The sequence below is a fragment of the Mesorhizobium sp. B2-4-15 genome (genome assembly GCF_006658505.1).
GTDB lineage: Bacteria > Pseudomonadota > Alphaproteobacteria > Rhizobiales > Rhizobiaceae > Mesorhizobium.
The window spans coordinates 1-54,957 of sequence record NZ_VFUZ01000016.1 but is presented as its reverse complement, the minus strand read 5'-3'; the positions used below and the strand labels follow the sequence as shown (position 1 = coordinate 54,957).

General features: G+C 61.7%; 63 protein-coding genes and 1 pseudogene (1 of these 64 only partly in view). 11 read left to right on the top strand and 53 right to left on the bottom strand.

The features are described 5' to 3' along the window. Together FJ930_RS19425 and FJ930_RS19420 are read right to left on the bottom strand one after the other, a co-directional pair. Positions 1-346 carry the 5' portion of a bifunctional 2',3'-cyclic-nucleotide 2'-phosphodiesterase/3'-nucleotidase gene (locus FJ930_RS19425; RefSeq protein ID WP_141839713.1) on the bottom strand. Its footprint begins 1,634 nt before the window's first position, so the window shows 346 of its 1,980 coding nt (coding positions 1-346); it begins with the start codon at positions 344-346; the stop codon falls past the left edge of the window. 150 nt (positions 347-496) lie between these two features. Beyond that, a complete protein-coding gene (locus FJ930_RS19420) occupies positions 497-1,762 on the bottom strand; it encodes an NAD(P)/FAD-dependent oxidoreductase (protein WP_141839712.1) in 1,266 nt (421 codons plus the stop codon). Positions 1,763-1,929: 167 nt separating this feature from the next. Between FJ930_RS19420 and FJ930_RS19415 the strand changes: the two genes are divergently transcribed. Then, positions 1,930-2,580, top strand: a complete 651-nt coding sequence (locus tag FJ930_RS19415; protein ID WP_141839711.1) for a 5-formyltetrahydrofolate cyclo-ligase — start codon at positions 1,930-1,932, stop codon at positions 2,578-2,580. A 49-nt stretch (positions 2,581-2,629) separates the two neighbouring features. Here the strand turns inward: FJ930_RS19415 and FJ930_RS19410 are convergent, their stop codons facing one another. Then, positions 2,630-3,103, bottom strand: a complete 474-nt coding sequence (locus FJ930_RS19410) for an Lrp/AsnC family transcriptional regulator (RefSeq protein WP_015317948.1) — start codon at positions 3,101-3,103, stop codon at positions 2,630-2,632. Positions 3,104-3,261: 158 nt separating this feature from the next. Between FJ930_RS19410 and ald the strand changes: the two genes are divergently transcribed. Together ald and FJ930_RS19400 are read left to right on the top strand one after the other, a co-directional pair. Next, entirely contained in the window at positions 3,262-4,377 is a 1,116-nt protein-coding gene (gene ald / locus FJ930_RS19405; RefSeq protein ID WP_115143555.1) for an alanine dehydrogenase, read from the top strand. 206 nt (positions 4,378-4,583) lie between these two features. After that, complete coding sequence (locus FJ930_RS19400) at positions 4,584-5,870, top strand: outer membrane beta-barrel protein (protein ID WP_181763422.1); 1,287 nt, start codon at positions 4,584-4,586, stop codon at positions 5,868-5,870. Between the two features lie 226 nt (positions 5,871-6,096). Here the strand turns inward: FJ930_RS19400 and FJ930_RS19395 are convergent, their stop codons facing one another. From FJ930_RS19395 to FJ930_RS19375, 5 genes are all read right to left on the bottom strand, one after another. Beyond that, positions 6,097-6,564 (bottom strand): DUF1203 domain-containing protein, encoded by a 468-nt coding sequence (locus tag FJ930_RS19395; protein WP_141839710.1) that lies wholly within the window; start codon positions 6,562-6,564, stop codon positions 6,097-6,099. Between the two features lie 331 nt (positions 6,565-6,895). Continuing rightward, positions 6,896-7,459, bottom strand: coding sequence for a GNAT family N-acetyltransferase (locus FJ930_RS19390; RefSeq protein WP_141839778.1), 564 nt, complete (start codon positions 7,457-7,459; stop codon positions 6,896-6,898). A 5-nt stretch (positions 7,460-7,464) separates the two neighbouring features. Next, entirely contained in the window at positions 7,465-8,331 is an 867-nt protein-coding gene (gene sseA, locus FJ930_RS19385; RefSeq protein ID WP_141839709.1) for a 3-mercaptopyruvate sulfurtransferase, read from the bottom strand. A 40-nt stretch (positions 8,332-8,371) separates the two neighbouring features. After that, positions 8,372-9,115, bottom strand: a complete 744-nt coding sequence (locus FJ930_RS19380) for an alanyl-tRNA editing protein (protein ID WP_141839708.1) — start codon at positions 9,113-9,115, stop codon at positions 8,372-8,374. After that, positions 9,115-10,149, bottom strand: coding sequence for a cysteine synthase A (locus FJ930_RS19375; protein WP_141839707.1), 1,035 nt, complete (start codon positions 10,147-10,149; stop codon positions 9,115-9,117). The genes FJ930_RS19380 and FJ930_RS19375 overlap by 1 nt, the downstream gene beginning before the upstream one ends. A gap of 225 nt (positions 10,150-10,374) precedes the next feature. Here FJ930_RS19375 and FJ930_RS19370 point away from each other — a divergent pair, with 225 nt between their 5' ends. Beyond that, positions 10,375-11,196 (top strand): SDR family oxidoreductase, encoded by an 822-nt coding sequence (locus tag FJ930_RS19370; RefSeq protein WP_140611585.1) that lies wholly within the window; start codon positions 10,375-10,377, stop codon positions 11,194-11,196. A 93-nt stretch (positions 11,197-11,289) separates the two neighbouring features. Then, the gene (locus FJ930_RS19365) at positions 11,290-12,264 is read left to right on the top strand and encodes an alpha/beta fold hydrolase (RefSeq protein ID WP_141839706.1); all 975 of its coding nucleotides are present in this window, start codon (positions 11,290-11,292) and stop codon (positions 12,262-12,264) included. A 117-nt stretch (positions 12,265-12,381) separates the two neighbouring features. On the opposite strand, the gene FJ930_RS19360 is transcribed toward FJ930_RS19365, so the two are convergent. Next, positions 12,382-13,806, bottom strand: coding sequence for a DEAD/DEAH box helicase (locus tag FJ930_RS19360; protein WP_141839705.1), 1,425 nt, complete (start codon positions 13,804-13,806; stop codon positions 12,382-12,384). A gap of 403 nt (positions 13,807-14,209) precedes the next feature. Here FJ930_RS19360 and FJ930_RS19355 point away from each other — a divergent pair, with 403 nt between their 5' ends. Then, positions 14,210-15,742 carry an acyl-CoA carboxylase subunit beta gene (locus FJ930_RS19355; protein ID WP_140739275.1) on the top strand — a complete coding sequence of 511 codons (1,533 nt, stop codon included), beginning with the start codon at positions 14,210-14,212 and terminating at the stop codon, positions 15,740-15,742. A 35-nt stretch (positions 15,743-15,777) separates the two neighbouring features. On the opposite strand, the gene FJ930_RS19350 is transcribed toward FJ930_RS19355, so the two are convergent. Beyond that, the gene (locus FJ930_RS19350; protein ID WP_141839704.1) at positions 15,778-17,307 is read right to left on the bottom strand and encodes an NAD(P)H-hydrate dehydratase; all 1,530 of its coding nucleotides are present in this window, start codon (positions 17,305-17,307) and stop codon (positions 15,778-15,780) included. Between the two features lie 351 nt (positions 17,308-17,658). Between FJ930_RS19350 and FJ930_RS19345 the strand changes: the two genes are divergently transcribed. Together FJ930_RS19345 and glnA are read left to right on the top strand one after the other, a co-directional pair. After that, positions 17,659-17,997 (top strand): P-II family nitrogen regulator, encoded by a 339-nt coding sequence (locus FJ930_RS19345; RefSeq protein WP_006205430.1) that lies wholly within the window; start codon positions 17,659-17,661, stop codon positions 17,995-17,997. A 50-nt stretch (positions 17,998-18,047) separates the two neighbouring features. After that, positions 18,048-19,457 carry a type I glutamate--ammonia ligase gene (gene glnA, locus FJ930_RS19340; RefSeq protein ID WP_140739269.1) on the top strand — a complete coding sequence of 470 codons (1,410 nt, stop codon included), beginning with the start codon at positions 18,048-18,050 and terminating at the stop codon, positions 19,455-19,457. Positions 19,458-20,155: 698 nt separating this feature from the next. Here the strand turns inward: glnA and FJ930_RS30240 are convergent. Continuing rightward, positions 20,156-20,323, bottom strand: a complete 168-nt coding sequence (locus FJ930_RS30240; protein WP_210245365.1) for a hypothetical protein — start codon at positions 20,321-20,323, stop codon at positions 20,156-20,158. Beyond that, a complete protein-coding gene (locus FJ930_RS19335) occupies positions 20,260-21,579 on the bottom strand; it encodes an APC family permease (RefSeq protein WP_210245364.1) in 1,320 nt (439 codons plus the stop codon). Before FJ930_RS19335 ends, FJ930_RS30240 begins: the two co-directional genes overlap by 64 nt. 147 nt (positions 21,580-21,726) lie before the next feature. Here FJ930_RS19335 and FJ930_RS19330 point away from each other — a divergent pair, with 147 nt between their 5' ends. After that, complete coding sequence (locus tag FJ930_RS19330; protein ID WP_141839703.1) at positions 21,727-22,329, top strand: TetR/AcrR family transcriptional regulator; 603 nt, start codon at positions 21,727-21,729, stop codon at positions 22,327-22,329. Positions 22,330-22,361: 32 nt separating this feature from the next. After that, positions 22,362-23,528, top strand: coding sequence for a P1 family peptidase (locus FJ930_RS19325; protein ID WP_141839702.1), 1,167 nt, complete (start codon positions 22,362-22,364; stop codon positions 23,526-23,528). Between the two features lie 123 nt (positions 23,529-23,651). Here the strand turns inward: FJ930_RS19325 and FJ930_RS19320 are convergent, their stop codons facing one another. Further along, positions 23,652-24,692: a glutamine synthetase beta-grasp domain-containing protein gene (locus tag FJ930_RS19320; protein WP_140739258.1), complete on the bottom strand. Its 1,041-nt coding sequence runs from the start codon at positions 24,690-24,692 to the stop codon at positions 23,652-23,654. Between the two features lie 317 nt (positions 24,693-25,009). Between FJ930_RS19320 and FJ930_RS19315 the strand changes: the two genes are divergently transcribed. After that, entirely contained in the window at positions 25,010-25,201 is a 192-nt protein-coding gene (locus FJ930_RS19315) for a DUF2735 domain-containing protein (RefSeq protein ID WP_140739255.1), read from the top strand. Positions 25,202-25,279: 78 nt separating this feature from the next. Here FJ930_RS19315 and FJ930_RS19310 read toward each other — a convergent pair whose 3' ends face one another. The 40 genes and pseudogenes from FJ930_RS19310 to tuf all read right to left on the bottom strand — a co-directional run. Next, entirely contained in the window at positions 25,280-27,169 is a 1,890-nt protein-coding gene (locus FJ930_RS19310) for an MFS transporter (protein ID WP_141839701.1), read from the bottom strand. 176 nt (positions 27,170-27,345) lie between these two features. Next, positions 27,346-28,137, bottom strand: coding sequence for an ATP12 family chaperone protein (locus FJ930_RS19305; protein WP_141839700.1), 792 nt, complete (start codon positions 28,135-28,137; stop codon positions 27,346-27,348). Positions 28,138-28,149: 12 nt separating this feature from the next. Next, positions 28,150-29,064 carry a DMT family transporter gene (locus tag FJ930_RS19300; protein ID WP_141839699.1) on the bottom strand — a complete coding sequence of 305 codons (915 nt, stop codon included), beginning with the start codon at positions 29,062-29,064 and terminating at the stop codon, positions 28,150-28,152. A gap of 2 nt (positions 29,065-29,066) precedes the next feature. Continuing rightward, on the bottom strand, positions 29,067-30,047 hold the full coding sequence (locus FJ930_RS19295; protein ID WP_140739244.1) for an RluA family pseudouridine synthase: 981 nt from the start codon (positions 30,045-30,047) through the stop codon (positions 29,067-29,069). 56 nt (positions 30,048-30,103) lie between these two features. Further along, complete coding sequence (gene crcB, locus FJ930_RS19290) at positions 30,104-30,478, bottom strand: fluoride efflux transporter CrcB (protein ID WP_141839698.1); 375 nt, start codon at positions 30,476-30,478, stop codon at positions 30,104-30,106. Between the two features lie 41 nt (positions 30,479-30,519). Then, complete coding sequence (locus FJ930_RS19285; RefSeq protein WP_140739238.1) at positions 30,520-30,888, bottom strand: DUF779 domain-containing protein; 369 nt, start codon at positions 30,886-30,888, stop codon at positions 30,520-30,522. A gap of 105 nt (positions 30,889-30,993) precedes the next feature. Next, complete coding sequence (gene adh / locus FJ930_RS19280; RefSeq protein ID WP_140739235.1) at positions 30,994-32,511, bottom strand: aldehyde dehydrogenase; 1,518 nt, start codon at positions 32,509-32,511, stop codon at positions 30,994-30,996. Between the two features lie 140 nt (positions 32,512-32,651). Then, positions 32,652-33,620, bottom strand: a complete 969-nt coding sequence (locus FJ930_RS19275) for a helix-turn-helix domain-containing protein (protein WP_140739232.1) — start codon at positions 33,618-33,620, stop codon at positions 32,652-32,654. A 180-nt stretch (positions 33,621-33,800) separates the two neighbouring features. Further along, entirely contained in the window at positions 33,801-35,408 is a 1,608-nt protein-coding gene (locus FJ930_RS19270; RefSeq protein ID WP_246676958.1) for a hypothetical protein, read from the bottom strand. Between the two features lie 418 nt (positions 35,409-35,826). Next, positions 35,827-36,657, bottom strand: a complete 831-nt coding sequence (locus tag FJ930_RS19265) for an aspartyl/asparaginyl beta-hydroxylase domain-containing protein (RefSeq protein WP_140739226.1) — start codon at positions 36,655-36,657, stop codon at positions 35,827-35,829. Positions 36,658-36,869: 212 nt separating this feature from the next. Further along, the gene (locus FJ930_RS19260; protein ID WP_140739224.1) at positions 36,870-38,177 is read right to left on the bottom strand and encodes a replication-associated recombination protein A; all 1,308 of its coding nucleotides are present in this window, start codon (positions 38,175-38,177) and stop codon (positions 36,870-36,872) included. 58 nt (positions 38,178-38,235) lie between these two features. Beyond that, positions 38,236-39,729: a DegQ family serine endoprotease gene (locus FJ930_RS19255; protein WP_140739221.1), complete on the bottom strand. Its 1,494-nt coding sequence runs from the start codon at positions 39,727-39,729 to the stop codon at positions 38,236-38,238. Between the two features lie 182 nt (positions 39,730-39,911). Next, positions 39,912-40,343, bottom strand: coding sequence for a 50S ribosomal protein L17 (gene rplQ / locus FJ930_RS19250; protein WP_140739218.1), 432 nt, complete (start codon positions 40,341-40,343; stop codon positions 39,912-39,914). 104 nt (positions 40,344-40,447) lie between these two features. Further along, positions 40,448-41,458 (bottom strand): DNA-directed RNA polymerase subunit alpha, encoded by a 1,011-nt coding sequence (locus FJ930_RS19245; RefSeq protein WP_006205443.1) that lies wholly within the window; start codon positions 41,456-41,458, stop codon positions 40,448-40,450. 100 nt (positions 41,459-41,558) lie between these two features. Next, positions 41,559-41,948, bottom strand: coding sequence for a 30S ribosomal protein S11 (gene rpsK / locus FJ930_RS19240; protein WP_006205444.1), 390 nt, complete (start codon positions 41,946-41,948; stop codon positions 41,559-41,561). A gap of 153 nt (positions 41,949-42,101) precedes the next feature. Further along, a complete protein-coding gene (gene rpsM, locus FJ930_RS19235) occupies positions 42,102-42,470 on the bottom strand; it encodes a 30S ribosomal protein S13 (RefSeq protein WP_006205445.1) in 369 nt (122 codons plus the stop codon). A 219-nt stretch (positions 42,471-42,689) separates the two neighbouring features. Continuing rightward, positions 42,690-43,286: an adenylate kinase gene (locus FJ930_RS19230; RefSeq protein WP_140611539.1), complete on the bottom strand. Its 597-nt coding sequence runs from the start codon at positions 43,284-43,286 to the stop codon at positions 42,690-42,692. Next, a complete protein-coding gene (secY, locus tag FJ930_RS19225) occupies positions 43,283-44,623 on the bottom strand; it encodes a preprotein translocase subunit SecY (RefSeq protein WP_140611537.1) in 1,341 nt (446 codons plus the stop codon). Before secY ends, FJ930_RS19230 begins: the two co-directional genes overlap by 4 nt. Before the next feature lie 193 nt (positions 44,624-44,816). Then, the gene (gene rplO / locus FJ930_RS19220) at positions 44,817-45,290 is read right to left on the bottom strand and encodes a 50S ribosomal protein L15 (RefSeq protein WP_140739212.1); all 474 of its coding nucleotides are present in this window, start codon (positions 45,288-45,290) and stop codon (positions 44,817-44,819) included. 22 nt (positions 45,291-45,312) lie between these two features. Further along, on the bottom strand, positions 45,313-45,510 hold the full coding sequence (rpmD, locus tag FJ930_RS19215; protein WP_006205449.1) for a 50S ribosomal protein L30: 198 nt from the start codon (positions 45,508-45,510) through the stop codon (positions 45,313-45,315). 24 nt (positions 45,511-45,534) lie between these two features. Continuing rightward, complete coding sequence (gene rpsE / locus FJ930_RS19210) at positions 45,535-46,104, bottom strand: 30S ribosomal protein S5 (RefSeq protein ID WP_027046810.1); 570 nt, start codon at positions 46,102-46,104, stop codon at positions 45,535-45,537. 81 nt (positions 46,105-46,185) lie between these two features. Next, the gene (gene rplR / locus FJ930_RS19205) at positions 46,186-46,545 is read right to left on the bottom strand and encodes a 50S ribosomal protein L18 (protein ID WP_140739209.1); all 360 of its coding nucleotides are present in this window, start codon (positions 46,543-46,545) and stop codon (positions 46,186-46,188) included. Between the two features lie 140 nt (positions 46,546-46,685). Continuing rightward, entirely contained in the window at positions 46,686-47,219 is a 534-nt protein-coding gene (rplF, locus tag FJ930_RS19200) for a 50S ribosomal protein L6 (protein WP_010909283.1), read from the bottom strand. An 88-nt stretch (positions 47,220-47,307) separates the two neighbouring features. Beyond that, entirely contained in the window at positions 47,308-47,706 is a 399-nt protein-coding gene (gene rpsH, locus FJ930_RS19195) for a 30S ribosomal protein S8 (RefSeq protein WP_006205453.1), read from the bottom strand. A 12-nt stretch (positions 47,707-47,718) separates the two neighbouring features. Then, positions 47,719-48,024 carry a 30S ribosomal protein S14 gene (gene rpsN / locus FJ930_RS19190; RefSeq protein ID WP_010909282.1) on the bottom strand — a complete coding sequence of 102 codons (306 nt, stop codon included), beginning with the start codon at positions 48,022-48,024 and terminating at the stop codon, positions 47,719-47,721. Between the two features lie 27 nt (positions 48,025-48,051). Further along, entirely contained in the window at positions 48,052-48,630 is a 579-nt protein-coding gene (rplE, locus tag FJ930_RS19185) for a 50S ribosomal protein L5 (RefSeq protein ID WP_051355275.1), read from the bottom strand. Beyond that, a complete protein-coding gene (gene rplX / locus FJ930_RS19180) occupies positions 48,623-48,937 on the bottom strand; it encodes a 50S ribosomal protein L24 (protein ID WP_140611529.1) in 315 nt (104 codons plus the stop codon). The genes rplE and rplX overlap by 8 nt, the downstream gene beginning before the upstream one ends. A gap of 12 nt (positions 48,938-48,949) precedes the next feature. After that, complete coding sequence (gene rplN / locus FJ930_RS19175) at positions 48,950-49,318, bottom strand: 50S ribosomal protein L14 (RefSeq protein ID WP_006205457.1); 369 nt, start codon at positions 49,316-49,318, stop codon at positions 48,950-48,952. Positions 49,319-49,402: 84 nt separating this feature from the next. After that, positions 49,403-49,642 carry a 30S ribosomal protein S17 gene (gene rpsQ, locus FJ930_RS19170; protein WP_010909280.1) on the bottom strand — a complete coding sequence of 80 codons (240 nt, stop codon included), beginning with the start codon at positions 49,640-49,642 and terminating at the stop codon, positions 49,403-49,405. An 11-nt stretch (positions 49,643-49,653) separates the two neighbouring features. Further along, positions 49,654-49,854, bottom strand: coding sequence for a 50S ribosomal protein L29 (rpmC, locus tag FJ930_RS19165; protein WP_006205459.1), 201 nt, complete (start codon positions 49,852-49,854; stop codon positions 49,654-49,656). A 13-nt stretch (positions 49,855-49,867) separates the two neighbouring features. Further along, positions 49,868-50,281, bottom strand: a complete 414-nt coding sequence (rplP, locus tag FJ930_RS19160; RefSeq protein WP_010909279.1) for a 50S ribosomal protein L16 — start codon at positions 50,279-50,281, stop codon at positions 49,868-49,870. Between the two features lie 27 nt (positions 50,282-50,308). After that, positions 50,309-51,037: a 30S ribosomal protein S3 gene (gene rpsC, locus FJ930_RS19155; RefSeq protein WP_140611528.1), complete on the bottom strand. Its 729-nt coding sequence runs from the start codon at positions 51,035-51,037 to the stop codon at positions 50,309-50,311. Beyond that, the gene (rplV, locus tag FJ930_RS19150; RefSeq protein ID WP_140611526.1) at positions 51,037-51,426 is read right to left on the bottom strand and encodes a 50S ribosomal protein L22; all 390 of its coding nucleotides are present in this window, start codon (positions 51,424-51,426) and stop codon (positions 51,037-51,039) included. The genes rpsC and rplV overlap by 1 nt, the downstream gene beginning before the upstream one ends. A gap of 2 nt (positions 51,427-51,428) precedes the next feature. Beyond that, positions 51,429-51,707 carry a 30S ribosomal protein S19 gene (gene rpsS, locus FJ930_RS19145; RefSeq protein ID WP_006205463.1) on the bottom strand — a complete coding sequence of 93 codons (279 nt, stop codon included), beginning with the start codon at positions 51,705-51,707 and terminating at the stop codon, positions 51,429-51,431. A gap of 16 nt (positions 51,708-51,723) precedes the next feature. Next, complete coding sequence (gene rplB / locus FJ930_RS19140) at positions 51,724-52,557, bottom strand: 50S ribosomal protein L2 (protein ID WP_010909276.1); 834 nt, start codon at positions 52,555-52,557, stop codon at positions 51,724-51,726. 22 nt (positions 52,558-52,579) lie between these two features. Continuing rightward, complete coding sequence (locus FJ930_RS19135) at positions 52,580-52,873, bottom strand: 50S ribosomal protein L23 (RefSeq protein WP_010909275.1); 294 nt, start codon at positions 52,871-52,873, stop codon at positions 52,580-52,582. After that, complete coding sequence (gene rplD, locus FJ930_RS19130) at positions 52,870-53,490, bottom strand: 50S ribosomal protein L4 (RefSeq protein ID WP_141839696.1); 621 nt, start codon at positions 53,488-53,490, stop codon at positions 52,870-52,872. The genes FJ930_RS19135 and rplD overlap by 4 nt, the downstream gene beginning before the upstream one ends. Next, on the bottom strand, positions 53,490-54,203 hold the full coding sequence (gene rplC / locus FJ930_RS19125; RefSeq protein ID WP_140739203.1) for a 50S ribosomal protein L3: 714 nt from the start codon (positions 54,201-54,203) through the stop codon (positions 53,490-53,492). Before rplC ends, rplD begins: the two co-directional genes overlap by 1 nt. 61 nt (positions 54,204-54,264) lie before the next feature. Continuing rightward, entirely contained in the window at positions 54,265-54,573 is a 309-nt protein-coding gene (gene rpsJ, locus FJ930_RS19120) for a 30S ribosomal protein S10 (protein ID WP_006205468.1), read from the bottom strand. A 69-nt stretch (positions 54,574-54,642) separates the two neighbouring features. Continuing rightward, positions 54,643-54,957 (bottom strand): annotated as a pseudogene (gene tuf, locus FJ930_RS19115) (elongation factor Tu); the annotation flags it as partial.

Genomic DNA, 54,957 nt, shown 5'->3' with positions numbered 1-54,957 from the left:
GATGCAGATCGCCGTCCTTGAGGCCCTTTTCATAGGCGATGTAGTCGCCCATCGGATTGCCCTGCAGAAGGTCGCCATTGTCGATCAGCATCGAATTCACGGCCTCCTTGCGCACCGCGTCGATGAGCGACGCCGTGCGTGACAGGCCCATCGTGTCGTTGGCTTTGTCGGCGTAGTAATCATAGGGCAGTACGTTCACATGGATATCGGTGGTTTCCATGATTCGAAGGTGCGCCTGATTGGCTTGCGCCCGGGCGGAGAAGGGATGAAGCACGATCAACGCCCCTGTGGCGGCGGCCCCCGCAAGGAAACCACGGCGGGAAACGGAATGGGGCAGCTGTGACATGTTCTCTCCTTCTTAAGACGACGTGACACGCCCTGCCCCAAGCGAACTTCGCGCCGAAATCGGCTCAAGTCCACTCATGGAGCTGCGTGCATCCGGACATCATCCCATCAGCAACAGATGACGCGCGCATGAATGGGACCGTGATGAAAGTCAGGTCTTGTCGTCGTCGCCCTGCGTGATCAGCCGGGCGCTACGCTGGCCTGTGACGTAGATCCACAGCCAGCTCAACGAAACCGCGAGCCGGTTACGGAACCCGATCAGGAAATAGATGTGTGCGATGCCCCACAGCCACCAGGCCGGCCAGCCCGTGAGCTTAATCCAGCCGAAATCGATCGCGGCGGCGCGCTTGCCGATCGTCGCCAGGTCGCCCGCATGTTTGTAGTGGAAGGGTCGCGTGGTGGCGTCGCCATCCAGCCTGGCCTTGATAGTGGCCGCTACATGTCGGCCCTCCTGCTTGGCGGAAGGTGCCACACCGGGTACTGGCCGTCCATCGGGCCGCAAAACAAGGGCAGCGTCGCCGATAACAAAAATCTCCGGGCTGCCGGGCACGCTGAGGTCGGGCTCGACGAGCACCCTGCCCGCTCGGTCCGCCTTCGCTCCCAGCCATTCGGCGGCGGGCGAAGCGGCAACGCCCGCTGCCCAAAGGATCGTTCGGGCCGGCAGATGCGTGTCGCCGAAGACGACACCGTCCGCGTCACAGCGCGTAACGGCGTGTCCGAGTTCAAGTGTGACGCCGAGCCGCTCGAGCGCCTTCCTGGCGTATTCGGAAAGTTTTGGCGCGAAATTGGCCAGGATCCGGTCGCCGGCTTCGATCAGCACTACGCGCGTTTCGCGCGTATCGATGTTGCGGAACTCACCGCGCAACGTGTCATGCGCCAGCTCGGCGATAGTGCCGGCGAGTTCCACACCGGTCGGGCCGCCACCGACAATGGCAATGGTCAGCAACGCCTGGCGTTTGGCGGGATCAGTCTCCCGCTCCGCCTGTTCGAAGGCCAAGAGGATGCGCCGCCGAACGGTGGTGGCGTCCTCCAGCGTCTTCAGGCCGGGCGCGAAAGGCTCCCATTCGTCATGGCCGAAATAGGCGTGGCGCGCGCCGGTGGCCAGCACCAGCGTGTCGTAGGCGACGGCGCTGCCGTCATCGAGCAGCACGCGCTTGCCGGCCCGGTCGACGCCGACGACATTGGCGAGCAGCGTGGTGACATCCTTGCGTTTGCGCAGAAGGTGGCGGATCGGCCAGGCAACCTCGGAGGTCGCCAGTGCCGTCGTCGCCACTTGGTAGAGCAGCGGCTGGAATAGATGATGGTTGCGCTTGTCGATCATGGTGATGTGAACCGGTGCGCCGGCAAGCGCGCGGGTAAATTCGAGGCCGCCGAAACCCGCGCCGACGACCACAATTTGATGTCTGGCTTCGTTCATCTCGATTCACCCCCGATGGGCCAGGATTGCCTGCCTTGGATGTAGGTGTTTTTGTGCAATGCAGCAACAGAAGGACAGTGCCTGAGACTCGCCGTTCCATGTCGTGAATGCACATGTTGTATCGTGTCGCGAGGTATAGCGTCATCGAACACGCGATGAGGTGAGGCATGGCCAACGATCATGACGACCAAGGTCCGGCGCAGTATTCCTCGCCGCCCTGCTTCATGCACGAACTCGATCCCGAGTTCCGGGCGCCTCTGAGCGACTGGACCGACGTAAGGCGATGGCGCAAAGCTGAGCGCGAACGGCTGATCGCCGCCCGGCTCGCGGTTTCGGCCGACGCGCGAACAGCAATGTCGCTACGCATTGCGGATGGGCTTGACGCCATCATTGGCGACATAGCTGGCCGCATGGTCAGCCTTTACTGGCCGTTTCGCGGCGAGCCGGATCTGCGGCCTTGGATGGCCGCCATTAACGAACGAGGCGGCCGAACCGCACTGCCTATCGTCGTCGAAAAGGGGCGGCCATTGATGTTTCGCGCCTACAAACCGGGCGACCGATTGGAAAAGGGGGTCTGGAACATCCCGATCCCTGCCGAGGGTGATCCGGTGCTGCCCGACATCGTCATCTCGCCGATCGTCGGTATCGATCCCACCAATTATCGCCTGGGTTATGGCGGCGGCTTCTTCGACCGGACGCTGGCCGCCATGCCGTTCAAGCCATTGGTCATTGGCGTCGGCTACAACCTGCAGCGCATCGCGACCATCTACCCGCAGCCGCACGACATTCCGATGGATCGGATCGTGACGGAGGGTTAAGACTTATCGAGATTCAGGTCAGGCCGGCATCACCTGAATATCGACACATTCAAGCCATTTCCGGCTTCAGCCCCATCGCCGTCCGGTCGACGATTTCGCGCAAGGCAAAGGACGAATTGATCTTCGTCACATGCGGCATCGCCGACAGCCACTCCTTGTGGATGCGCTCGTAATCAACCAGATCCTTGGCCGCGATGCGAAGGATGTAGTCGTATTCGCCCGACATCAAGTGGCACGACAGCACGTTGGGGCAACGTTTGATCGCCGCCTCGAAATCCGACAGCGTCTTCTCGAACTGTCCGGACAGGGATATGTGGACGATCGCCGTCATCTGATGGCCAAGGGCTGCGTTGGAAAGCCGGGCGTGATAACCGCGGATGGTTCCCGACTTCTCCAGATTGTCGAGCCGGCGCGAGCAGGCCGACTGCGACAAGCCGACCTTTTCGGCAAGGGCCGCGTTCGGCATCCGCCCATCCTTCTGCAATGTCTCCAGAATGGCGATATCAATCCTGTCGAGCGGCATTTGTCGTGATTCCTGCGAAAATTATTCCGTTTTGCGCAACGATTATCGAAACCTGACTGTCCGCGCAAGCGCATTCGCAAACACTTGCACGCCGATTCATGGTTCACTCCGTTCATTCAGGGAGTGAGCCTGGAAAGGCCGGATCAGGGAGAAGAAAAATGCGTGTCGGTTGCCCAAAGGAAATCAAGAACCACGAATACCGTGTCGGCCTCACGCCTGGCTCGGTCCGCGAATATGTCGCCCATGGCCACGAAGTTCTGGTCGAGGCCGGAGCCGGCGCCGGCATCGGTGCCGATGACAACGCCTATCGCGCCGCCGGCGCCACCATCGCCAAGACAGCCGCCGACGTGTTCGCCAAGTCGGACATGATCGTCAAGGTCAAGGAGCCGCAGCCCAATGAATGGGTCCAACTGCGCGACGGCCAGATCCTGTACACCTATCTTCATCTGGCTCCGGATCCGGAGCAGACCAAGGGTCTGCTCGCTTCGGGTGTCACAGCGATCGCCTATGAAACCGTGACCGACGACCGTGGCGGCCTGCCGCTGCTCGCGCCGATGTCGGAAGTCGCCGGCCGCCTGTCGATCCAGGCCGGAGCGACGGCGTTGCAGAAGGCCAATGGCGGCCGGGGCGTGCTGCTCGGCGGCGTGCCTGGCGTGCTGCCCGGCAAGGTGACTGTGCTCGGCGGCGGCGTCGTTGGTCTGCACGCGGCCCGCATGGCCGCCGGCCTTGGCGCCGATGTCACCATCATCGACCGCTCGATCCCGCGGCTGCGCCAGCTCGACGACCTCTTCGCGGGTCGTGTCCACACACGCTACTCGACGGTCGAGGCGCTGGAAGAAGAATGCTTCTCGGCCGACATCGTCGTCGGCGCCGTACTGATCCCGGGCGCCGCGGCACCCAAGCTCGTCACCCGCGAAATGCTGTCCGGGATGAAAAAGGGCTCGGTGCTGGTCGACGTTGCCATCGACCAGGGCGGTTGCTTCGAAACCTCGCACGCGACCACCCATGCAGAACCCACCTACGAGGTCGATGGCGTCATCCACTATTGCGTCGCCAACATGCCTGGCGCGGTGCCGGTCACTTCGGCCCATGCGTTGAACAACGCAACGCTGCATTATGGCCTGCAACTCGCCGACAAGGGCCTGAAGGCCCTGATTGACGACCATCACCTGCGCAACGGTCTCAATGTCCACAAGGGCAAGATTACCAACCGTGCGGTCGCCGAAGCGCTTGGCTACGAGCTCGTCGAGCCGAAAGCCGTTCTGGCCGCCTGATTTCACTCAAGATTCTCCAGTGTCACCCGCCGGTCCCATGCCGGCGGGTTTTTCTTTGGGAGGCGGGCAATCAACCGCGTCTGCCGGCTGACGGAATCCGTGCATGCCGTAAGGCGCTTTGCACGCTATTGTTGCATTTTTGTCATACCTAAGCTGGCCGACTCCCTGCTAGAGACGTGCTGGGTTTATTATTGGGGGTACGGGCTATGTTTATTCGCGTTTCTGCGAAATCTATTCTCCTCGGTGCTGTTTCTGCTGTGGCTCTGATGTCGGCGGCCCATGCGGCGGATGTCGTGCAGCCGGTGGAAGCGAGCGGTTTTAACTGGAGCGGAGCTTATGTCGGCATCGGTGGCGGCTTCGGCGCCAGCGTGCACAAGTTCAGCGTGCCGGGCTTCGACTTGAACGGCGTCGGCGGCAATGGCGTATTCGGCGAACTGACGGCCGGCTACGACTACATGGTTTCCGAGCGCTTCCTGCTGGGCGGCTTTATCGATGCCAATCTCGGGAATATCGGCCCGTCGATCAGCGTCCCAGGCGCCGACATCGACCTGACCGATTCCTACGGCTTCGATGTCGGTCTGCGAGCCGGTTATGTTCTCAACCCCAGCACGCTCGGTTACGTGCTCGGGGGTTACAGCTGGCAGCATTTCAAGCTTGATGGATCGGGTGGTGCTGAAGGGTTGAACTTCACTGAAAACCGCAGCGGCTATGTGCTGGGTGTCGGCATGGAAACCGTGCTGCGCGGCAACTGGACCCTGAAGACCGAATATCGTTACGCGAACTTTGGCGAGAAGTCGCTGATCGATTTTGGTGGCGCTTCATTGAACGGGGAACCGTCCACCCACACCTTCCATATCGCCGCTAACTATCGCTTCGGCGCACAGAACGGCGGCGGTACGTCATTCGCTGCTGCGGCTTACAACTGGACCGGCTTCTACGTTGGCGGCGCGCTCGGCGCCGGCACTGCAGTTCACGAGCTGGGCGTCAACTTTGGTGGCGGCACTCTCGATGCCAATGGCATTGGCAGCGAAGGCGTGTTTGGCGAGTTGAACGCCGGCTACGATTACGATTTCGGCACTTGGGTTGCCGGTGTACAGATCGACGGCCGCTATTCCGGAATTCGATCGAAACTCGACTTTTTAGGCGCTTCCGTCAAACTCGATTCCGACTATGGCTTTGACGCATTGGGCCGTGTCGGCGCCAAGGTCAACGAATCGACCCTAGCCTATGTGATCGGCGGCTACAGCTATCAACATTTCGATCTCAACATTCCGGATCCGATCGGCGATATCGATTGGAACAAAAGTGGCTTCACGGTGGGTGGCGGCCTCGAAACGGCTGTCTCCAGCAACGTAACGGTCGGCATTGAATATCGCTATTCACAGTTCGCCAAGAAGGATCTCTCGTCTGAATTTGATGCGCCGGATGGTACGCTGACCGACAAGGCTTCGTTCCAGACCGTGCGCATCGGCGCCAAGTACAAGTTCAACTAAGCCCTCCAGGCAAATAGTCTAAGCCCGTCGGCCTTGCCGGCGGGCTTTTTTTTTGCGTGAGAGGACGCGCGAAGCGCGGACAACAAAAAAGCGGAGCCAAAGCCCCGCTTCCTCGATGTCGAGATCACCGCCGGTTCATCCGCGGTCGGCCAATCGATCGACAATCGCTTTCTATCGCATCTGTGCGACGGGAGTAAGACAGTGTTTTCTGCTCGCGTTTTTTGCTTCAGGCCCGCTCAATCCGGCACTGGTAGCAATTGTTGCGCGCCGAGCGGACATGCACATAGGCAATGTCGTCACGCTCGAAAAGCGTCTCGGCTCGAGCAGCAATAGCCCCGGTCGGGATGACACCGCCGCTGCCGTAGACGATACGATCATCCCTGCCATAGCCGCGCACGATGTAATCCGGGCTTTCGAGAATCGCGGGGAGCGCCTCCGTCTCGGCGGCCCGCTCGCACTCTTGCGCATGCAAGAAGATCGGCCCGGTTTCGGCGTAGGGCTGCAGTTCCGGGAATGGCCGATAGGCAAGGATAAGGTAGGCATCGCCGGCTGCGATGTTCTTGAGACAGTGCCGGCAAGGCATGCCATCGCCGTCGGATATCTTCCGCTCAGGCGTGCGGCCATAGGCGTCGCGGCCGCCGCGCTGGAGACCCCTGACATCTTCGGTCGGTAGAGCTTTGAACTGGATGGTCATGATGAAATCTCCGGTGCTGTTACCCGGAAATTATTGGCTTGGACCGAAGCTTCCCACCCGATTCATGCCAACGATTGAGGGCTGATCTCATGTCGGCGATCAGCCACTCTTGGAATAGGTTGGCGGCGCGGAGCCAGATAAGCCGGCTAATTACTGCGTTGACTCAATCGGAAATCAGCGGATGAGATCGTCAAAGCGCCGCAATGGCGAAATTGGACCGACTAGATATCGATCGAGCACGCTCCTAGGCGCAGGTCCGGCCGGCGCTTGATGCGGCCGACATTCCAAGGCTGCCTGAAGCGCCGATGAACAAAAGGTCAGATTCCGGGCGTCACGGCCGCATGACGCTGGCCGAACGCTCGGCGAAAGGCAGCGGATGCACCACCTCTTTCTTCTGCGCGACCGGCGTGAAGCCGAGCTTCTGGTAGAGTGGCAGAGCCGCCGGATGGTCAAGTGTGCAGGTCTGCACCGTCACCCGTTTCGGCCCATGCGACCATGCCGCGGCGATCGCCGAGCCCAGGAACCAGCGGCCGATGCCTTGCCCGGTCGCATGTTCCATCATGCCGAAATAGGCGAGTTCCACTTCCTCCGGCAAATGCGGCTTGAGATCGAAGAAGCCTGCCGGCGAACCGTCGAGGTAGAGCACCCTGATGTCGCGATCCTCGCGGTGGATGCCGGCCGCAAGCTCGTCGTCATCCAGCCGCAGAACATTCACCCAGTGCCATTTGCGCCCCACCCGGTCCATCAGGTAGCGGTAAAAATGCAAGGGAATGTCCCTCGTCTTCAGCAACGCGACCTGACGGTTGTAGGGCATCGGTGGCGAGACGGCAGGAGGCGCATGCATTTCGAGAAAAGTCACCGTGACTTCAATGTCCTGTAGCGCGCCGTTTTCCATCGTGTTCATTCCTTGCCGGTCGTCGCGGGGCCGGTCACGACAGGCGTGTCCGAAAGCCCGCCCCACTCGGTCCACGAGCCGTCATAAAGCCTGTTGTCGGTGTGGCCAAGCGTCTCCAGTGCCAGAGTGACCACGGCAGCGGTGACCCCGGAGCCACAAGATGTGACGACGGGCTTCGTCAGATCAATGCCGGCGTCCTCGATCACCTTGCGCAAACGATCCTTGGGCAAAAGCAAGCCATTCTCCGACAGCGCGGAGTACGGCACATTGCGGGCGCCCGGCATATGGCCGGAGCGGATGCCCGCGCGAGGCTCGGGCTCGGCGCCGGTGAAGCGGTCCGGTCCCCGCGCATCGGCGACCTGGCTTGTTCCGGTCTCGACGATCCGGCGCATGTCGGCCAGGCTGGCGACGCGACCGGCGTCGAAATCGGCATGGAAGATGCTTGGCGCGATCTTCGTCGGCTCAGCCGTTATTGGCCGGCCAGCTGCCTTCCAGCCGTCGAAGCCGCCGTCCAGAATATAGGTCTGGAAAACGCCCATAATGCGAAACATCCACCACGCCCGAGGCGCCGAGAAGAACCCCGGACCGTCGTAGACGACAATCGTGTCGTCGGCCGAGACGCCCATCGCACCGACATATTGCGCAAAATGCTGAGGCGACGGCAGCGTATGCGGTAAAGCGGCGTCGGGATCCGAAACCGCATCCTGATCCAGGAAGCGGGCACCGGGAATGTGGGCCGCATCATATTCGGCGCGCGCGTCACGCTTTTGGGCCGGCAGGTACCAGGACGCGTCTACAATGGTCACACCAGGCTCGCCCAGGCGCCCCTGCAACCAGTCCGCATCGACGGTGAAAGGACTATCTTCGGCCATTCTCGTTCTCTCTATCCACGGTAAAACAAAGCGTTGCGTGTCAAGCCGCCGGCATCGGGCCGAAGCGGATGCGGAAGCGCCTGTTCTCACGACCCTTCTTTTCGATCTTGCCAATATGGATTTCGCCGATTTCCCCAGTGCTTTTCACATGCGTGCCACCGCAGGGCTGGCTGTCCACCGAGGCGTTCTCACCGATGCAGACCAGGCGAATCTTGCCGGTACCGACCGGTGGCCGGACGTTCTTGGATTTCACCAGGCCAGGGTTCGCGGCAAGTTCCTCGTCGCTGATCAGCCTGGTGAAAATCGGATGATCGGCCCGCACCAGATCCATCAGGCCCGCCGTCACCTCTTCCCTGGTGAAGCTGGCGTCCGGAATGTCGAAATCGACACGGCTGTCGTCCTCGGAAACCGCCGCACCCGTGATCGGGAACGGGCAGACAACTGTTAGCAGATGGCAAGCCGCGTGCATGCGCATCAACAGGTGCCGGCGTTCCCAGTCGATGGCGAGTTTCACCTTCTCGCCGACAGCCAAGGCCGCGTGCTCCGGCGCCGGCACATGAATGATCTCGTCCTTGGTTTCACCCGTGATGGTGGCGGCGATGGCGATCCGGCTGCCACCGGCGCGTTCGAGATAGCCGGTGTCTCCCGGCTGGCCGCCCGAGGTGGCATAGAAGATCGTCCGGTCGAGAATGATGCCGCCACGGTCATTGCGGTCAACAACCGTCGCGTCCGCCGTGCTGAGATAGGCGTCGTCTCGAAACAGCGCTTGTGTCTTGTGCGCCATCACGCGACCTTTTCGAAAGGCACGGAAATCTTGCTCTGCAGCTCCATCCAGCCCGGCACCGGAAGGTTCTTCCCGCGCAGGAACTCAGGGTTGAACAATTTCGACTGGTAGCGCGTACCATAGTCGCAAAGAATGGTCACGATGGTGTGGCCGGGGCCTAATGCCTTGGCCAGTTGGATCGCGCCGGCAATGTTGATGCCGGTCGAGCCACCGACGCACAAGCCTTCTTCCTGGATCAGGTCGAAGACGATCGGCAACGCATCCTCATCCTTGATCTGGAAAGAGAAGTCCGGCGTGAACCCTTCGAGATTGGCGGTGATGCGTCCCTGCCCGATGCCTTCGGTGATGGAACTGCCCTCGGACTTCAACTCGCCGCTGGTGTAGAAGCTGTAGAGCGCGGCACCCAGCGGATCGGCCAGAGCGACCTTCACGTCCTTGTTCTTGGCCTTCAGCCCAATGGCGACACCGGCCAGCGTTCCGCCGGAACCCACCGCGGAGACGAAACCGTCAACCTTGCCGCCGGTCTGGGCCCAGATTTCCTGTGCCGTGGTGCGGATATGACCATCGCGGTTGGCGACATTGTCGAACTGGTTGGCCCAGATGGCACCGTTCGGCTCGGTTCTCGCCATCTGCTCGGCCAGCCGTCCCGACAGCTTCACGTAATTGTTGGGGTTCTTGTAAGGCACGGCCGGCACTTCGATCAGCTCAGCGCCGAGTACCCTGATCGTGTCTTTTTTTTCCTGGCTCTGCGTATCCGGGATGACGATGACGGTACGATAGCCCAATGCCTTGGCGGCCAGCGTCAAGCCGATGCCCGTATTGCCGGCCGTCCCCTCGACGATGACACCGCCCGGCCGCAAGAGGCCGCGCTGCTCAGCGTCGCGGATGATGAACAGGCCGGCGCGATCCTTGACCGACTGTCCAGGATTCATGAACTCCGCCTTGCCCAGGATCTCGCAACCGGTTTCTTCGGAAGCTTTGTTGAGGCGGATCAAAGGCGTGTTGCCGATCGCGTCGATCACAGAACGGGGCATTCAGGATTCCTTGTGTGCGTGCGCCGAAACCCTAGAAACCCGACGCTTCGGTTTCAAGGCAAGAATTTGTCTGGTCCAGTCGCATTTCCGGCGCTGCGACGCATCGGCATTCTCGAGACTGGGCTGATGTCGCACAGTTCATTTGCACTTATGGTCGAAAAGCACTCTTTTCATTCGATTTCTTCGCCGCTAGAGCAAAGCACCAACAACTCGGCGGGGCGCAGCATGACACTCTATCGGGCCGATCCGAAACACGGCGTCGCCTGGGTCACCGGGGGCAGTAGCGGCATTGGGCGCTCGCTGGCCAGGGATCTGGCCTCCCAGGGCTACGCGGTGGCGGTGACAGCGCTCGACGACGATCCGATCGACACGCTCATCGTCGAGACGGCGCAGATGCCGGGCAGCGTCACGGCCTTTCCCTGCGATGTCACAGACGAGCCGCGCATGGCAAGAACGGTCGCCGCGATCGAGAAAGAACTCGGCCCCATTGTGCTCGCCGTCTTCAATGCGGGAAACTACATCTCCACGCCTGGAGAGGCTCTCGTCGTCAGCGATTTTCGTCGTTCCTTCGAGGTCAACTATTTCGGCATCATCAACGGGTTGGTGCCGGTCGTGGAACATATGCGCGTGCGGGCGCGCGGCCATGTCGTTCTGGTCGGCTCGGTCACCGCCTATTTCGGCTGGCCGACCACGGCCGCCTATGGTGGCACCAAGGCGGCGATCAACATCCTGGCCGAGTCCCTGAAATATGATTTCGACAAGATGAACATCCGCGTCCAGGTGATAAACCCCGGTTTTGTCGACACACCGCTGACCGAAAAGAACATGCTGCCGATGCCGGGCTTGATGCCGGTCAGCCGTGCGACGCGCCGCATGGTGCGGGGAATCAAATCCGGCGGCTTTGAAGTCACCTTTCCGTATCGCACGAGCTGGCCCCTGAAATTTCTGGCCCTGCTGCCGAGGCCATGGTCCCGATGGGTGATCAGCCTCACGACCAGCTGGAAGGCCCGGCCGCTGCATTACGAGCGCAAACGGCCCGCCGAATAGAATGCCCACAGGATTGGTGGGCTGGCGGCCTGAACGGCCGTTGCCTGTTCACGGCCACCACCATAGGTTTGTTGTTGTTGCGTGGAGTCTGGGATGGGGCGACGGATCGTGCTTGCTGTGCTGGGCCTGATCGCCGTCCTTGCACTGATCTTGGTATTTGGTCCTCGCGTCCCCGTCGACACGACGATCCACTTCAATCCTTCCGTGATCGGTGACGATCCGCAGGCCTATGTGGCCAAGGTGGAAGCCGGCGTGCCCGGTATCCGCGAGGGGTTGGAGAAGGAGATCATCTGGACCAACCCGATGGTGCATGCCAAGACGCCGCTGTCGATCGTCTATATCCACGGCTTCTCGGCTTCAAAGGGCGAGGTCCGCCCATTGCCGGACGAGATTGCCGACCGACTCGACGCCAATCTCTTCTATACCCGTCTTACGGGGCACGGCGAGGACGGCGCGGCCATGACGCAGGGAAGCGTCAATGCCTGGATCAACGACTATGAGGAGGCACTCGCCGTCGGTCGGGCGATCGGCGACAAGGTGATCGTCATCTCAACCTCGACCGGCGGCTCGCTGGCCGCGTGGGCGGCAACGCAGCCCGGCGCATCGGAGGGGGTGGCGGCCATAGCGTTCATCTCGCCCAATTTCGGCGTGAAGGCATCCGGCGCCGAGATGCTGACCATGCCGTGGGGCAAACAGATCGCCGAACTCGTTGCCGGCAAGGAACGCAGCTTCGTGCCGCACAACGCGCTCCACGAAAAATTCTGGACCACCAGCTATCCGATCGCAGCAACGATGCCGATGCAAGCGCTGACGGAACTTGCCTATGGCGCGCCGGTGGAAAAGGCGACCATTCCTGCCCTGTTCATTTTTTCGGATATGGACAAAGTCGTGCGGCCGGAACGCACGCGCGAGATTGCGGCGCGTTGGGCTGGCGCGCATGAACTGGTGCCCATGGAAAGTACGGGCGATCCCGACAACCATGTCCTTGCCGGAGACGCGCTGTCGCCGTCGACCACGGCTTTCCTCGTGCAACGGATCGCTGTCTGGATCGAAGCTGTCGCCAAATAGCGGTGCCGACGGGGGCGGCTCCCGGATATGAAAAGGCCGACCGAGGCAATGCCTCAGCCGGCCTTGATCGCCAGCAGTCGAGCCAAGCCAATTGGCCAGGCTCGACGCGGATAATAATCAAGCAGCCCGCGCGGCAGGCCGCCTGCCGCCGAAGCGGCGCTTGTTGTTGCCCTTGAAGGGCTTGGCACCTTCCGGCTTGCGTTCGCCGGCAAAGGCCGGCTTGTCGCCGAAACGCTTCTTGCCGAAGCCATTGTTCTGCTTCTTCTCGCCGCCAGGCCGTCTGCCGTCGCGACGGCCATTGTGATCGGCGCGGTCATTGGTCGGCTCGCGGCGCTCGTTCTTTTCCGCCGGATTGCGCACCGGATCGGGGCTGCCCAGATGGTCGGCAACAACAGGCAGCTTGGAGCGGATGATGCGCTCGACCTGGCGCAGCTTGCTGTTTTCCGAAGGATCGCAAAGCGTGATCGCGATGCCGTCCTTGCCGTTGCGGCCGGTGCGGCCGATGCGGTGGACATAGCTTTCGGCCTCGTCCGGCAGGTCGAAATTCACGACATGACTGATGCCGGGCACGTCGATGCCACGCGCGGCGATGTCGGTCGCGACCAGAATGCGCACCGATCCATCACGGAAATCGTTGAGCGCCTTCTGACGGGCATTCTGCGACTTGTTGCCGTGAATGACGGCGGCCTTAAAACCGTCGCGCTCGAGATCTTTGGTCACCCGGTCGGCACCATGCTTGGTGCGCGAAAAGATGATGACGGACTTCATCGCTTCGTCGGCGAGCATCGTCGACAGAACCTGGCGCTTCTGCTTGGTGCGGGCGAAGACGACGCCCTGCACGATCTCGGCCGCCGCGGTGCTTTGCGGCGAGACTTCGATACGGACGGGGTTCTTCAACAGGCCCTTGGCGAGTTCCGCGATCTCGTCCGGCATGGTGGCCGAAAACAGCGCCGTCTGGCGATCAGGCGCGGTCGCCTTGGCGATGCGCTTGACGTCGTTGATGAAGCCCATGTCGAGCATGCGGTCGCCCTCGTCCAGCACCAGCCATTTGGTGTCGGAAAGGATGAGGTCGCCTTCGCGCACCAGATCGGTCAGCCGGCCGGGCGTGGCGATCAGGATGTCGACGCCGGGAGCAACCTTTTTCACCTGGCTAAAGCGCGAGACGCCGCCCAGCACGAGTGCCGTCGAGACATGCGCGCCCTTGGCGAGGATCTTGATCGTCTCCTCGATCTGCACGGCGAGTTCGCGGGTCGGCGCCAGGATGAGCGCACGCGTGGTCTTGGCGCGGCGCTTGGTGCCGAGCCCTATGATCTTCGACAGGATCGGAAGCGCGAAGGCCGCGGTCTTGCCGGAGCCGGTCTGGGCGATGCCGAAAATGTCGCGGCCTTCCAGTTGCGGCGGGATGGCCTGCACCTGGATCGGCTTCGGATCGGCGAAGCCGGCGGCATGGGTGGCCTTGAGCAGCGCACCCGTGATTCCCAGCGCCGCAAAACCAGAGAGTTCCGCGGTGTCATTGCCGGGCAAAGTGTTTTCGTTGGTCAAAATAATCTTCTTTCAGGCGGCCTTTGGCCGCAAACATCAATGGCGGCAGGGCGCAACCTGCCGTCGGATAACATTGTCATGGAACGACAAGGCGGCGGACGGGATCGTCCGCGCGGCTGCGCTGTCGTGCCCGCAGGCATCATGCCACGGGGCTTCTTCGCCACCTTGCCAACCAATCAGGTCGATCAGCCGAAAAGAGGGAAAACAGACGCAACCAGTCTCATTCGTCGAGAAGGCCGGATTCGTTCCCGGCCCAAGCGCCTATGCGGTGCATATGGCTGAGTTCGCCTCGAAATGCAAGGGCAGCATGTTGCAACGCAGCAAAAACAGCCGAAAACGGGCGCTTGCGCTGCCCGGCGGGCATGATTACCACAAACGCAGCTTCGATTTTGGGGACTACGCAATGAAGGACGTGCTGAAGGAACTCGAGCGGCGCCGCGACATTGCCCGCATGGGCGGCGGCCAGGCGCGCATCGATGCCCAGCACAAGAAGGGCAAGCTCACCGCGCGCGAACGGATCGAGGTGTTTCTCGACGAAGGCTCCTTCGAGGAGTTCGACATGTATGTCGAGCATCGCTCGACCGATTTCGGCATGGAGAAGACCAAGATCGCCGGCGACGGCGTCGTTACCGGCTGGGGCACGGTCAACGGCCGCCCGATCTACCTCTTCGCCAAGGATTTCACCGTGTTCGGCGGCTCGCTGTCGGAAGCGCATGCCGAGAAGGTCATCAAGGTGCAGGAGATGGCGCTGCGCAACCGCGCGCCGATCATCGGCCTCTATGATGCAGGCGGCGCCCGCATCCAGGAAGGCGTTGCGGCCCTTGGCGGCTATGCCGAGATCTTTCAGCGCAATGTGCTCGCATCGGGCGTCATTCCGCAGATTTCGGTGATCATGGGGCCTTGCGCCGGCGGCGACGTCTATTCGCCCGCCATGACCGACTTCATCTTCATGGTGCGTGATACCTCCTACATGTTCGTCACCGGTCCGGATGTGGTGAAGACCGTGACCAACGAGACGGTGACGGCCGAGAGTCTCGGTGGCGCCTCGGTGCACACGACGAAATCCTCGATCGCCGACGGCGCCTATGACAATGATGTCGAAGCGCTGCTGCAGATGCGCCGGCTGGTCGACCTGCTGCCGGCTTCCAACACATCGGAACTCCCCGAGATCGAATGCTATCAGTCGGTTACCGACCATGATCTGTCGCTCGATCGGCTAATCCCCGACAATGCCAACAAGCCTTACGACATCAAGGAACTGATCCTGAAGGTGGCCGACGAAGGCGACTTCTTCGAGATCCAGCAGAATTTTGCCAAAAACATCGTCACCGGATTCGGACGGATCGAGGGCCGCACTGTCGGCTTCGTCGCCAACCAGCCGATGGTTCTGGCCGGTGTGCTCGATTCCGATGCCAGCCGCAAGGCGGCGCGCTTCGTGCGTTTTTGCGATTGTTTTTCCATTCCGATCGTCACCTTCGTCGATGTTCCGGGTTTCCTGCCAGGCACCGCGCAGGAATATGGCGGGCTGATCAAGCATGGCGCCAAGCTGCTGTTCGCCTATGCGGAGGCGACCGTGCCGAAGATCACCGTCATCACCAGAAAGGCCTATGGCGGCGCCTATGACGTGATGGCGTCAAAACACCTGCGCGGCGACATGAACTATGCCTGGCCGACGGCGCAGATTGCTGTCATGGGCGCAAGGGGCGCGGTCGAGATCATTTACCGCAAGGATATCGGCGACGCTGAAAAGATCGCGGCCCATACAAAGACTTACGAGGATCGTTTCCTGTCGCCCTTCGTCGCCGCCGAGCGCGGCTATGTCGACGAGGTGATCATGCCGCACTCGACCCGCCGGCGTGTTGCGCGCGCGCTTCGGATGCTGCGCAACAAGGACATGCAGAACCCCTGGAAGAAGCACGACAACATTCCGTTGTGAGCTGAATGTCGCCGGCGCCCCATAAGCGCCATTGATCAGAGCACGCCTCGGGCGGCGACCAGTTCGTGCAATACCGGCACCAGGGCCAGTGGCAAATCCTCGGCGATCAGCCCCGGCCCGAACCGGCTGCCGGCCTCGGCATGAATCCACACCGCCGCGCAGGCAGCTTCGAACGCCGGCATGGCCTGCGCCAGCAACCCGCCGATGATGCCCGACAGCGCGTCGCCCGATCCGGCGGTCGCAAGCCAGGCCGCGCCGTTGTAATTGATCGCCGCTCGGCCATCGGGAGCGGCAATCACCGTGTCGGCGCCCTTGTAGACAATAACGGCATTGGCCCGCGCGGCCGCGTCACGCGCCTTGTCCAATTTGGATGAGGTATCGTCACTGGCGATGTCCGGAAACAGCCTTGCGAACTCCCCTTCGTGCGGTGTCATGACAAGATGCGGCGCGTTTGGCTGGCGAGCGGCGTCGAACAGGACATCCGGCGCGTTGCGAAACGAGGTGATCGCGTCAGCATCGAACACGAGGCCATCGATCACTATTGGGGCATCCTGTGGCTCGCCGGATGCGAGGAGCGCGAGCCCGAACGTCAGTGTCTTTTCACCAATGCCAAAGCCGGGCCCGAGGACAAAGGCCGACGGCCGGCGTTCCGCGACAAACGCCTTGATGTCGGCGACGTCATCGGTCTTGCGCAGCATGATGGAAGTCAGGTGTCCGGCATTGACTTGCATGGCATTGCCCGGCGACAGCACGGTCACCGCCCCCGCCCCGCTTCTGGCCGCAGCCAGCGCCGAAAGCCGCGCCGCCCCGGTGGCGCCGGGGCCGCCGGAAAAGACGCCGGCATGGCCGCGCTTGTATTTGTGGGCGTCGACAGCCGGCACCGGGAAATCGTCCAACCAATGTGCTGGCGTGTTCTCGAACGTCCGGGGTTGTAGCCGTGAAATGATATCGTCGCCGATGCCGATATCGGCGAGCACGATCTCGCCGCAACGTTCGCGTCCCGGCAGCAACAAATGCCCGGGCTTCTTGCGCGCGAACGTCACGGTCACGGCGGCGGTAAATGCCACGCCCAGCACTTTGCCGCTGTCGCCCGAAACGCCCGAAGGCAGATCGACCGCGACAACCGGCAAATGCGTGTCAGTGGCGATATCGACCGCCCTGGCGGCATCGCCGGACAGCGGCTTGGACAGCCCTGCCCCGTAAAGCGCATCGACCACGATCGAGCCGGGCTGGGCTTCAAAGCCGGACAGCGGCCGGGGTGCGACCGGGCACTCGGCCGCAGCCAGCGCCGCGTCGCTTCGCGGCCTTGGCGCACCGGACGCCCAGATTGTCGTGGCGACGCCGCTGCCAGCGAGTATGTGGGCGACGACGTAGCCGTCGCCGCCATTGTTGCCAGGCCCGCAAAGCACATGGACGTGCGCCGCCTGGGGATAGCGGATGAAGACCTCGGCCGCAACGGCTTCGCCGGCTCGGCGCATGAGGCCGATGCCGTCGACTGGACCTGCGGCAATCGTCAGCCGGTCCGCCTCGCCCATCTCTGCGGAAGTAAGAAGTTCATCGCTCATGGATTGCCGATCCGCATTCGATCAAGCATTGTCCAGTTTTCGAGCCGAAGCAAACGAAGAGGGAGTTTTTACCAGCTGCGGCTAAGTCGCTGGACGAGCATCAAGGCGAAGCTGCACGGCGGATGGGCGATCTGCCTAATTTTTGTGCGGACGCAAGCTCGACCACTGTGTAGGCTTCAGCAGCTATGCCGCATCCGATGCACCGAACGAGGCGAAATCGCATTCCGGGGCGGTGTGGCTTCGAAATCGTTTGAGTCCGCTTCGAATCCATCTATCTGGCACAGTTCGTGCTTGATGGAGGCGCAAGCGGGGCTCACAACCCGTTTTTTGGCAGTGGAGGCCACTTTTTACATGAAAAAGATCGAAGCGATCATCAAGCCATTCAAGCTGGACGAAGTGAAGGAAGCGCTTCAGGAGGCCGGGCTGCAGGGCATAACGGTCACCGAGGCAAAGGGCTTCGGACGGCAGAAGGGCCATACCGAACTCTATCGGGGCGCCGAATATGTCGTTGATTTCCTGCCCAAGGTGAAGATCGAAGTCGTGCTCGGCGACGATGCAGTCGAAGGCGCCATCGAGGCCATCCGCAAGGCGGCCCAGACCGGCCGCATCGGCGACGGCAAGATTTTCGTCTCCAACATCGAGGAAGTCGTACGCATCCGCACCGGCGAAACCGGCATGGATGCTGTCTGAGACGGCCATTCTCCAAACATCAAAAACGTCATCACACAGGGATACATTACATGACGACAGCCAAAGACATCATGAAGCAGATCAAGGATAACGACGTGAAATTCGTCGACCTGCGCTTCACAGACCCGAAGGGCAAGCTGCAACACGTGACGATGGATGTCATCGAGGTCGAGGAAGACATGTTCGCCGACGGCGTCATGTTCGACGGCTCCTCGATTGCCGGCTGGAAGGCCATCAACGAGTCCGACATGGTGCTGATGCCCGATCCGGAGACGGTCCACATGGATCCGTTCTTCGCGCAGTCGACCATGGTCATCCTGTGCGACATTCTCGATCCGGTTTCGGGCGAGTCCTACAACCGCGATCCGCGCGGCACGGCCAAGAAGGCCGAAGCCTATATGAAGTCGGAAGGCATCGGCGACACCATCTATGTCGGCCCGGAAGCAGAGTTCTTCGTGTTCGATGACGTCAAGTACAAGGCCGATCCCTACAACACCGGCTTCCGGCTCGATTCCACCGAACTGCCGTCGAACGACGACACCGACTACGAAACCGGAAACCTCGGCCACCGCCCGCGCATCAAGGGCGGCTATTTCCCGGTGCCGCCGATCGATTCGGCTCAGGACATGCGCTCCGAGATGCTAACCGTGCTCGCCGAGATGGGCGTGCGCGTCGAAAAGCATCACCATGAGGTCGCCGCCGCGCAGCACGAACTCGGCATCAAGTTCGACACGCTTGTCCGCAACGCCGACAAGATGCTGATCTACAAGTATGTCGTGCACCAGGTCGCCAACGCCTACGGCAAGACGGCCACCTTCATGCCGAAGCCGATCTTCGGCGACAACGGCTCGGGCATGCATGTGCACCAGTCGATCTGGAAGGGCGGCAAGCCGACCTTCGCCGGCAATGAATATGCCGGCCTGTCGGAAAGCTGCCTGTTCTACATCGGCGGCATCATCAAGCACGCCAAGGCGATCAACGCCTTCACCAACCCGCTGACCAACTCCTACAAGCGCCTGGTGCCGGGCTATGAAGCGCCCGTCCTGCTCGCCTATTCGGCGCGCAACCGCTCAGCCTCCTGCCGCATCCCGTTCGGCTCGTCGCCGAAGGCGAAGCGCGTCGAGGTCCGCTTCCCCGATCCGGGCGCGAACCCCTACCTCGCTTTCGCCGCCATGCTGATGGCTGGCCTCGACGGCATCAAGAACAAGATCCATCCTGGCCAGCCCATGGACAAGGATCTTTACGACCTGCCGCCGAAGGAATTGAAGAAGATCCCGACCGTCTGCGGTTCGCTGCGTGAAGCCCTGCAGAGCCTCGACAAGGACCGCGGCTTCCTGAAGGCCGGCGGCGTCTTCGACGACGACCAGATCGACAGCTACATCGAGCTGAAAATGGCCGAAGTGATGCGCTTCGAAATGACCCCGCATCCGGTCGAGTATGACATGTACTACTCGGTCTAAGATCCCCTGGGATAGCGTCACAAAGCCCTTGAAGGACGTCCTCCTTCAGGGGCTTTTTTGCTGCCCCACAACACTCGCCAATAGATGCATGCGGCCAGTCGCGCGACGGGGCTCATTGCTTTTGGTTTTAAGGATAATTCGCTCTTGGCCGGCCCGTGGCCACCGGCGGAAGACGAAGTTCAGGTCGCGACACAAAGCCATTGCAGGCACGTTGGCGGACGGCTTTAGAACGAAAGATAACGCCAGGAGCGAGCGGCGCACTGCCTCAGGCTGCAATGCCCGCTCGTCCGGCGCCCCCGCCAATGCCGTCGTTCAAGAAACCCCGCCCCGCTCGAACAGCATCGCTTTGGCGTAACCCCAAGGCCACGAATACGCATGCCGCGGCGCGATCTGTCAACGCCGCCAACCGGAGGCATAAACCGCCGATTCCGGTGTATGAACAACAGCTTATATAAGAGCCTTTCAGTGGGCAGGCGCCGCATAACCGGCGGTTTTCCGGGCTTTTTGGGCGATTTACAAGCTTGCCGATCGGAGCCACGGTAACCGCATGTTAGCCGGGGGTGGGCCGGCACGACGGTTTTGAGCCGCCCTTTTCAACCTGACTTTTTTTGGGTGTATTCGCTCCGTCAGGCCGGCGCAGAAAAAAACCCCGGTAAGGGCCGGGGTTCTCGCACGGGATTGAACGTCGGAGGGGGCGCCTATCCGGCAAGTTCGTCGGGGCCGTGCAGATTCCAGTCCGATCGCCTGGCCAAGACCAGGATGTAGTAGATTGCCGCGACGACCATGATCAGCAGCGTCGCGATCAGGCTCGGGCGCCCGAAGGCGGCATCGAGCAGGTTCTGGTAGGCGACATAGACCAGCGCCACGAAGGCAAGGATGGCCGGAACCGGAAACAAAGGCATGCGGTAGTGCCCGCCTGCCGTTGTGCCGTTGCGGCGCCCTGCAAACACCGCCACGCACAAAAGCGGGTAGATGACCACCAGCGACGTGCCGCTGACCACCAACAAAGGTTGATGTCGATGAAGCAGGCGACAGCTGCCAGAACCGCCACGACGATGGTGGCGATCCAGGGCGATGCATAGCTGCCATGGACGGAGGCAATGGCGGCGTTGATCGGGCCGAACCAGGTCTTGTCACGGCCGGAGCTGAACAGCAGTCGCGCCGCCTGCAGGATGATGGCGATGACCGCGTTGAAGATGGCAACGGCAATGGCAAGGCTGATCAGGACCGTCAGCGCGTGACCGCCGCGCGCCTCGAGGAAGTACTCGATCTTCTGTGGCGCGGCGAGCAGGCCCGGAAGATCCGGAGACCCCAGCAGCACCGCCGTCAACGGAATGAGCTCGGCCGCGACGGTGATAACCAATGCCCAGAGCACCACCTTGCCGATGTTGCGCCTGGCGTCATGCGTCTCTTCGCCGAAATAGGCGGCCGCGCCGTAGCCATTATAGGCGAACAGCGAGACGGCGGTGGACGCCAGGATGATGCCGGCCGAGGCAGGAACAAGCGTGTTGGTGGTCGCGTCAAGCAGTTGCGGCGACGTGAACAGGCTGGACAGCGGTCGCTCGACATGGGCAAAGCCGAGGCCGGTCAGGATCAGCAGCGCCAGCATTTCGATGCCGAGGAAGATGCCGGTGACGAAAGCGTTGAGCTTGATGCGCATTGCCGCGACCGCACCGGCCAGCGCGATCGTCACCACGCCGACCCATTGCGGACTAAGGTTGGGTATCAGCACGCCGAGATAGGTGCCGACACCGAGCGCGATGACGGCAACGATCAGCACGATCGAGACGAACACCAGCACCAGGGTGACAAAGCCCCAGAAGCGGCCAAGCGTGCGGCCGATCATGGTGTACTCGCCGCCGGCCATCGGGTAGGCCGACGACAGCTCCGCATAGACGAAGGCCATGAACAGGCCGATTACGGCGGCGAGCACGAAACTCAGGAATGAGCCTGTGCCGGCCAGCGCGATGACACCCGGTACGATGATGAACACCGAGGATGCCGGCGTCACGGCCGACAAGACGATCATCAGCGTGCCGAGCGCGTTGAGCGCCCGATCAAGCCCTTTGGCGGTTGGCGCAGCCTTGTGCGCTGCCCCTGTGGTTGCTTCGTTTGTAGACATTCTCCTCCCCTTTTTTTAATATGATAAAAATTATCCTCCGCAACGGAACCTATCGACGGAGTCGGGTACCGTCAACAAATTAGGCGAATTTATACTTGCTTAATTTCAATCGCCAGCCTTAAACTGAATCTAATTCAGGAAACAGAAATGGGAAGACCCAAAACCCAGACCGATCGCCGCCTGACCTTGGTCGCGGCAGCAGAATCGATGATCGCCAGGCGCGGCCTTGCCGGCGTCACGCTGCGCGACGTTGCCAATGAGGCAGGGATGAGTTCCAGCGCCCTGCTCTATTATTATCCCGGTCTGAAGGACCTTCTGGACGATGTGCAGCGCAAGGCCGTCGAGCGGTTCTGCACGATACGCGCGGCATCCGTGGCCGAGATCGCCGACCCCCGGCTGCGGCTGAAAACGATGATCGAGAGCGGACTGCCGGCCGATGCGGATGACCAGCTCTGCCGGCTGCTGCTCGAGCTCGGCGCCTATTCGCGTTCGGATGCAAGCTATGCTGCCCGCCACATCACTTTGTTCGAGCGGCAAGTGTCGATCTATGTCGGCATTCTCGAAGCGGGCGCCGCCACCGGCATCTTCAAACTGCAGGCGACGAGCGAGACCATTGCACGCAGCCTGGTGGTGCTCGAGGACGGCCTGGGGCTGCACCTGGTCAACGTCGTGCCTGCGGTCGATCAATCTTCGGCGATGGCGATCCTGGCCAGCTATGCCGAGCTTGCAACCGGCTGCAGCCTCCGCTGAGTCGGCTAATATCAACGGAGCAAAACCAAAGCATGGACCAACTGCCGACCCAGACCGCCACACCAGCCGGCAAAGCGCGAGCCCGCGCACTCGCCATCCCCTTGCAAGGCACGCCCGGTCCGGCCAATGCCATCACCGACGTCGAGGGCGTCCTGGTCGGTTACTCGACGATTATCAAAGGCGAAGGCAAGCTCAAGCTTGGGCAGGGACCGGTACGCACCGGAGTGACAGCCATTTTGCCGTTTGGCCATGACGGCGTCGGCGTTGCCTGCGCCGCCGGTTATCATTCCTTCAACGGCAATGGCGAGATGACCGGCGCATCGTGGATCGAGGAGGCCGGCAGCATCAGCCTGCCCATCCTGATCACCAACACCCATGCGGTCGGCCCTTGCCATCGCGGCATCATCGACTGGGTGGCGCGCCACAAGCCCGATGTCGCGAACCAATGGCTGCTGCCCGTGGTGGCCGAAACCTGGGACGGCTATCTCAACGACATCAACGGCTCGCATGTCACCGTCGATCACGCGACCGCGGCGATCGACAATGCGGCGAGCGGGCGCATCGAGGAAGGCTCGGTCGGCGGAGGCACTGGCATGAACTGCTACGCCTTCAAGGGCGGCTCCGGCACAGCCTCGCGGATCGTCGACTACGGCCATTGCTCCTACACGGTCGGCGTCTTCCTGCAGGCCAATTTCGGGTCACGCGATGAACTCACCATCGCCGGCGTGCCGCTCGGCGAGCGGCTGAGTGATGACAACCCGATGGAATCTTATTTTCGCGGCGGCCCGACTGGCGCCGGTTCCTGCATCGGCATCGTCGCCACCGACGCGCCGCTTTTGCCCGGCCAATGCAAGGCGCTGGCCCGGCGCGTGCCGCTCGGCCTGGCGCGGACCGGCACCGCCGGCTCGCATTTCTCCGGCGACATTTTTCTAGCCTTCTCGACCGCCAACCGCGACGCGCTCAACGGCCGCTTCCCGCAGGGACCGGCCACCGAACAGAGCTATGGGCATATCGATTTCATCCCTTGGGGCCGGATGGACGATTTTTATACGGCCGTAGTGCAAGCGGCCGAGGAAGACGTACTCAACGCACTGGTCGCCAATCAGGACATGGTCGGCCGCGACGGCAACCGCAGCCCGGCGATGCCGCATGCCAAGGTGGTGGCAGCGCTAAAGGCACGCGGAATGATCGCTGGCTGAACGCGATCGGCATAGCCGCACCTCGCAAGCATCACGAAAAAGCCCCAGCGTCTCCGCTGGGGCTTTTTCGTGACCGTTCTTTAGATGGCGGCGAAGATCCTGCGATCCGCGCCGCCAAAAGAATCACGCCGCGGCCGAAACCGAGGCGTCGGTCGAAACCTGCGAAATCGTCTTCAGGACCTGGGAGGCGATCTGGTAGGGGTCGCCCTGCGAATTCGGACGGCGGTCTTCCAGATAGCCCTTGTAGTCATTCTTGATAAAGGAGTGCGGCACGCGGATCGAGGCACCACGGTCGGCGACGCCATAGCTGAACTTGTTCCACGGCGCGGTCTCGTGCTTGCCGGTCAGGCGCTTGTCGTTGTCGGGACCATAGACGGCGATGTGGTCCATCAGGTTCTTGTCGAACTGCGCCATCAGCGCCTCGAAATAGGCCTTGCCGCCGACTTCACGCATGTACTTGGTCGAGAAGTTGCAGTGCATGCCCGAGCCGTTCCAGTCGGTGTCGCCGAGCGGCTTGCAATGGAACTCGATGTCGATGCCGTATTTTTCGGTCAGCCGCAGCAGCAGGTAGCGAGCCATCCAGATCTGGTCGGCAGCCTTCTTGGAACCCTTGCCGAAAATCTGGAATTCCCACTGGCCCTTGGCCACCTCGGCGTTGATGCCTTCATGGTTGATGCCGGCGGCGAGGCAAAGGTCGAGATGCTCCTCGACGATCTGGCGCGCGACATCGCCAACATTCTTGTAGCCGACGCCGGTGTAGTACGGGCCCTGCGGCGCGGGATAGCCGCTGTCCGGGAAGCCGAGCGGACGGCCGTCCTTGTAGAAGAAATATTCCTGCTCGAAACCGAACCAGGCACCGTCGTCATCGAGAATGGTCGCACGGCTGTTGGACTCGTGTGGCGTCACGCCATCGGGCATCATGACCTCGCACATGACGAGAACACCGTTGGTGCGGGCCGGATCCGGGTAGAGCGCCACCGGCTTCAGCACGCAGTCGGAGCTGCGGCCCTCGGCCTGCATGGTCGAGGATCCATCGAAGCCCCACAATGGCAGCTGTTCGAGCGTCGGGAACTCGGCGAATTCCTTGACCTGCGTCTTGCCGCGAAGGTTGGCGACCGGGGTATATCCATCGAGCCAAATGTACTCGAGCTTGTATTTCGTCATTCTAGCCTCTCGTTGCTTGATCACCGAACACTGAACGGCGTCGACTTGCGCTTGCCCTCAGCAGCCGGCCTTGCCGGATCACTAAAAAGCAATTCGTGTGCCACTCGGGTGTCTTCGGGTGCGGCAAAATGGCTGCGATACCTCATTGAATTTGCTGAGCCGCCTCAGCAATGGACCGAGATCGGTCACAGGCCAGAAATGCATGAATAACAGGCAAATACTGATCTTTTCATAGGCATATTGCCTAAAGGAGTCGCAGAACCTATCTTGCGGAAAAGCTGAATCGACAAGCTCCTGCAGAAGAAAGGAGAATGCCCGTGGAAGTCGCCACCTCCCGTCCGTCGGCACAAATTCTGATGTTCCCTCTGGCAGCACGCAAATCTGCTGCAAATTTAGGCGCGAAGGCCAAATTCGCGGCAGAGCTCGCATCCCTGCGCGGCACGCACATCGATTTTGACGGCTGGTACCACGAAGCGGCGATCGAAGACGAAAACCAGCGCAAGAGCTGATCCGCATTCTTCAGGCTCGGATATGAAAAGCCCGGCGCGATTGCTCGCGCCGGGCTTTGTTTAAGCTCAACCAGCCGGCTATTGCTTGGCGTCCAAATCGGTGCCGAGCGTATCTCTGACGAAGATCATGCCGATGACCAGCGACATCGCCGCGATCACCACGGGGTACCAGAGGCCATAGTAGATGTCGCCCTTGTAGGCGCTGAGCGCGAACACGGTCGCCGGCAGCAGGCCGCCGAACCAGCCATTGCCGATATGATAGGGCAGCGACATACCGGTGTAGCGGATACGGGTCGGGAACATCTCGACCAGGATCGCGGCGATCGGTCCGTACACCATGGTCACGAATACCACCAGGATGAACAGGATGCCGATCGTCATTGGCCAGTTCACGGCCGCGGGATCAGCGACCATGGCGAAGGCACCGCCGCCCGGAATGTTATAGACGGTGACTTCTGGCGCGCCCGCCGCCTCGTCCTTGGTCAACAGCTTGTCGGTGACTGCCTTATCAGTCGGAACAGTCGCCTTCTCACCGCCTCGGATGGTCGCGGCATCGAGCTTCAACTCGGGATTGGCCGCGATGAAGGCGTCGAGTTTCTGGTCCGCAACCTTGATTGCCGCGCGCTTCAGCGGATAGCCGCTATCCTGCAACGACATATTGACGGCCTTGACGAAGGCAGCGTCCTTGGCCTTGGCCTGATCGCCGGCGGCGACCGCATCGTAGGACGCCACCGTCTCGTTGCCGATCTTGACCGATGCAGCCGTTCCGGCCGCGGCCGTCGACACCACGTCGTAGGGAACCGAGTTTTTGGTCAGGAATGAAGTCGCGATGTCGCAGGACGTCGTGAACTTCGCGGTGCCGACCGGATTGAACTGGAACTTGCAGTCGCCGGGTGCTGCCGTCACCGTTGCCCGCGTATTTTGCTGCGCCTTGGCGAGCGCCGGATTGGCGGCCCATGTCAGCGCCTTGAACAGGGGGAAGGTGCAGACGATGGCAAGCGCGAGGCCGGCCATGATGATCGGCTTGCGGCCGATCTTGTCGGACAGCCACCCGAAGACGACGAAGAAGATCGAGCCGAGCGCCAGTGCAATGGCGATCATGATGTTGACCGACTGCGCGTCGACCTTCAGCACATTCTGCAGGAAGAACAGTGCGTAGAACTGCCCGTTATACCAGACCACGGCCTGGCCGGCGGTAAGGCCGAGCAGCGCCAGCAGGGCGATCTTGGCGTTCTTCCACTGGCCGAAGGCTTCCGATAGCGGAGCCTTGGAGCCCTTCCCTTCGTCCTTCATCTTCTGGAAGGCTGGAGATTCGGAGAGAGACAGCCGAATCCAGATCGAAACGGCAAGCAGAACGAAGGAGACGATGAACGGAATGCGCCAGCCCCAGGCGGCATAGCTTTCCTTGCTCAGTGATCCCTGCACGATCAGGATGACGATCAGCGACAGGAACAGGCCGAGCGTCGCCGTCGTCTGTATCCACGACGTGTAGAACCCGCGGCGATCGTCGGGCGCGTGCTCGGCGACATAAGTCGCGGCGCCGCCATATTCGCCGCCAAGCGCAAGGCCCTGCAGCATGCGCAGGACGATCAGGATCACCGGAGCCGCGATGCCCAAAGTCGCATAACCGGGCAGCAGACCGACCAGGAAGGTCGACAGGCCCATGATCGTCATGGTGACGAGGAAGGTGTATTTGCGGCCGACAAGGTCGCCGATGCGGCCGAATACCAGCGCGCCGAAGGGGCGCACGAGGAAGCCGGCGGCAAAGGCCAGCAGCGCGAAGATGTTGCGGGTCGCCTCGGGAATTGTCGGGCTGAAAAAGGTCGAGCCGATGAAGGCCGCCAGCGAGCCGTAGAGATAGAAATCATACCATTCGAAAACGGTGCCGAGCGAAGAGGCGAAGATGACCTTCTTCTCCTCCCGCGTCATGCCGCGGCTCGTTCCGCCGGCGGTTGATGCCATTGCCATTGAGTTATCCTCCCGTGAGACCCTTGTCCTCGATGCCGCGTGGCAGCGTCCGGGTTCTCCTGCGAACGCGGACTCACGACAGCCATCAAAAAATGACAGAAAGACGGGGTCTAAGGCAGAGCGCCTTTGGGATTATGACTTTGGTATTAGGTGCGGTGCGGCAATAAACCGGCCGGTCAGACCTTGAGCGCTTCGAGAAGATTGACGGCAGCCATCATGTCCCGTTTGCGGGCCGCGCGGCGCGCGACCGCTTCGGCATCCTGCCCCCAATGCGCGATCTGCCAGTCCTCATCGACATGGCCGGCGGCCCAGGCCGCCTCACCGTCGAGCTCGCCGAAATCGACGGCGAGCGCCAGCAGCGCCGAACCGGTCAGCGAGGTCATGACGTGGATGGCGGCCAGCCGCAGCGGCTGCGCGCGCTGGGCAAGATGACTGCCCAGAACGGCGATCGTCTCGCGCGGCTGCTCGACATGGATGATCCCTTCGGCAAGGTTGAAGCGGGCGCCGAGCGCCGCACGGGCCCAGTCAATGACCGGATCCCACTGCTCGTTCTGCCGCTCGACCAGCCCTTGCGGCGCGTCGGCGCGGTAGCAGAGCAGATCCGACGAGGCAAAACGCAGTATGTCTTCCAGCACGGCCTGCGGATCGCTGGCGACTCCGTCCAAAGCGGTGTTGACGAGGCGCATCACCGGCATCGTCACCGGATTGATGGTCTCGTCCTGCGCGGCGAACTCGTCGGCCACAAGCGCTGCCGCCGCCTGGGTCGGCAGCGCCAACAGCGCCTTGCCCGGCGTACGCACCGGCTTGCCGTCGAGATGGACGGCAAACCCTCCCTCCATCGGCACAACCGAAACGGTCTTGTAGAAGCGCTTGGGCAGCGGCGTCTTCATTTGAATCTGGGCGCGACGCACCGGATCCGGATCGGAAAGATATTTGCCCGCTTCGAGGTCGTTGAGGATATCACGCATGAAATCTCTCTCTTACACCGGCGTCAGCTTACGTGCTGGCCGGTTGACGATGATCAGGCCCGCTACAATCAAGCCAAGTGCCAGAAAAATGCGAATGGTCAGCGGCTCGTTCAAGATCAAGGCACCGCACAAGACACCGAAAACCGGCGACAGGAAAGTGAAGCTGGACAGGCCGGAGGCCGGATAGCGGCGCAGCAGCCAGAACCATAGGACATAAGTGAAAGCGACGATGTAGATCGCTTGGAAAAGCAGCGCCAATGTCGGCAACAAAGTGGGATCGCGGACCGGCGGACCGGCGAGAGGCAGCACCAAAATGCCGACGATCGCCGCGCCGGCGAGTTGATAGAGCAACAGCTTCTCGGCGCTCGCCTCAACCAGTTTCGACCGTTTGATGAGGATATTGGTCAAGGCCCAGAAGAACCCGGAGCCGAGGCTCAGGAGATCACCGAACAGCATGTCGCCGCCGCCAAGCTTATCGGAAAAGACCGTGGCAAGGCCGGCGAAGGCCAATAACAGGCCGAGGAATTTGCGCCAGGTGACCTGCTCGCCAAGCAGGAAATGCCCACCCACCAGCATCCAGAACGGCATTGAATTGACCAGCAGCGTGTTGCGGGCCACGGTCGTGTGCTCCAGCCCAACATAGAGGCAGAGGAATTCGATGCCGAAAAGCACGCCGACAGCGATACCGGCGAGCAACGTGCCATCCCGGGTGAAAAGCGCGATGCCGCGCCAGCGGCACCAGAGAAAGACAAAGAAGCCGCCAATGACCGAGCGCGCGATCGACAGGAAGACGGGATCGTAGCCGGCATAAGAGATCTTGGCGGCGACGTAGTTCAGGCCCCAGGAAAAGGTCAGGCCGACCATGATGGCAGCGGCGGCGATGTCGACCGTGTCGCGGCGGTCCAGCACGTCGGTGGCGCCACTCACAATCAGTCCTCCGCGCTCTGCTCGTCGAAACCGATCAGGTTCCAGCTCTGGCGCATGTGTGGTGGCATCGGGGCGGTGACGTCAATGAAGCCTTTGTCGGGATGCGGGATGACGATGCGACGCGCGTGCAGATGCAAGCGGTTCTGAATGCCGCCGGGAAAATCCCAATTGGTGTCGGCTTCGAAATATTTGGGGTCACCGATGATCGGACAGCCGATATAGGCGGCATGGACGCGAAGCTGGTGCGTGCGGCCAGTGTAGGGCTCCATCTCAAGCCAGGTCATCGTCTGGGCGGCCTGCTCAATGATGCGGTAGTAGGAGACGGCGTGGTCGGCGCCCTTTTCGCCGTGTGCTGCGATGCGCACCCGGTCGCCGTCTGGCGTCGCCTCCTTGATCAGCCAAGTCGAGATCTTGTCCTCGCGCTTGGGCGGCACACCCTTGACCAGCGCCCAATAGGTTTTCTTGGTCTCACGAGCGCGGAAGGCCTCGGAGAGCTTCATCGCGGCCAGTCTCGTGCGGGCAACGACCAGCACACCCGACGTGTCGCGGTCGAGCCGGTGAACCAACCTTGGCTTCTCGCCCTTCTGGCTGCGCCAGGCTTCCAGCATGTCGTCTACATTGCGGGTGACGCCCGAACCGCCTTGCACGGCAAGCCCCGCCGGCTTGTTGAAGACGAAGACCTTCGGATCCTCATGCAGCAGCATCTTGGCGAGCACGTCGGCGTCGCCCTGGTTGCGGATCGAATGGCCGGTGAGCGGGCTGTCGCCCTTCTTGTCCACCTCGAGCGGCGGAATACGCACCAGCTGACCCGGCTCGACGCGGGTGTCGGCCTTGACGCGGCCGCCGTCGACGCGGATCTGGCCGGAGCGCAGCAGTTTCTGCAGATGGCCAAAGCCAAGGCCCGGGAAATGGGTCTTGAACCAGCGATCGAGCCGCATGCCCGCCTCGCCGGCTTCCACCGTGATCTGTTCAACGCCTGCCATATTTTCTTACCTGTTTTCCGAGCGGGGCTTGGCCGGCTCTCGGCGCGCCAATAGCATTAAGGCAGGCTTCTTGCGAGCCAAAGACCCAAAAACAAGGCGATGATGGCGCCAATGACGCTGGCCAGCGCATATCCAAACGCGGGCAGCGTGGCGCCCCGCTCCCAAAGCGTCGCGAAATCGAGCGAAAAAGCCGAAAAGGTGGTGAAGCCGCCGAAGATGCCGGTGGCGACAAAGAGCCTGATTTCGTTCGATCCGCCGCGGCGCGCCAGGATAGCGATGAACAGGCCCATGGCGAAGGAGCCGACGATGTTGATGGCCATCGTGCCCCAGGGATAGTTGGGGCCCGCAAAGCGCAGCGTGCCCATACTGGTCAGATGGCGAATGCCGGCGCCGATGCCGCCGCCGATGACAACGAGAAGCAGATTGAACATGGCCGTCTACTGCCCCTGCGAGGGCGGCGGCGTCAATCCCTTCAGGCCCGCAAGGGCGTTTCGGGGATGGCACAGACGGTTGAGCGCGTCAGAAACCGCTTTTCGCGCCCGTTGTCGAGGGAGAACATGCCACCCCTGCCCGGCACGACGTCGATGATGAGGTCGGTATGTTTCCACACCTCATATTGCGAGGCGCTGATATAGACCGGCGTTTCGCCGATCTCGCCCAGCATGACGTCGTTGTCGCCGACAATGAACTCACCGCGGGGATAGCACATCGGCGATGATCCGTCGCAGCAGCCACCGGACTGGTGAAACAGCACCGGCCCGTGATCGGCAACGATCTCAGCCAGGAAAGCGATGGCTCCCGGCGTGGCCGAAACTTTTCCGAGTGAAATCCTGTCGGACATACCGCCCTCCTTCATCTCCCAAACCATCCGGGGCGCGGCATGTGCAGCCGCGCCCCGGATACTCATGATCCCTGTGGGAAGATCATGTGTTGCTTCGGGAGGCAATCAGAAGAAACCGAGCTTCTTCGGGCTGTAGCTGACCAGCATGTTCTTGGTCTGCTGATAGTGATCGAGCATCATCTTGTGATTTTCCCGTCCGATGCCGGACTGCTTGTAACCACCGAATGCCGCGTGCGCGGGATAGGCATGGTAGCAGTTGGTCCACACGCGCCCGGCCTGGATGGCGCGGCCGAAACGATAGCAGCGGTTCGCGTCGCGGCTCCAGATGCCGGCGCCGAGGCCATAGAGCGTGTCGTTGGCAATCGACAGCGCCTCGTCGTCGTCCTTGAAGGTCGTCACGGACACCACCGGCCCGAAGATTTCCTCCTGGAAGATGCGCATCTTGTTGTTGCCCTTGAACACGGTCGGCTTGACGTAATAGCCGCCCGCCAGATCCCCCGGCAGATGGTTCTGCTCACCGCCCGCCAGCACCTCGGCGCCTTCCTTGCGGCCGATATCGAAGTAGCTCAGGATCTTCTCCAGCTGTTCGCTCGATGCCTGCGCACCGATCATGGTTGCCGGATCGAGGGGATCGCCCTGGACGATCGCTTCGACGCGCTTCAGCGCCTTTTCCATGAACTTGTCATAGATCTTCTCATGCACCAGCGCGCGGCTGGGGCAGGTGCAGACCTCGCCCTGATTGAGCGCGAACATGACGAAGCCTTCGATCGCCTTGTCGAAGAAATCGTCATCTTCCGCCGTCACGTCCTGGAAGAAAATATTGGGCGATTTGCCGCCGAGTTCGAGTGTCACCGGGATGAGGTTCTGGCTGGCATATTGCGAGATCAGCCGCCCGGTCGTCGTCTCGCCGGTGAAGGCGATCTTGGCAATGCGGTTCGACGAAGCGAGCGGCTTGCCGGCCTCGAGGCCGAAGCCATTGACGATGTTGAGCACGCCCTCCGGTAGGAGATCGCCGATCAGGTCGGCCCACAGCATGATGGTGGCGGGTGTCTGTTCGGCGGGCTTCAGCACCACGCAATTGCCGGCGGCAAGCGCCGGAGCCAGTTTCCAGACCGCCATCAGCAGCGGGAAGTTCCAGGGAATGATCTGGCCGACGACGCCGAGCGGCTCGTGGAAATGATAGGCGACAGTGTCGTGATCGATCTCGGAAAGGCCGCCCTCCTGAGCACGCACGGCACCAGCAAAGTAACGGAAATGATCGATGGCCAGCGGCAGGTCGGCGGCGGTCGTCTCGCGGATCGGCTTGCCATTGTCCCAGGTTTCGGCGAGCGCCAGCAGATCGAGATTGTCTTCCATGCGGTCGGCGATGCGGTTGAGGATCAGCGCGCGAGCGGCTGCGCTCGTCTTCCCCCAGGCATCCCTGGCCCTGTGCGCGGCATCGAGTGCTGCCTCGATATCCCTGGCGTCGGAGCGAGCGACCTCACCCAGTGGCCGGCCGGTCACCGGCGATATGTTCTCGAAATACTTCCCTGAATGCGGGGCGACCCATTTGCCGCCGATATAATTGTCGTAGCGCTTGGCGAAGGGAACCTTGGCCGCGCGGGAAAATTCCACCTTGTTCATCGTCTTCCTCCCAATATGAGCGCCACGGCATGTGGCGCGTCGCTGGGAAGAGTTGCGGATGGACTGAGGTTTGTCAGCCCGGTCGCGGGCGTTCACCAACGCGGACTGTCGCAGATCTGCGACAGTCGCTGGCCCAAAGCTCAGTGTGGGCGGCGGATGCCGAAGCGCGCAAGCTTGCGATGCAGGGTCGCCCGCGAAATCCCAAGATTGCTGGCAGCCGCCGACACATTGCCCTCGGCGCGTGCCATGGCCCGCTGAACCACGCCGCGCTCCGCCTCGTCGAGATGCTCGCTTGCCCTGGCCGAGTCGCCGAGAATGTCGGCGGCAGGAAGGCCTTTGATCAGGAGTTGCCGGGTGATGCCAAGGCCGAGCCGGGCGGAGCGTGTTGCCCCGACCACCAGATCGTCGGCATTGACGGCGATCAATGCGCTGGCACTGCGCTCGGCCACCGGCGCCAGCAGGATGCGGGCATCGGAAAACGCCAAGCGGAAGTTCTCGGCCTCGATGCGGCGCGCGGCATCGCCTACCGCGATGGCGATCAGGTTGACGAATCCTTCAGTCAGATCCGACCGGCAAGAGGAGACATCGAGCGCGGCCGCCAGATTGCCTTCGTGATCGTAGATCGGGGCCGTGGTGCAACTGAGCAGAGTGTTGCGCGAAAAGAAATGCTGGTCGCGATGGATGGTGAGCGCGCGCTGATCGGCAAGACAGGTGCCGATGCCATTGGTGCCCTCGGAGTCCTCGCTCCACACGGTGCCCGTCCACAAGCCCCACTCGTCGAACGTATCGTCGTCGGCGGCGGCACCACGACGTTCGACGGGAATGCCGTCACGATCGGCAAGCAGCACACAGCAGCCGACGCCGCCTACGGCGAGGTGAAGACGATCGAGGCTCGCATCCGCGGCGCGCAGCAGCGGCTCCATACGTTGCCTGGCCTGGCGCAGCTCGCCTTCGGTAAGGCGCCGAGGCGACTTGCGTTCGGCCGGATCAAGGCCGTGCAATGTCAGCGAACGTCGCCAGGAAGCAACCAGCGCCGAACGCGCAGCGTCGCTGTTGGCGATGGAGGTCTGGATCAAATCCGCATGACCAGCCGGCCGCCGTCCGCTCACCTCATCCTCCCAAGGCGATTGTCGCTTGCAACTCAAGCAACGCTATATCTGGCCAGATATATCCGCCGCACTACGTCTTAGTCTAGAAGACCGATGCCCGATGACGCCATAGGACGATGGTTCAAGCCACGCCTCAGTGCTCCCAAGCCGGCAATCACGCGCCGCCTGGGCAGGTGATCGTCACCAGTCAGGAATTGTCCAGTCCGGATACTTTTTCCTGAACTCGCCATAGAGAGCGTCGACTTCGGACTTGCTGACCGGGCGCACCTGCTCATAGAGATACGCGGTAACGCCGCCGGACAGTCGATACTCCGCAATGCGCTTGTATGCGGCGCCGATGCCTTTCCCCTCAAGAATATACTGGTTCGGAATCGTTATGCAAATCTGCGCGCCCGCCTGCAGATGCGTAACAAGCCTGTCAGTCACGACAACGTACCTGGATTTCAAGGCACCCGGCCGAAATTGATCACGACTATCGACCTGGCAGATCCATCCAACGTGCGGAAGGAGGTTCGCATCCAAACTGAATAACAACGAGTCGCTCAATATCGGTCCTGAGGCGAATACGGAAAAGCGATCTTCTGGCTTCATTTTGCCAAATAGGTCAGCAATCAAGCGCCTGTATTCAGAAAGATTGTCGAGGCGAAGTGGGAGCGTATCTTCCTTGGCAAAAACGAAGCTGATTGGCGACAGCAGCTGACGGCCTACCGGAAAAAAGGTGCCCATAAAAGCGAGCCCGGCGACGAAGGCTGTGGCGACGGTCGCCCACCGTGCTCTCAGCGCTGACCCCGAAACGATCGCAACGATTGCCTGGGCGTAGGCGGGAAAAAGCCAAAGAAAGATCGGCATCGAGTGATGACGTTCCGGATCTTGCGTCCGGGTGAAAAACAAGAAAGTGAGTACCGCGGCGGAGGCAGAGAACAAGGAGAAACCGTTGCGGCGCAAAACGGAGATCAGAAGGCCCACCAGGATCAGCAGCCAGTTGACTAAGCTTAGCCGGGACGCGATTTCGCCAAGCTGGTTGATGAAGATCGTCCGGTATCCGCTGTAAAGGTCGCCGTAGTTGGTTCCCAAGATCTTGCCGATCAGCGGCAATTGGTAGTTCAAAGCGGTTGCGGAAATGACGAAAACCGCGCACCCTCCGCCTAACGCGGCCTTGCGAAACGCAGCCAAGTCTCGGTCTTTGCAGATCTGCAGCAGACAGGAAAGCGCTGCGGAAACAGCAATCCCGATTGCAGCATAGGCGTACCAGCGACGCAGCATGAACGCCAGCCACAGGCATGCGCCGACGGAAATTCCACTCGCTACCGGTTCACGGGTCAGGAACTTCGACTTCCAAAGTAAGTAAGTCGCTGCGGTAAGAGCGAGACAACCGGCAACGTCTGGCAGCCCACGAAGCGTCGGCGCCCAGATGGGCGTGTAGAGAAATGCTGCGATCCAGACCGCCGGCCAAGCTCGGGAAGGTTTCTCGGATACCGCCTCCAGATAGCTTAACCTGCCCATGCAAAGAGCCGTCGGGACTAGGTAAACCGTAACTATTCCGGCGATAAAGACAAACCTCGAATCGCCAAGAATGATGTGGAAAGGCATCAACGGTGCCAGGATCGCAACACCATAATCTTCCGTGGCAATAGAATTTCCCAACTGGCCAAGCCAGTTGAAAGGGCTCTCGACCAAGAGCGAACCCTGCTGTTTGAACCTATTGAAATAGGCAACGAAATCCCAATAGTAAACGTATTCCTCAAGAGCTATGTACGCCGAGCTGAGAGCAATGCTTAGCAGCACCATGCATACGTACGTTCCCGCATAATGTTCTAATATTCTTCTCAGTGACATTTTAGCCGCCGATCATGTAAGAGACTGTGCGCCGGAATCATTCTTAGCGCATTGTCCAACGAATAGAAGATGATCCGGCGAACGTGAATCGCCCGAGACAATTCATTTGGGCTTATGATGAATTATTGAGCGCCAAAATGGGATGTACACTTTGCATCACGCCGACTGGAGGTTCGCGCCTCATGAGCAGGGCCAGCAGCCCTCTCTTTGTTTGCCGCGACCATGGGCGCCAAACCTGTCCAACATCACCTCTGGCAGCGTATCTCTGGGCGAAGCATGAGTGTAACGGTCGGGCGCCAGCGGACGACCGAATTGCGCTTGCAGGCATCAAGGCATGGCCAGGAGAGCGGCTACGCCAGTGGGCTTCGGTTCAGGTGGTTCCGACCTTCTTGGGCTTGGTCGAGCCAATCATCTTCCAGTTCTTGTAGAACATCGAATTGATGCGTTCGACGCTGACCGACACGACGGCAAGCATGCCTGCTATGAGGCGCGGAACCGGGGACGGCCTGATGATGTCCATGAACACGCAGTAGCGGCGGCCGTCATACTCGTTGACCGAACGATGCAGCAGCGTGTCGTCGAAAATGAACAGCGGATTGTCGTACCAGTAATTCTTGACGTTGCCGCATTCGACGAAGATCTCCGACTTTACCGGGATCAAATTGTAGAGGATGCGCAAGCTGAGCCGCAACGGACCGAAATGCCAGGAAGTCGATTCGCGCTTGCTGAAGACGGAAACGGCGATGGTCTTGATGTATTTGAAATCCTTGTTGAACTCGGCGACGTTGTCTATCTTGTGCTTGCCGTACCACTGATAGACATACATGCCGCGCCGACCGGCACCGAAATTGGCATCGATGTCGGCGATGATCTCGTCCTTGCGCGCCTTGAAGATATCAAGGACCTCATTGACCTCGCGCTGATAGTCTTCTGGAAACTGCTCCAGCTTCCACACGCCCGGATTTTTGTAGCAGAGCAGGTCCACCAGCAGATTGAATGGCGAGAGCAGCCAGGTGAACAGGCCGTTGCCAAGGAAGTAACCGCTGAACAGCGACAGATCCTTCCTGTCGTTGCGCAAGACGTCAATGAGTCCACAAACGATGAAGATCGTCGTCAGGATCGGGATGAAGTAGAAGCCAAGGGCGAGAAGCGGAATGGCGATGGCGAATTTGCGAAGGGACTTGCGAAGGGTTTTTGTCATTTTTCCACGCGCGAAGCGCGATCCTGTTGCGAATGAGTGATGCCAAAATCACGGCAACGACCACCGCCCGGTCGTGCGCCTTGATAAGGTTTTTTGGGTCACCACACAACGGCCCGTGGGGGCGAAGGGCGCATGGAGAACAACCGATAGTGAAATGCCCCAGGGCGAAGCCTCGGCCCGAAGCGTGACGACCACCGGGCCACGCAAGACAGCTATTCCCGTTCCTTACGCAGCTTCGCCCAGTAGTCGAGCCGCTTCCGGATATCGCGCTCGAAACCACGCTCGGGTGGATCGTAGAAGGTCTGGCGGCCCATCTTCTCCGGAAAATAGTCCTGCCCGGAAAAGGCGTCCGGCTCGTCATGGTCGTAGCGATAGCCCGCGCCGTAATCTTCCTCTTTCATCAGCTTGGTCGGCGCGTTGAGGATGTGCTTCGGCGGCAGCAGCGAGCCATGCTGCTTGGCTGCCTGCGTGGCCGCCTTGAAGGCGGTGTAGACGGCATTGGATTTCGGTGCGGTGGCGAGATAGACGGTGGCCTCGGCAAAGGCAAGTTCGCCCTCCGGCGAGCCAAGATAGTCGTACGCGTCCTTGGCCGCATTGGCCACCACCAGCGCCTGCGGGTCGGCAAGGCCGATGTCCTCCATCGCCATGCGGACCAGGCGGCGGCCGAGATAGAGCGGATCCTCGCCGGCATCGAACATGCGGGCGAGATAGTAGAGCGCGGCATCCGGATCCGAGCCGCGCACCGACTTGTGCAGCGCCGAGATCAGATTGTAATGGCCGTCCTGACCCTTGTCGTAGATCGGCGCGCGGCGCTGGACGATGCGCTGCAACCCTTCGGGATCGAATACCTCGCCAGGCTTGGCGGCACGCCAGACTTCCTCGGCGAGGGTCAGGGATGCGCGTCCGTCGCCATCACTCATGCGGATCAGCATCGCCCGCGCATCGTCATCGAGCGGAAGCGCCCTGCCCTCCGCTTCCTCCGCCCGCGTCATCAGCTTGGCGATGCTCTCCTCGCCGAGCGAATGGAAGACCATGACCCGCGCGCGGGATAAGAGGGCCGCGTTGAGTTCAAAGGAGGGGTTTTCGGTCGTAGCGCCCACCAGGACGACTGTTCCATCCTCCATGACAGGGAGAAAGGAATCCTGCTGGGCGCGGTTGAAACGATGGATCTCGTCGACGAAGAGCAGGGTCTGACGGCCGTTGGCGCGGCGCAGCTTGGCCGCCTCGAACACTTTCTTGAGGTCGGCGACGCCTGAGAAGACCGCCGATATCTGCTCGAAGGCAAGGCTGGTCTCACCGGCGAGCAACCTTGCCACCGTGGTCTTGCCAGTGCCAGGCGGCCCCCAGAAGATCATCGAGCCGAGTGAACCGGAGCCGATCAGCCTGGTCAGTGCGCCATCGGGGCCGGTCAGATGCTCTTGGCCGACGACCTCGCCAAGGTTTCTCGGCCGCAGCCTGTCGGCCAGCGGCCTTCCGGGCGGCGCCTTTTCCGGTTCGTCAACGCTGAACAGATCGGCCATCTACATCTTCAGGTTGGGGCCTGTCTTCAAGTTGGAGCATGACCCTCGCGGGCTGAACTCAGTAACGCAACACCTGGCGCAGTATCTGCCCGCCGCGCTCGACGGTAAAGCGCCACCAGCGCGTATCCTGCTGGGCTACCTGCGCCAGAGTTGCGGCGGTGTCGATTGTGGTGCCGTTGACCTCGCGCACGATGTCGCCCGGCTGGAAGCCGAAATCCGCAGCCGGCGAATCGCGGTTGATGTCGATCACCGTCACGCCCTTGAGATCAGTGCGCAGGCCAAGCTTCTGGGCCAGCCGCGGCGACAGCTCCGCGACCTTGGCGCCCGAGAACGGGCTGCGGCCATGCAGCGCCACCTCGGAGGCTTTCGCCCCCTCCGGCGCGCGCTCCAAGGCTATGTCCATTGCCGCCTGCTTGCCCTTGTTCAGGATCGCGAAATTCGCCTTGGTGCCGATCGACAGCGTCGCCATGCGATAGTCGAGCGCCTCGATGCTCTCGACCGGCTTGCCGTTGACCTGCAGCACGACATCGCCCGGCTTCAGCCCCGCCTTGCCCGCCGGGCCGGTGGCGTCGACCGAAGACACCAATGCCCCGGTCGGCTTCTCCATGCCGAGCGATTCGGCGATCTGCGGCGTCACCGCTTCGAACTCGGCGCCGATGTAGGGACGTTCGAAGAAGTCGAGCCCTGCCTTCGCGGCGTCGGCGAAAGCCCGCACCATATTGGCGGGGATGGCAAAGCCGATGCCGATCGAGCCGCCGCTACGGCTGTAAATGGCGGTGTTGATGCCGACCAGCTGGCCGCCCATGTTGATCAGCGCGCCACCGGAATTGCCGGGATTGATCGCGGCGTCGGTCTGGATGAAATAGCCTGAATCCGAGACGCCGATATGGCTGCGGGCAAGCGCGGAAACGATGCCGCTGGTGGTGGTCTGGCCGACACCGAAGGGATTGCCGATGGCCAGCACCAGATCGCCGACTTCGAGCGCGTCGGAATCGCCGATGGCGATGACCGGGAACGGCTTATCGGCTTCGATCTTGAGCACGGCGAGATCGAGCGTCTCGTCCTTCAGCATCACCTTGCTGGTGAATTCGCGCCCGTCGGCGGTCGCCACCTTGACCTCGTCGGCATCCTTGATGACATGAAAATTGGTGACGATGACACCGCTCGGATCGACCAGCACGCCCGAACCCAGCGAGGACTGCGCACGCGGCTGCGCGCGGCCGAAAAACTCCTCGAAGAACGGATCGCCTTCGAAGGGCGATGTCACCTTGGCCGTCTGCGAGGCATAGACATTGACTACGGCCGGCGCCGTCTGCTTGACCAGCGGCGCGAACGAAAGTTGCACCTCGTCGCGGCCGAAAGGCACGCGCTTGTCCGGACCCGAGGTGGCGTTTTCACCTTCAACGCCATGCAGCAGATCAGTCAGCACGTCCGACAGGCCCGGATCGGCGGGCTTCGCGGCGTCTTCAGCCAGAGCCTGCCGGACTGCCGGTGCGGCTGCGAACACCATGAAGGCGCAGAGCAGAACTAGGGGCAGTCTTTTGGCGCGCATTCGCGAATCCTCCAAGCGAGTTCGGGCGCATTGTCCCGACGATTGTGCAAAATGAAAGGCTAAGCTGCTGAAATCCGATTATTTTTCGCGCCAGCGGACTATTGTGCGCGCGCTTTGGCGAGTTCCAGATATGAAAAAGGGGCCCCGCAGGCCCCTTCAATTCACTCTGGAAAGACGAAGCCTTACGCGGCCGCGGCTTCCTCGTTGGCGCCTTCGGCCTCGATGCGGGCGCGGTCGCCGGCGCCCTTGGCCGAGATGTCGCGATCGACGAACTCGATGACGGCCATCGCGGCATTGTCGCCGTGACGGAAGCCCGCCTTCATGATGCGCAGATAGCCGCCGTTGCGGGTGGCGTAGCGCGGGGCGATGATGTCGAACAGGCGCTTGACGACGCCTTCGTTGCCGATCTGGGCGATCACCTGGCGGCGGGCGTGCAAGTCGCCGCGCTTGCCGAGCGTCACCAACTTCTCGACGATCGGACGCAGGTCCTTCGCCTTCGGCAGGGTGGTGACGATCTGCTCGTGTTCGAGCAGCGACACGGCGAGATTGGCAAACATCGACTTGCGGTGGCTGATGCTGCGGGCGAAGCGGCGGCCTTTGAAACCGTGGCGCATAGCTCTTTTCCTTCTTCAGTTGTTCAAGAGGCCACGGCCTCTGATGGTTTTCCGCATGACCGTCGGATCGAGCGGCTTACGCCGCCGATCCTTGGAATTCATGCTCAATATTGATCTTCGTAACGCTTGGCGAGGTCTTCGATGTTTTCCGGCGGCCAGTCCGGCACTTCCATGCCGAGGTGCAGGCCCATCGCCGCCAAGACTTCCTTGATCTCGTTCAGCGACTTGCGGCCGAAGTTGGGGGTGCGCAGCATCTCGGCTTCGGTCTTCTGGATGAGATCGCCGATGTAGACGATGTTGTCGTTCTTCAGGCAGTTGGCCGAACGCACCGAAAGCTCGAGTTCGTCGACCTTCTTGAGCAGCGCCGGGTTGAAAGCGAGTTCGGTGACGGCTTCCGCCGCGACTTCCTTCTGCGGCTCGTCGAAGTTGACGAACAGGCCAAGCTGGTCCTGCAGGATGCGGGCGGCGAAAGCCACCGCGTCCTCGCCCGAGATCGAACCGTCGGTCTCGATGGTCATGGTCAGCTTGTCATAATCGAGAACCTGGCCCTCGCGGGTGTTCTCGACCTTGTAGGAGACCTTCTTGACCGGCGAATAGAGGCTGTCGACCGGGATCAGGCCGATCGGCGCATCCTCGGCGCGGTTGCGCTCGGCCGGCACGTAGCCCTTGCCGGTGTCGACGGTGAATTCCATGCGGATCTCAGCGCCTTCGTCCAGCGTGCAGATGACGTGATCGGGATTGAGGATCTCGACATCGCCAACCGTCTGGATGTCGCCGGCGAGAACCGCACCCGGTCCCTGCTTGCGAACGACCATGCGCTTGGGGCCGTCACCTTCCATGCGGATGGCGATTTCCTTGATGTTGAGAACGATGTCGGTCACGTCCTCGCGCACGCCGGCGATGGACGAGAATTCATGCAGAACACCGTCGATCTGCACGGCGGTGACAGCCGCGCCCCGCAGCGAAGACAGAAGCACGCGACGCAGCGCGTTGCCGAGGGTGAGGCCAAAGCCCCGCTCGAGCGGCTCGGCGACCAGCGTGGTCAACGTCTTCTTTTTCGACGAGAACTCGATCTTGTTCGGCTTGATCAGTTCCTGCCAATTTTTCTGGATCATGATGCTTTCCTTCCGTTGACCCGCCACCATCCAATCGTGGCGGGCGACCTGGAATGCCGCGGAGGAACGCCTTGGAGCGTTCGCGCGGCGTTCATAACTGTTAGACGCGGCGCTTCTTGCGCGGGCGGCAGCCATTGTGCGGGATCGGCGTCACATCACGGATCGACGTGATGGTGAAGCCGGCCGCCTGCAGGGCGCGCAGCGCCGATTCACGACCGGAGCCAGGTCCGCACACCTCGACTTCGAGCATGCGCATGCCGTGCTCCTGGGCCTTCTTGGCAACATCCTCGGCGGCCATCTGGGCGGCGAACGGGGTCGACTTGCGCGAACCCTTGAAGCCCTGGGCGCCGGCCGACGACCAGGCGATCGAATTGCCCTGTGCGTCGGTGATGGTGATCATCGTGTTGTTGAAGGTCGAATTGACGTGGGCAACGCCCGACGAGATATTCTTGCGTTCGCGACGGCGAACACGAGCGGCTTCCTTGGCCATGATAGTCCTTTCAGTTGATCTCTACACCGCCGTAATGCCAGCGGCTCCACCTTCGTAAGGGAGTAGGGGAATAGGGCAGTAGGCAGTAGGGAAATTGATTGCCCGATCCGCGGACCATTCCCTACTGCCTACTGCCCTATTCCCTTCCCCTGATTACTTCTTCTTGCCGGCGATCGACTTGGCCGGGCCCTTGCGGGTACGCGCATTGGTGTGCGTGCGCTGGCCGCGAACCGGCAGCGAGCGGCGGTGACGCAGGCCGCGGTAGCAGCCGAGGTCCATGAGCCGCTTGATGTTCATCGACACTTCGCGGCGCAGGTCGCCCTCGACCTGATAGTCGCGGTCGATGGTTTCGCGGATCTGCAGCACTTCCGCGTCAGTCAGCTGGTTGACGCGCCGCTCGGCCGGGATGCCGACCTTGTCGACGATCTCCTGGGCGAACTTCTTGCCAATGCCGTGAATGTACTGAAGCGCGATGACGACGCGCTTGTTGGTCGGAATGTTGACGCCGGCTATACGAGCCATATTCTTCTCTTCTCCATGTGGGCCGGCCAACCTTCAAAAACAAGGCAGGTCCGGCGCTGTCCAAATTGCCCCGCGTCCGGTGGAGGCCGGCCCCTGCGGGAGTTTCCAGTTCAAAGCAACCGCCTTGCCCTTGCGGACAAGCAAAGTTCACGCCTGATAGGAAGACGGGCCGCCATACCGCAGCGGGCCGCTCCCGTCAAGCTTAATCTTTGAATTCCCTCACCGCGCCTTCGCGGCAGCCGCGAGCACGGTTTCTATCTCGGCGGTTACCGCGTCCATGCTGGCCATGCCATCGACAGTCTTGAGCTTGCCCTTGGCGTAGTAGTAGCCCGTCAGCGGAGCGGTCTTCTTGTAGTACTCCCGCAGACGCTCTTCGAATACCGCGGGGTTGTCATCCTTGCGCACCGGCTGCCCGGCCGCCTTTGCATCTTCGGCGCGCTTGACGATGCGGCCGACCAGGGCCCTGTCGTCGACAACCAGCTCGATGACCGTGTCCAGGCCGATGCCACGCTCCGAAAGCATCGATTCAACCGCATCGGCCTGCACCAGCGTACGTGGGTAGCCGTCGAGGATGAATCCCTTGGCGCAGTCGGCCTGGTCGATTCGCTCGGCAACGATGGCGTTGACGATGGCGTCGGACACCAGTTCACCGGCATCCATCACCGCCTTGGCACGCTTGCCGACTTCGGTACCGGCCTGCACGGCGGCACGCAGCATGTCTCCCGTCGAAAGCTGGGGTATGCCGTGTTTCTCTACCAGTCTTTGTGCTTGTGTCCCCTTGCCCGCCCCTGGCGGCCCAAGCAAAATCAACCTCATCTGGCTTTCTTCCCCCCGCGCAGCTTCGACTTCTTGATCAGGCCTTCGTACTGGTGCGCGATCAGGTGACCCTGAATCTGCGCAACCGTATCGAGCGTGACACTGACCACGATCAGAAGCGATGTGCCACCAAGGTAGAATGGTACGCCAGTCGCCGAGATCAGGAACTCCGGCAGCAGGCACACCAGCACCAGATAGATGGCGCCGACGACGGTGATGCGGGTGAGAACGTAATCGATATAATCGGCGGTGCGCTCGCCCGGACGATACCCCGGGATGAAGCCCGAATGCTTCTTGAGCTGGTCGGCGGTGTCCTTCGGGTTGAAGACAATCGCAGTGTAGAAGAAGGCGAAGAACACGATCATCGCCGCATAGAATGCCATGTAGAGCGGCTGGCCGTGGCCAAGCGAGGCCAGGATGGTGCTCGCCCAGGCCGGCATGTTGGTCGTCTGCGAGAAGCCGGCGATGGTGGCCGGCAGCAAGAGCAGCGACGAAGCGAAGATTGGCGGAATGACGCCAGACGTGTTGAGCTTGAGCGGCAAATGCGAGGTGTCGCCCTGGAACATGCGGTTGCCGACCTGACGCTTCGGGTACTGGATCAACAGGCGGCGCTGGGCGCGCTCGAAGAACACGATGAGCGCGATGACGACGATGGCCAGAACGATGATCGCCAGGATCAGGCCGGTCGACAGGGCGCCGGTGCGGCCGAGTTCCAGCGTGCCGGAAATGGCATGTGGCAGGCCGGCGACGATGCCTGAGAAGATGATCAGCGAAATGCCGTTGCCGATGCCGCGCGCGGTGATCTGCTCACCAAGCCACATCAGGAACATGGTGCCGCCGACCAGCGTAACGACGGTCGAGATGCGGAAGAACATGCCGGGATCGCTGACGATGCCGTTGCCGTTCTCCAGCCCCACCGAAATGCCGTAGGCCTGCACCAGCGCGAGCAGCACGGTGCCGTAGCGCGTGTACTGGTTGATGACCTTGCGGCCCTGTTCGCCTTCTTTTTTCAGCGCTTCCAGCGATGGGATGACCGACGTCATCAGCTGCATAATGATGGAGGCGGAGATGTAGGGCATGATGCCGAGCGCAAAGATCGCCATGCGCTGCACGGCACCGCCGGCGAACATGTTGAACATGCCAAGCACGCCCTTGCTCTGCGAGGAGAAGGCATGGGCGAAAGCGTCTGGATTGATACCGGGAAGCGGGATGTAGGTGCCGAGGCGATAGACGAGCAACGCGCCGATGGTGAACCAGATGCGTTTCTTCAGATCCTCCGCCTTGGCGAAGGCCGAGAAATTCAGATTCGAGGCTAGTTGTTCAGCAGCCGAAGCCATACCTGATTCTCCGCTTGGTAACGCTTGATGGCCCGTGAGGTCAGGCGGCGCGTTTCACCGAAGCTCACGAGATAAGCTCCGGGCTGTAAACATGCAAGCGGCCGCGTTGACGCGGCCGCCTAATTGAGCAGATCAAAGCGCAATCGTGAGTAAAAACAAATCCCACTCTTGCCGATCGCGCTTCAAATTGCCGTTACTCGGCCGCTGCCTTTTCGGGCAACTTGACCGAACCGCCGGCCTTCTCGATCTTCTCGATCGCGGCCTTGGAGGCACCGGCGACGTCGAAGGCCAGCTTGGCCTTGAGTTCGCCATCCGACAGCACGCGCACGCCGTCCTTGACGCGGCGGATGACACCGGCGGCGACAAGCGCCTCGGCCGTCACGGTTGCCTTGGGATCAAGCTTCTTGGCATCGACGGCTTCCTGGATGCGGGCCAGCGAGACGACAACGAAGCTCTTGGCGAAGATGTTGTTGAAGCCACGCTTCGGCAGGCGCCGATAGAGCGGCATCTGGCCACCCTCGAAGCCGTTGACGGCGACGCCGGAGCGCGCCTTCTGGCCCTTGACGCCGCGACCCGCGGTCTTACCCGAGCCGGAACCGATGCCCCGGCCGAGACGCTTCTTGGAATGCGTCGCGCCGTCCTTGTCACGCAGATCGTTGAGTTTCATCTTACTTCTCCTGCGCTTTGGGTCAGCCCTCGTCCACGACGCGGACGAGATGCTGAACGGCGGCGATCATGCCGCGCACGGAAGGCGTATCTTCCAGCGTGCGCTGCTTGTGCATCTTGTTGAGGCCGAGGCCGACCAGCGTCGCGCGCTGTTCTTTCGGGCGGCGGATCGGCGAACCGATCTGCTCAACGGTGATGGTCTTGGTTGCTTTCTTGGCCATGGTCAAAATCCCTGGTCAGATCGACTATTCTTCAGCCGCAACGGCGGTGCCGCGGCGGGCCTGAAGGGTCGAATACTTGATGCCGCGCGCGGCAGCCACATCCTTGGGATGCATCTGGCTCTTCAGCGCGTCGAAAGTGGCGCGAACCATGTTGTACGGGTTCGACGAACCCATCGACTTGGCGACCACGTCATGCATGCCGAGCGTCTCGAAGACGGCGCGCATCGGGCCGCCGGCGATGATGCCAGTACCCTGCTTGGCGGCGCGCAACAGCACGCGTCCGGCGCCCCAACGGCCCTCGACGTCGTGGTGCAGCGTGCGGCCCGAGCGCAGTGGCACGAAGATCATGTCGCGCTTTGCCGACTCGGTTGCCTTGCGGATCGCTTCCGGCACTTCGCGCGCCTTGCCGTGACCGAAGCCGACGCGGCCCTTCTGGTCGCCGACGACGACGAGTGCGGCAAAGCCGAAGCGGCGGCCACCCTTGACGACCTTGGCGACGCGGTTGATGTGGACCAGCTTGTCCACCATGCCGTCGTCACGCTCTTCGCGTTCACGCTCGCGGCCGCGGCCGCCTTCCCTACGTTCCTGTGCCATATCCTGTTCCTTGTTCTTTTCCGGAAGCACGGGTTGCTGATTGCCGGCGCCGCTTTGGGTCGCCGACGGTGAAAGTCATTCTCAGAAGCTCAGGCCGCCTTCGCGAGCAGCTTCCGCCAGCGCCTTGACGCGGCCGTGATAGATATAGGCGCCACGGTCGAAGACGACTTCCTTGACGCCGGCCTTGGTGGCGCGCTCGGCGATCAGCTTGCCAATCGCGGCGGCGGCGGCGGTGTCAGCCCCGGTCTTGAGCGAACCCTTGAGGTCCTTCTCGAGCGTCGAGGCGGCGGCGATGGTGTGGCCCTTGGCGTCGTCGATCACCTGAACATAGATGTTCTTCGAGGTGCGATGGACCGACAGACGGGGACGCTCGCCGGCGACCTTCCTGATCTGACGGCGCACGCGCTGCGCGCGGCGCTGTGTGGCTTCCTTGGTACCCATGATGGTCTTCCTTGCCTTCAAAAAACGGGGGCCGCCCTGTGCGGTAGGCAAAAGCGCCTCCCGCGACCGCTCCCCGCGGCGTTACATTTCTTTGGCTTGGTCCTTTCCGAAAAGTCTGCAACTTTTCGGGGCCAAGCCCACTACTTCTTCTTGCCTTCCTTGCGGACGATCTTCTCGCCAGCATAGCGGACACCCTTGCCCTTGTAAGGCTCGGGACCACGGTATTCGCGGATCTCCGCGGCGACCTGGCCAACCTGCTGCTTGTCGATGCCGGTCACGGTGATTTCCGTCGGCTTCGGCACAGCGATGGTGACACCAGCCGGCGTCTCATAGACGACGTCGTGGCTGAAGCCAAGGGCGAGCTGCAGGTTCTTGCCCTGCATGGCGGCGCGATAGCCGACGCCGGTGATCTCGAGCTTCTTTTCGAAGCCGTCCTTGACGCCATGCAGGATGTTGACGATCTGCGTGCGCGACATGCCCCACTTGGAGCGGGCCGTCTTGGTCTGGTCGCGCGGCTGGACAGCGATCTCGCTGCCTTCCATCTTAACCAGGACTTCGTCGTTCACCACGAACTTCAGCTCGCCCTTCGGGCCCTTCGCCGTCACGGTCTGGCCGTTGACGGTCGCGGTCACGCCCTGCGGCAGCGAAACGGGTTTCTTTCCAATACGAGACATTTTGTTGTCCTCGTCACTTCTCTTGTTTCAGGTCTCTGTCTTCGGAACGATCCGAAGACCGGATTCCACTTTGCGGTCAGCTGCCGGATCAGAAGATCTGGCAGAGGATCTCGCCGCCGACGTTCTGTTCGCGTGCTTCGTGGTCGGCCATCACGCCCTTCGGTGTCGAAAGGATGGCGATGCCAAGGCCGTTGGCGACGTGCGGGATCGACTTGGCCGAGACGTAAACGCGGCGGCCCGGCTTCGAAACGCGGGCGATTTCGCGCACGACGGGCGCACCGTCGAAATACTTCAGCTCGATTTCGATTTCGGACTTGCCGTTGTCGAAGTCGGTCTGGCTGTAGTCGCGGATGTAGCCTTCAGCCTTCAGCACGTCGAGGACGCGGGTACGCAGACGCGAGGCCGGCGTCGAGACACTCGACTTCTTGCGGCCGTAGGCGTTGCGGATGCGGGTCAGCATATCGCCGAGAGGATCGCTCAATGACATGTTATGTCCTCCTTACCAGCTCGACTTGACCAGGCCCGGGATCTGGCCGTTATTGCCGAGATCACGAAGCGCGATGCGCGATACTTTGAGCTTGCGATAGTAGGCACGCGGACGGCCGGTGACTTCGCAGCGGTTGCGGATGCGGATCTTGGCCGAGTTGCGCGGCAGGGCAGCAAGCTTCAGCTGAGCGCGGAAGCGCTCCTCCATCGGCTTGGACTGATCCATGATGATCGCCTTCAGCGCGGCGCGCTTGGGACCGTACTGGTCGGCAAGCTTGCGGCGCCTGTTGTTCTTCTCGACTGAGCTGGTCTTTGCCATTTCAGATTTTTCCTTTTCTCGCTGCCGTTACTGGCGGAAGGGGAAGTTGAAGGCCTTGAGCAATGCCCTGGCTTCGTCGTCCGTCTTCGCAGTCGTACAAACGATGACGTCCATGCCCCAGATCTGATCAACCTTGTCGTAGTTGATCTCCGGGAACACGATGTGCTCCTTGATGCCCATGGCGTAGTTGCCACGGCCATCGAAGCTCTTGGGGTTCAGTCCGCGGAAGTCGCGGACGCGCGGCAGCGCGATGTTCACGAGGCGGTCGAGGAACTCGTACATACGTTCCTTGCGCAGCGTGACCTTGGCGCCGATCGGCATGTTCTCGCGGACCTTGAAGCCAGCGATCGAATTGCGGGCGCGGGTGACGACGGCCTTCTGGCCGGCGATCATCGCCAGGTCCTCGGCCGCGACCGAAGGCTTCTTGGAATCGGCGGTCGCTTCGCCGACGCCCATGTTCAGCACGATCTTGTCGAGGCGCGGAACCTGCATGTCGTTGTCGTAGCCGAACTGCTCCTGCAGCGCCTTGCGGATGGTCTCGTTGTAGACCTGCTTCAGGCGTGGCGTGTTGGCGGCAGTCGCCTGCTTGGTTTGAGCCTTAGCCATTGATGACTTCTCCCGAGCGCTTGGCGACGCGCACTTTCTTGCCGTCCTTCTGGAAGGTGAAACCGACGCGGGTCGGCTTGCCATCCTTGGGGTCGGCCAGCGCGATATTCGACAGGTTGATCGGCGCTTCCTTGGTGATGATCCCGCCCTCTTGGGACTGGGTCTGCTTCTGGTGACGACGGATCATGTTGACGCCGCGCACCAGCGCGGTGTCATCCTTCGGCTGAACCGAGAGGACTTCGCCCGAACGGCCCTTGTCCTTACCGGCAAGCACGACGACCTTGTCGCCTTTTCTGATCTTTTGCATTGGTCCGGCTCCTTACAGCACTTCAGGCGCGAGCGAGATGATCTTCATGTGGTTCTTGGCGCGGAGTTCGCGCGGAACCGGTCCGAAGATACGCGTGCCGATCGGCTCTTTCTTGTTGTCGACGAGAACGGCCGCGTTCTTGTCGAAACGGATCACGCTGCCGTCCGGGCGGCGGATGTCCTTGGCCGTGCGAACCACGACCGCCTTCATCACATCGCCCTTCTTAACGCGGCCGCGCGGAATGGCTTCCTTGATCGACACCACGATGATGTCGCCCACGGAAGCGTATTTCCGCTTCGAGCCGCCCAGCACCTTGATGCACATGACACGACGCGCGCCGGAGTTATCCGCGACGTCGAGGTTTGTTTGCATCTGAATCATGACTGGCCGCCTTCTTCTTTTCTAACGGGACGGGCTCGAAGCCCCTCCCCGGTCTGTCCAAAATTCGTTGTTTACGCCCAGAGGTCAGGCTTGGTCCGAAGACACGACGATCCAGCGCTTGTCCTTGGAAATCGGCTTCGATTCCTGGATGAACACCTGATCGCCAACCTTATGGGCGTTGTTCTCGTCGTGCGCCTTGTACTTCTTGGTCATGCGCACGGTCTTCTTCATCACGGGATGCGTGAAGCGCCGTTCGACCTTGACGACAACCGTCTTCTCGTTCTTGTCGCTGACGACGGTGCCCTGCAGAATGCGCTTTGGCATGGTTTTCGTCCTTAAGCCTTCTTGGCCGCGGACTTTTCCGCAGCGATGGTCTTGATACGCGCAATGTCCTTGCGGACCTGCCTCACGCGCGCGGTCTTCTCGAGCTGGCCGGTGGCCTTCTGGAAGCGCAGGTTGAACTGCTCCTTCTTCAGGCTGGCCAGGTCGTCGGTCAGCTGGTCCTGGGTCTTGGTCCGGATGTCTTCGGCTTTCATGATCAGCCCGTCCTTATTCTGCGATGCGCTGTACGAAGCGCGTCCTGACCGAGAGCTTGGCCGCGCCGAGACGCAGCGCCTCACGGGCGGTTTCTTCACTGACGCCGTCGATCTCGAACATGATGCGGCCCGGCTTGACGCGCGCCGCCCAATAGTCGACCGCGCCCTTGCCCTTGCCCATGCGGACTTCGGTCGGCTTCGACGTGACCGGCAGATCCGGGAAAATACGGATCCAGACGCGGCCAGCGCGCTTCATTTCGCGAGTGATCGCGCGGCGGGCCGCCTCGATCTCACGCGCGGTGACGCGGTTCGGCTCAAGCGCCTTCAGCCCGAAACCACCGAAATCCAGATTGGTGCCGCCCTTTGCGGTACCATGGATGCGGCCCTTGAACTGCTTGCGGAACTTTGTGCGCTTTGGCTGCAGCATCGTTCTAACTCCAAATTCCTAAATGTCTCAGGCGTTCTCGCGACGACGACCGCGTTCGCGCTCGCCACCACCGCCGCCATGCGAATGATCACCCTCGGTGGCGCGACGCTCCGAAGCCATCGGGTCGTGCTCGAGGATCTCGCCCTTGAACACCCAGACCTTGACGCCGCAGATGCCGTAAGCCGTATTCGCCTCGGCCGTGCCGTAGTCGACATCGGCGCGCAGCGTGTGCAGCGGCACGCGGCCTTCGCGGTACCATTCCATGCGCGCGATTTCGGCGCCGCCGAGACGGCCCGAGCAGTTGATGCGGATGCCTTCGGCACCGAGGCGCATCGCCGACTGCACGGCGCGCTTCATGGCGCGGCGGAACGCGATGCGGCGCTCGAGCTGCTGGGCGATCGACTGGGCGACCAGGGTCGCGTCGATTTCCGGCTTGCGCACTTCGACGATGTTGAGGTGCGTTTCGGACTTCGTCATCTCCATCAGCTTCTTGCGAAGCTTTTCGATGTCGGCGCCCTTCTTGCCGATGATCAGACCCGGGCGCGCGGCATGGATGGTGACGCGGCACTTTTTGTGCGGACGCTCGATCACGACCTTCGAGATCGCGGCCTGCTTGAGTTCCTTCTCAAGATACTTGCGGATCTTGATGTCCTCATGCAGCAGCTTGCCGTACTCCCCGGTGTTCGCGAACCAGCGCGAATCCCAGGTGCGGTTGATGCCGAGGCGAAGACCGATCGGATTGACTTTCTGGCCCATTATGCGGCCTCCCCTTTTTCTTCGACTTCACGAACGACGATCGTGAGGTGCGAGAACGGCTTCTCGATACGGCTGGCGCGACCACGGCCACGAGCGTGGAACCGCTTCATGACGATCGACTTGCCGACATAAGCTTCCGCCACGATCAGCGCATCGACGTCGAGGTCGTGGTTGTTTTCCGCGTTGGCGATCGCCGACTCCAAGGTCTTCTTGACCGTGCCGGAAATCCGCTTGGCCGAGAATTCGAGGTCGGAAAGCGCTGTCGCGACCTTCTTGCCGCGGATCAGCGCGGCAACCAGGTTCAGCTTCTGCGGGCTGATACGGATCGTGCGCAGAACGGCGCGCGCTTCGTTGTCAGCAAGACTGCGCGGAGCTTTGGCCTTGCCCATGATTATTTCCTCTTCGCCTTCTTATCCGCGCCGTGACCGTAGTAGGTCCGCGTCGGAGCGAATTCACCGAACTTGTGACCGACCATGTCCTCGTTCACGGAGACGGGAACATGCTTCTGGCCGTTGTAGACACCGAAGGTGAAGCCGACGAACTGCGGCAGGATGGTGGAGCGACGGCTCCACATCTTGATCACCTCATTGCGACCACCTTCACGAACCTTGTCCACCTTCTTGAGAAGGTAGCCGTCAATGAAGGGGCCTTTCCAAATAGAACGAGTCACTTGGCGTTACCTCTTCTTAGCTCTTGCGCTGATGGCGCGAGCGCAGGATGAACTTGTCGGTCGCCTTGTTGGACCGCGTCTTCTTGCCCTTGGTCGGCTTGCCCCACGGGGAAACCGGATGGCGACCACCGGAGGTGCGGCCTTCGCCGCCGCCGTGCGGATGGTCAACCGGGTTCATGGTCACGCCGCGATTGTGCGGACGCTTGCCGCGCCAAACCGTGCGGCCTGCCTTGCCGTCGTTGATATTGCCATGGTCGGGGTTCGACACGGCACCGACGGTGGCCATGCAGGAGCCGTGAACGACACGCTGCTCGCCCGAGTTGAGGCGCAGGATCGCCATGCCCTGGTCGCGGCCGACGAGCTGGGCGTAACCGCCAGCCGAACGGGCCACCTGGCCGCCCTTGCCCGGCTTCAGCTCGATGTTGTGGACGATCGTGCCGACCGGCATCGAGGCCAGAGGCATCGCATTGCCCGGCTTCACGTCGACCGCTTCGCCGGCCACGATCTTGTCGCCGGCGGCGAGGCGCTGCGGGGCGATGATGTAGGACAGCTCACCATCGTCATACTTGATCAGCGCGATGAAGGCGGTGCGGTTCGGATCGTATTCAATGCGCTCAACCGTGCCGACGACGTCGAACTTGCGGCGCTTGAAGTCGATGATACGGTACGAACGCTTGTGACCACCACCGATGAAACGGGCGGTGATGCGGCCGTAGTTGTTGCGGCCGCCCGACTTGGTCAGGCCTTCGGTCAGACCCTTGACGGGCTTGCCCTTGTAGAGACCCGAGCGGTCGACGATGACCAGCTGGCGGGTGCTCGGCGTTACCGGGTTGAATTTTTTCAGTGCCATGTTCTTGTCCTCGCGGCCTTGCTCAGAGACCCGTCGCGACGTCGATCGACTGGCCGTCGGCCAGCGTCACAATCGCCTTCTTGACGTCGCTCTGGCGGCCGATCGTGCCGCGGAAGCGCTTGATCTTGCCCTTGCGGACAAGCGTGTTCACGGCCATCACCTTGACGCCGAACAGCGCTTCGACGGCGGCCTTGATTTCCGGCTTCGACGCCTTCTTGGCGACGTTGAAGACGACCTGGTTCTGCTCGGAAGCCATGGTCGACTTTTCGGTGATCGCCGGGCTGACGATCACGTCGTAGTGACGAAGGTCGGTCATTTAAAGCGCTCCTCGAGAGCCTCGACGGCGGCCTTGGAAAGGACCAGCGTGCCGCGGCGCAGAATGTCGTAGACGTTGATGCCCTGGATGGGCAGCACGTCGATGTTGGGGATGTTGGTCGCGGCCAGCTTGAAGTTCTGATCAAGCTCGACGCCGCCAATCACTAGGGCGTTGGTCAGGCCCAGCGTCGCGAAATTCGCGACCAGTGCCTTGGTCTTGGCCTCGGTCAGCTTCAGCTCGTCGATGATGATGATCGAAGCGCTCTTGGCCTTGGCCGAGAGGGCGTGCTTGAGGCCAAGCGCGCGAACCTTCTTCGGCAGATCGTGCTCGTGGCTACGGACGACCGGGCCGTGGGCCTTGCCGCCGCCGCGGAACTGCGGAGCGCGTGCCGAATGGTGACGAGCGCGGCCCGTACCCTTCTGCTTGTACATCTTGGCGCCGGTGCGCGCGATTTCGGCGCGGCCCTTGGCCTTGTGCGTACCCTGCTGCTTCTTGGCAAGCTGCCAGCGCACGACGCGCTGCAGGATGTCCTCGCGCGGATCAAGGCCGAAAATCTCCTCGGAGAGTTCCACCTTGCCGGCGTCCTTGCCGCCAAGCGTTGTGATCTTGAGATCCATTATTCCGCTCCCTCTGTGGCCGGAGCCTCATTCTTCGTGGCGACGCGGACCGCGGCGGGCTTCGGCGCATTGGCCGGAAGCGCGACCTTGGCGGCATCGCGAACCAGGATCCAGGCGCCCTTCGACCCGGGAACCGCTCCGCGGATCAGGATCAGGCCGCGATCGGCATCGGTCGAGACGATCTCGACGTTCTGCGTGGTGACGCGGGTATCGCCCATGTGGCCGGCCATGCTCTTGCCCTTGAACACCTTGCCGGGGTCCTGGCGCTGGCCGGTCGAGCCGTGCGTACGGTGCGAAACCGAGTTACCGTGGGTCGCGCGACCACCACCCATGTGGTGGCGCTTGATGACGCCCTGGAAACCCTTGCCGATCGTCGTACCGGTGACATCGACCTTCTGGCCGGCGACAAAGTGCTCGACCGTGATCTCGGCGCCGACATCGATCATGTTGTCGGCGGAGACGCGGAACTCGGCGAGCTTCGCCTTCGGCTCGACGGAAGCGGTCGCGAAATGGCCGCGCATCGCCTTCGACGTGTTCTTCACCTTGGCGAGGCCAACGCCGAGCTGAACGGCGGTGTAGCCATTCTTCTCCTGCGTGCGCTGCGCCACGACCTGGCAGTTCTCCATCTGGAGAACGGTGACGGGAACATGTTCCCCGGCATCGTTATAGATGCGGGTCATTCCCACCTTCTTTGCAATCACACCTGAACGCATCGGTTCAATTCCTTTAGAGTTCCGGGCCAGGGGCACCGCCCCTTACCGCGCTCTCGTTCCCTTAGAGCTTGATCTCGACGTCGACGCCGGCGGCCAGATCGAGCTTCATCAAAGCATCGACGGTCTGCGGGGTCGGATCGACGATGTCGAGCAGACGCTTGTGCGTGCGCATCTCGAACTGCTCGCGGCTCTTCTTGTCGACGTGGGGCGACCGGTTCACCGTGAACTTTTCGATCCGCGTCGGCAGCGGAATGGGGCCGCGGACGTTGGCGCCGGTGCGCTTGGCCGTCGACACGATTTCGCGCGTCGAGGCGTCGAGCACCCGGTGGTCAAACGCCTTCAGGCGGATGCGGATATTCTGTCCGTTCATGCGTCACTTCCTTGTTCTGGCGCGGCGCGGGCAACTACCGCGCCCGCGACAGATCGGTTTAAGTCCAAATTACTCTTTGATGGTGACGACGATGCCGGCACCGACGGTGCGGCCGCCTTCACGGATGGCGAAGCGCAGCTTCTCTTCCATGGCGATCGGCACGATCAGCTCGACATCGACCGTGATGTTGTCGCCAGGCATCACCATCTCGGTGCCGGCCGGCAGCGACACGATGCCGGTCACGTCGGTCGTGCGGAAGTAGAACTGCGGACGGTAGTTGGTGAAGAACGGCGTGTGGCGGCCACCTTCGTCCTTGGTCAGGATGTAGGCTTCGGCCACGAACTTCTTGTGCGGCTTCACCGTGCCGGGCTTGGCCAGAACCTG

Bases quoted from the DNA above. Each gene is read 5' to 3' on its own strand.
- FJ930_RS19285 (WP_140739238.1), bottom strand. From the start codon at position 30,888: ATGTCCGACAGGATTTCACTCGGAAAAGTTTCGGCCACGCCGGGAGCC.
- FJ930_RS19355 (WP_140739275.1), top strand. From the start codon at position 14,210: ATGAAGGACGTGCTGAAGGAACTCGAGCGGCGCCGCGACATTGCCCGC.
- rplO (WP_140739212.1), bottom strand. From the start codon at position 45,290: ATGAAACTCAACGATCTGCGTGACAAGGACGGCGCGACGCATTCCAAG.
- rplF (WP_010909283.1), bottom strand. From the start codon at position 47,219: ATGTCTCGTATTGGAAAGAAACCCGTTTCGCTGCCGCAGGGCGTGACC.
- rpsJ (WP_006205468.1), bottom strand. From the start codon at position 54,573: ATGAACGGACAGAATATCCGCATCCGCCTGAAGGCGTTTGACCACCGG.
- rpsC (WP_140611528.1), bottom strand. From the start codon at position 51,037: ATGGGCCAGAAAGTCAATCCGATCGGTCTTCGCCTCGGCATCAACCGC.
- FJ930_RS19325 (WP_141839702.1), top strand. From the start codon at position 22,362: ATGGACCAACTGCCGACCCAGACCGCCACACCAGCCGGCAAAGCGCGA.
- sseA (WP_141839709.1), bottom strand. From the start codon at position 8,331: ATGGCCGAAGATAGTCCTTTCACCGTCGATGCGGACTGGTTGCAGGGG.
- FJ930_RS19320 (WP_140739258.1), bottom strand. From the start codon at position 24,692: ATGACGAAATACAAGCTCGAGTACATTTGGCTCGATGGATATACCCCG.
- FJ930_RS19350 (WP_141839704.1), bottom strand. From the start codon at position 17,307: ATGAGCGATGAACTTCTTACTTCCGCAGAGATGGGCGAGGCGGACCGG.
- adh (WP_140739235.1), bottom strand. From the start codon at position 32,511: ATGAACAAGGTGGAATTTTCCCGCGCGGCCAAGGTTCCCTTCGCCAAG.
- FJ930_RS19310 (WP_141839701.1), bottom strand. From the start codon at position 27,169: ATGGCAATGGCATCAACCGCCGGCGGAACGAGCCGCGGCATGACGCGG.
- rpsH (WP_006205453.1), bottom strand. From the start codon at position 47,706: ATGTCATTGAGCGATCCTCTCGGCGATATGCTGACCCGCATCCGCAAC.
- FJ930_RS19135 (WP_010909275.1), bottom strand. From the start codon at position 52,873: ATGACCGACCTTCGTCACTACGACGTGATCGTCAGCCCGGCGATCACC.
- rplB (WP_010909276.1), bottom strand. From the start codon at position 52,557: ATGGCACTGAAAAAATTCAACCCGGTAACGCCGAGCACCCGCCAGCTG.
- rplC (WP_140739203.1), bottom strand. From the start codon at position 54,203: ATGCGTTCAGGTGTGATTGCAAAGAAGGTGGGAATGACCCGCATCTAT.
- rpsN (WP_010909282.1), bottom strand. From the start codon at position 48,024: ATGGCAAAGACCAGCTCAGTCGAGAAGAACAACAGGCGCCGCAAGCTT.
- rplE (WP_051355275.1), bottom strand. From the start codon at position 48,630: ATGGCTAAGGCTCAAACCAAGCAGGCGACTGCCGCCAACACGCCACGC.
- ald (WP_115143555.1), top strand. From the start codon at position 3,262: ATGCGTGTCGGTTGCCCAAAGGAAATCAAGAACCACGAATACCGTGTC.
- glnA (WP_140739269.1), top strand. From the start codon at position 18,048: ATGACGACAGCCAAAGACATCATGAAGCAGATCAAGGATAACGACGTG.
- FJ930_RS19230 (WP_140611539.1), bottom strand. From the start codon at position 43,286: ATGAGGTTGATTTTGCTTGGGCCGCCAGGGGCGGGCAAGGGGACACAA.
- rpmD (WP_006205449.1), bottom strand. From the start codon at position 45,510: ATGGCCAAGAAAGCAACCAAGACCATCACCGTTGAGCAGATCGGTTCG.
- FJ930_RS19265 (WP_140739226.1), bottom strand. From the start codon at position 36,657: ATGACAAAAACCCTTCGCAAGTCCCTTCGCAAATTCGCCATCGCCATT.
- FJ930_RS19305 (WP_141839700.1), bottom strand. From the start codon at position 28,137: ATGCGTGATATCCTCAACGACCTCGAAGCGGGCAAATATCTTTCCGAT.
- rplR (WP_140739209.1), bottom strand. From the start codon at position 46,545: ATGGGTACCAAGGAAGCCACACAGCGCCGCGCGCAGCGCGTGCGCCGT.
- FJ930_RS19390 (WP_141839778.1), bottom strand. From the start codon at position 7,459: ATGGAAAACGGCGCGCTACAGGACATTGAAGTCACGGTGACTTTTCTC.
- FJ930_RS19370 (WP_140611585.1), top strand. From the start codon at position 10,375: ATGACACTCTATCGGGCCGATCCGAAACACGGCGTCGCCTGGGTCACC.
- rpsK (WP_006205444.1), bottom strand. From the start codon at position 41,948: ATGGCCAAGGAAGCCGCTCGTGTTCGCCGTCGCGAACGCAAGAATATC.
- rplX (WP_140611529.1), bottom strand. From the start codon at position 48,937: ATGCAAAAGATCAGAAAAGGCGACAAGGTCGTCGTGCTTGCCGGTAAG.
- rplP (WP_010909279.1), bottom strand. From the start codon at position 50,281: ATGCTGCAGCCAAAGCGCACAAAGTTCCGCAAGCAGTTCAAGGGCCGC.
- FJ930_RS19415 (WP_141839711.1), top strand. From the start codon at position 1,930: ATGGCCAACGATCATGACGACCAAGGTCCGGCGCAGTATTCCTCGCCG.
- FJ930_RS19260 (WP_140739224.1), bottom strand. From the start codon at position 38,177: ATGGCCGATCTGTTCAGCGTTGACGAACCGGAAAAGGCGCCGCCCGGA.
- FJ930_RS19335 (WP_210245364.1), bottom strand. From the start codon at position 21,579: ATGTCTACAAACGAAGCAACCACAGGGGCAGCGCACAAGGCTGCGCCA.
- rpsQ (WP_010909280.1), bottom strand. From the start codon at position 49,642: ATGCCAAAGCGCATTCTGCAGGGCACCGTCGTCAGCGACAAGAACGAG.
- FJ930_RS19365 (WP_141839706.1), top strand. From the start codon at position 11,290: ATGGGGCGACGGATCGTGCTTGCTGTGCTGGGCCTGATCGCCGTCCTT.
- FJ930_RS19255 (WP_140739221.1), bottom strand. From the start codon at position 39,729: ATGCGCGCCAAAAGACTGCCCCTAGTTCTGCTCTGCGCCTTCATGGTG.
- FJ930_RS19330 (WP_141839703.1), top strand. From the start codon at position 21,727: ATGGGAAGACCCAAAACCCAGACCGATCGCCGCCTGACCTTGGTCGCG.
- FJ930_RS19395 (WP_141839710.1), bottom strand. From the start codon at position 6,564: ATGACCATCCAGTTCAAAGCTCTACCGACCGAAGATGTCAGGGGTCTC.
- FJ930_RS19410 (WP_015317948.1), bottom strand. From the start codon at position 3,103: ATGCCGCTCGACAGGATTGATATCGCCATTCTGGAGACATTGCAGAAG.
- FJ930_RS19420 (WP_141839712.1), bottom strand. From the start codon at position 1,762: ATGAACGAAGCCAGACATCAAATTGTGGTCGTCGGCGCGGGTTTCGGC.
- FJ930_RS19375 (WP_141839707.1), bottom strand. From the start codon at position 10,149: ATGCCCCGTTCTGTGATCGACGCGATCGGCAACACGCCTTTGATCCGC.
- rpmC (WP_006205459.1), bottom strand. From the start codon at position 49,854: ATGAAAGCCGAAGACATCCGGACCAAGACCCAGGACCAGCTGACCGAC.
- rplN (WP_006205457.1), bottom strand. From the start codon at position 49,318: ATGATTCAGATGCAAACAAACCTCGACGTCGCGGATAACTCCGGCGCG.
- FJ930_RS19400 (WP_181763422.1), top strand. From the start codon at position 4,584: ATGTTTATTCGCGTTTCTGCGAAATCTATTCTCCTCGGTGCTGTTTCT.
- FJ930_RS19245 (WP_006205443.1), bottom strand. From the start codon at position 41,458: ATGATCCAGAAAAATTGGCAGGAACTGATCAAGCCGAACAAGATCGAG.
- rpsE (WP_027046810.1), bottom strand. From the start codon at position 46,104: ATGGCACAGGAACGTAGGGAAGGCGGCCGCGGCCGCGAGCGTGAACGC.
- rplQ (WP_140739218.1), bottom strand. From the start codon at position 40,343: ATGCGCCACGGTTTCAAAGGCCGCCGCTTCGCCCGCAGCATCAGCCAC.
- rpsM (WP_006205445.1), bottom strand. From the start codon at position 42,470: ATGGCTCGTATAGCCGGCGTCAACATTCCGACCAACAAGCGCGTCGTC.
- crcB (WP_141839698.1), bottom strand. From the start codon at position 30,478: ATGTTCAATCTGCTTCTCGTTGTCATCGGCGGCGGCATCGGCGCCGGC.
- rplV (WP_140611526.1), bottom strand. From the start codon at position 51,426: ATGGGCAAGGCCAAAGCTCCGCGCAGTCTTGCTGACAACGAAGCGCGC.
- FJ930_RS19380 (WP_141839708.1), bottom strand. From the start codon at position 9,115: ATGGCGCACAAGACACAAGCGCTGTTTCGAGACGACGCCTATCTCAGC.
- FJ930_RS19295 (WP_140739244.1), bottom strand. From the start codon at position 30,047: ATGGCAGGCGTTGAACAGATCACGGTGGAAGCCGGCGAGGCGGGCATG.
- FJ930_RS19270 (WP_246676958.1), bottom strand. From the start codon at position 35,408: ATGGTGCTGCTAAGCATTGCTCTCAGCTCGGCGTACATAGCTCTTGAG.
- FJ930_RS19345 (WP_006205430.1), top strand. From the start codon at position 17,659: ATGAAAAAGATCGAAGCGATCATCAAGCCATTCAAGCTGGACGAAGTG.
- secY (WP_140611537.1), bottom strand. From the start codon at position 44,623: ATGGCTTCGGCTGCTGAACAACTAGCCTCGAATCTGAATTTCTCGGCC.
- rplD (WP_141839696.1), bottom strand. From the start codon at position 53,490: ATGGATCTCAAGATCACAACGCTTGGCGGCAAGGACGCCGGCAAGGTG.